The 57,671-nt window shown below is 26.9% G+C and carries 60 protein-coding genes, 6 tRNA genes, 2 rRNA genes and 1 pseudogene (1 of these 69 running past the window's edge); 62 read left to right on the forward strand and 7 right to left on the reverse strand.

Going from position 1 to position 57,671, the window contains the following annotated elements; genetic code table 11:
- The 22 genes from T364_RS0105580 to T364_RS0105690 all read left to right on the forward strand — a co-directional run.
- Positions 1 to 133 (forward strand): 23S ribosomal RNA (locus T364_RS0105580); the annotation flags it as partial.
- 46 nt (positions 134 to 179) lie between these two features.
- Positions 180 to 295 (forward strand): 5S ribosomal RNA (rrf, locus tag T364_RS0105585).
- A 377-nt stretch (positions 296 to 672) separates the two neighbouring features.
- Complete coding sequence (locus T364_RS0105590) at positions 673 to 1,260, forward strand: hypothetical protein (protein WP_027128703.1); 588 nt, start codon at positions 673 to 675, stop codon at positions 1,258 to 1,260.
- On the forward strand, positions 1,241 to 2,464 hold the full coding sequence (locus T364_RS0105595) for a GspE/PulE family protein (RefSeq protein WP_035945433.1): 1,224 nt from the start codon (positions 1,241 to 1,243) through the stop codon (positions 2,462 to 2,464). Before T364_RS0105590 ends, T364_RS0105595 begins: the two co-directional genes overlap by 20 nt.
- A 2-nt stretch (positions 2,465 to 2,466) precedes the next feature.
- Positions 2,467 to 3,615 (forward strand): type II secretion system F family protein, encoded by a 1,149-nt coding sequence (locus tag T364_RS0105600; RefSeq protein ID WP_027128705.1) that lies wholly within the window; start codon positions 2,467 to 2,469, stop codon positions 3,613 to 3,615.
- A 24-nt stretch (positions 3,616 to 3,639) separates the two neighbouring features.
- Entirely contained in the window at positions 3,640 to 4,152 is a 513-nt protein-coding gene (locus T364_RS0105605) for a type II secretion system protein (protein ID WP_027128706.1), read from the forward strand.
- On the forward strand, positions 4,137 to 4,577 hold the full coding sequence (locus T364_RS0105610; protein ID WP_027128707.1) for a prepilin peptidase: 441 nt from the start codon (positions 4,137 to 4,139) through the stop codon (positions 4,575 to 4,577). The genes T364_RS0105605 and T364_RS0105610 overlap by 16 nt, the downstream gene beginning before the upstream one ends.
- A gap of 11 nt (positions 4,578 to 4,588) precedes the next feature.
- The gene (locus tag T364_RS0105615) at positions 4,589 to 5,023 is read left to right on the forward strand and encodes a hypothetical protein (RefSeq protein WP_027128708.1); all 435 of its coding nucleotides are present in this window, start codon (positions 4,589 to 4,591) and stop codon (positions 5,021 to 5,023) included.
- On the forward strand, positions 5,013 to 5,450 hold the full coding sequence (locus T364_RS0105620) for a hypothetical protein (protein WP_027128709.1): 438 nt from the start codon (positions 5,013 to 5,015) through the stop codon (positions 5,448 to 5,450). Before T364_RS0105615 ends, T364_RS0105620 begins: the two co-directional genes overlap by 11 nt.
- A gap of 16 nt (positions 5,451 to 5,466) precedes the next feature.
- Positions 5,467 to 6,069, forward strand: a complete 603-nt coding sequence (locus T364_RS0105625; RefSeq protein WP_147386029.1) for a hypothetical protein — start codon at positions 5,467 to 5,469, stop codon at positions 6,067 to 6,069.
- Positions 6,047 to 6,985 (forward strand): PilN family protein, encoded by a 939-nt coding sequence (locus T364_RS0105630; RefSeq protein ID WP_027128711.1) that lies wholly within the window; start codon positions 6,047 to 6,049, stop codon positions 6,983 to 6,985. The genes T364_RS0105625 and T364_RS0105630 overlap by 23 nt, the downstream gene beginning before the upstream one ends.
- Positions 6,978 to 7,706 carry a hypothetical protein gene (locus T364_RS0105635; protein WP_027128712.1) on the forward strand — a complete coding sequence of 243 codons (729 nt, stop codon included), beginning with the start codon at positions 6,978 to 6,980 and terminating at the stop codon, positions 7,704 to 7,706. Before T364_RS0105630 ends, T364_RS0105635 begins: the two co-directional genes overlap by 8 nt.
- Complete coding sequence (locus T364_RS0105640; RefSeq protein WP_027128713.1) at positions 7,703 to 9,307, forward strand: secretin GspD/PilQ domain-containing protein; 1,605 nt, start codon at positions 7,703 to 7,705, stop codon at positions 9,305 to 9,307. The genes T364_RS0105635 and T364_RS0105640 overlap by 4 nt, the downstream gene beginning before the upstream one ends.
- Positions 9,308 to 9,385: 78 nt before the next feature.
- Positions 9,386 to 10,372: a D-glycero-beta-D-manno-heptose-7-phosphate kinase gene (rfaE1, locus tag T364_RS0105645; RefSeq protein ID WP_027128714.1), complete on the forward strand. Its 987-nt coding sequence runs from the start codon at positions 9,386 to 9,388 to the stop codon at positions 10,370 to 10,372.
- A 2-nt stretch (positions 10,373 to 10,374) separates the two neighbouring features.
- Complete coding sequence (gene ispF, locus T364_RS0105650) at positions 10,375 to 10,851, forward strand: 2-C-methyl-D-erythritol 2,4-cyclodiphosphate synthase (protein ID WP_027128715.1); 477 nt, start codon at positions 10,375 to 10,377, stop codon at positions 10,849 to 10,851.
- A gap of 13 nt (positions 10,852 to 10,864) precedes the next feature.
- Positions 10,865 to 11,182: a DUF1904 family protein gene (locus T364_RS0105655; RefSeq protein ID WP_027128716.1), complete on the forward strand. Its 318-nt coding sequence runs from the start codon at positions 10,865 to 10,867 to the stop codon at positions 11,180 to 11,182.
- Between the two features lie 331 nt (positions 11,183 to 11,513).
- On the forward strand, positions 11,514 to 12,290 hold the full coding sequence (locus tag T364_RS0105665; protein WP_027128717.1) for an enoyl-CoA hydratase-related protein: 777 nt from the start codon (positions 11,514 to 11,516) through the stop codon (positions 12,288 to 12,290).
- Positions 12,291 to 12,338: 48 nt separating this feature from the next.
- The gene (locus T364_RS0105670) at positions 12,339 to 13,178 is read left to right on the forward strand and encodes a 3-hydroxybutyryl-CoA dehydrogenase (protein WP_027128718.1); all 840 of its coding nucleotides are present in this window, start codon (positions 12,339 to 12,341) and stop codon (positions 13,176 to 13,178) included.
- 270 nt (positions 13,179 to 13,448) lie between these two features.
- The gene (locus tag T364_RS0105675) at positions 13,449 to 14,657 is read left to right on the forward strand and encodes an acetyl-CoA C-acetyltransferase (RefSeq protein WP_027128719.1); all 1,209 of its coding nucleotides are present in this window, start codon (positions 13,449 to 13,451) and stop codon (positions 14,655 to 14,657) included.
- Between the two features lie 200 nt (positions 14,658 to 14,857).
- The gene (locus tag T364_RS0105680) at positions 14,858 to 16,003 is read left to right on the forward strand and encodes an acyl-CoA dehydrogenase (protein ID WP_027128720.1); all 1,146 of its coding nucleotides are present in this window, start codon (positions 14,858 to 14,860) and stop codon (positions 16,001 to 16,003) included.
- Positions 16,004 to 16,049: 46 nt separating this feature from the next.
- The gene (locus tag T364_RS0105685) at positions 16,050 to 16,838 is read left to right on the forward strand and encodes an electron transfer flavoprotein subunit beta/FixA family protein (RefSeq protein ID WP_027128721.1); all 789 of its coding nucleotides are present in this window, start codon (positions 16,050 to 16,052) and stop codon (positions 16,836 to 16,838) included.
- A gap of 41 nt (positions 16,839 to 16,879) precedes the next feature.
- Positions 16,880 to 17,896 carry an electron transfer flavoprotein subunit alpha/FixB family protein gene (locus tag T364_RS0105690; RefSeq protein WP_027128722.1) on the forward strand — a complete coding sequence of 339 codons (1,017 nt, stop codon included), beginning with the start codon at positions 16,880 to 16,882 and terminating at the stop codon, positions 17,894 to 17,896.
- Positions 17,897 to 18,083: 187 nt separating this feature from the next.
- Here the strand turns inward: T364_RS0105690 and T364_RS0105695 are convergent, their stop codons facing one another.
- The gene (locus tag T364_RS0105695) at positions 18,084 to 18,728 is read right to left on the reverse strand and encodes a YiaD family glycine zipper/OmpA-like lipoprotein (RefSeq protein WP_027128723.1); all 645 of its coding nucleotides are present in this window, start codon (positions 18,726 to 18,728) and stop codon (positions 18,084 to 18,086) included.
- A gap of 218 nt (positions 18,729 to 18,946) precedes the next feature.
- On the opposite strand from T364_RS0105695, the gene T364_RS0105700 reads away from it, so the two are divergent.
- From T364_RS0105700 to rbr, 23 genes and pseudogenes are all read left to right on the forward strand, one after another.
- A tRNA-Pro gene (locus T364_RS0105700) sits at positions 18,947 to 19,023 on the forward strand.
- A 4-nt stretch (positions 19,024 to 19,027) separates the two neighbouring features.
- Positions 19,028 to 19,103, forward strand: a tRNA-Gly gene (locus T364_RS0105705).
- 13 nt (positions 19,104 to 19,116) lie between these two features.
- A tRNA-Arg gene (locus T364_RS0105710) sits at positions 19,117 to 19,193 on the forward strand.
- Between the two features lie 6 nt (positions 19,194 to 19,199).
- A tRNA-His gene (locus T364_RS0105715) sits at positions 19,200 to 19,275 on the forward strand.
- 6 nt (positions 19,276 to 19,281) lie between these two features.
- A tRNA-Lys gene (locus tag T364_RS0105720) sits at positions 19,282 to 19,357 on the forward strand.
- Positions 19,358 to 19,368: 11 nt separating this feature from the next.
- Positions 19,369 to 19,452: transfer RNA gene (locus T364_RS0105725), tRNA-Leu, on the forward strand.
- A gap of 139 nt (positions 19,453 to 19,591) precedes the next feature.
- Positions 19,592 to 20,149, forward strand: a complete 558-nt coding sequence (locus tag T364_RS0105730) for a DUF1694 domain-containing protein (protein ID WP_035945436.1) — start codon at positions 19,592 to 19,594, stop codon at positions 20,147 to 20,149.
- Complete coding sequence (gene murA / locus T364_RS0105735) at positions 20,149 to 21,426, forward strand: UDP-N-acetylglucosamine 1-carboxyvinyltransferase (protein WP_027128725.1); 1,278 nt, start codon at positions 20,149 to 20,151, stop codon at positions 21,424 to 21,426. Before T364_RS0105730 ends, murA begins: the two co-directional genes overlap by 1 nt.
- A gap of 8 nt (positions 21,427 to 21,434) precedes the next feature.
- Positions 21,435 to 22,145 (forward strand): 23S rRNA (guanosine(2251)-2'-O)-methyltransferase RlmB, encoded by a 711-nt coding sequence (gene rlmB, locus T364_RS0105740; protein WP_027128726.1) that lies wholly within the window; start codon positions 21,435 to 21,437, stop codon positions 22,143 to 22,145.
- Between the two features lie 18 nt (positions 22,146 to 22,163).
- On the forward strand, positions 22,164 to 22,748 hold the full coding sequence (locus T364_RS0105745) for a sigma-70 family RNA polymerase sigma factor (protein WP_027128727.1): 585 nt from the start codon (positions 22,164 to 22,166) through the stop codon (positions 22,746 to 22,748).
- Positions 22,749 to 22,776: 28 nt separating this feature from the next.
- Positions 22,777 to 25,374 carry a leucine--tRNA ligase gene (gene leuS, locus T364_RS0105750; protein ID WP_027128728.1) on the forward strand — a complete coding sequence of 866 codons (2,598 nt, stop codon included), beginning with the start codon at positions 22,777 to 22,779 and terminating at the stop codon, positions 25,372 to 25,374.
- Positions 25,375 to 25,540: 166 nt separating this feature from the next.
- Complete coding sequence (locus tag T364_RS0105755; RefSeq protein ID WP_027128729.1) at positions 25,541 to 26,182, forward strand: adenylate kinase; 642 nt, start codon at positions 25,541 to 25,543, stop codon at positions 26,180 to 26,182.
- 24 nt (positions 26,183 to 26,206) lie between these two features.
- A complete protein-coding gene (gene map, locus T364_RS0105760; RefSeq protein ID WP_027128730.1) occupies positions 26,207 to 26,977 on the forward strand; it encodes a type I methionyl aminopeptidase in 771 nt (256 codons plus the stop codon).
- An 88-nt stretch (positions 26,978 to 27,065) separates the two neighbouring features.
- A complete protein-coding gene (gene infA / locus T364_RS0105765) occupies positions 27,066 to 27,284 on the forward strand; it encodes a translation initiation factor IF-1 (RefSeq protein ID WP_027128731.1) in 219 nt (72 codons plus the stop codon).
- 30 nt (positions 27,285 to 27,314) lie between these two features.
- A complete protein-coding gene (gene rpmJ / locus T364_RS0105770) occupies positions 27,315 to 27,428 on the forward strand; it encodes a 50S ribosomal protein L36 (RefSeq protein WP_027128732.1) in 114 nt (37 codons plus the stop codon).
- Positions 27,429 to 27,622: 194 nt separating this feature from the next.
- Positions 27,623 to 27,979: a 30S ribosomal protein S13 gene (gene rpsM / locus T364_RS0105775; RefSeq protein ID WP_027128733.1), complete on the forward strand. Its 357-nt coding sequence runs from the start codon at positions 27,623 to 27,625 to the stop codon at positions 27,977 to 27,979.
- Positions 27,980 to 28,048: 69 nt separating this feature from the next.
- A complete protein-coding gene (gene rpsK, locus T364_RS0105780) occupies positions 28,049 to 28,435 on the forward strand; it encodes a 30S ribosomal protein S11 (RefSeq protein ID WP_027128734.1) in 387 nt (128 codons plus the stop codon).
- A 53-nt stretch (positions 28,436 to 28,488) separates the two neighbouring features.
- Complete coding sequence (gene rpsD, locus T364_RS0105785) at positions 28,489 to 29,076, forward strand: 30S ribosomal protein S4 (protein ID WP_027128735.1); 588 nt, start codon at positions 28,489 to 28,491, stop codon at positions 29,074 to 29,076.
- Between the two features lie 26 nt (positions 29,077 to 29,102).
- Positions 29,103 to 30,080 (forward strand): DNA-directed RNA polymerase subunit alpha, encoded by a 978-nt coding sequence (locus T364_RS0105790; protein WP_027128736.1) that lies wholly within the window; start codon positions 29,103 to 29,105, stop codon positions 30,078 to 30,080.
- Between the two features lie 24 nt (positions 30,081 to 30,104).
- A complete protein-coding gene (rplQ, locus tag T364_RS0105795; protein ID WP_027128737.1) occupies positions 30,105 to 30,455 on the forward strand; it encodes a 50S ribosomal protein L17 in 351 nt (116 codons plus the stop codon).
- 91 nt (positions 30,456 to 30,546) lie between these two features.
- Positions 30,547 to 31,119 carry a hypothetical protein gene (locus T364_RS10565; protein ID WP_051532665.1) on the forward strand — a complete coding sequence of 191 codons (573 nt, stop codon included), beginning with the start codon at positions 30,547 to 30,549 and terminating at the stop codon, positions 31,117 to 31,119.
- Positions 31,120 to 31,368: 249 nt separating this feature from the next.
- A pseudogene (locus tag T364_RS11280) lies at positions 31,369 to 32,772 on the forward strand ([FeFe] hydrogenase, group A); the annotation flags it as partial.
- Positions 32,773 to 32,787: 15 nt separating this feature from the next.
- Complete coding sequence (rbr, locus tag T364_RS11285) at positions 32,788 to 33,348, forward strand: rubrerythrin (protein ID WP_276846593.1); 561 nt, start codon at positions 32,788 to 32,790, stop codon at positions 33,346 to 33,348.
- Positions 33,349 to 33,399: 51 nt separating this feature from the next.
- Here rbr and T364_RS0105810 read toward each other — a convergent pair whose 3' ends face one another.
- On the reverse strand, positions 33,400 to 34,734 hold the full coding sequence (locus T364_RS0105810) for an MATE family efflux transporter (RefSeq protein ID WP_035945438.1): 1,335 nt from the start codon (positions 34,732 to 34,734) through the stop codon (positions 33,400 to 33,402).
- Positions 34,735 to 34,884: 150 nt separating this feature from the next.
- Between T364_RS0105810 and T364_RS0105815 the strand changes: the two genes are divergently transcribed.
- From T364_RS0105815 to T364_RS0105840, 6 genes are all read left to right on the forward strand, one after another.
- Positions 34,885 to 36,072 (forward strand): M24 family metallopeptidase, encoded by a 1,188-nt coding sequence (locus T364_RS0105815; protein ID WP_027128740.1) that lies wholly within the window; start codon positions 34,885 to 34,887, stop codon positions 36,070 to 36,072.
- 2 nt (positions 36,073 to 36,074) lie between these two features.
- On the forward strand, positions 36,075 to 37,031 hold the full coding sequence (locus T364_RS0105820; RefSeq protein WP_027128741.1) for a LysR substrate-binding domain-containing protein: 957 nt from the start codon (positions 36,075 to 36,077) through the stop codon (positions 37,029 to 37,031).
- 226 nt (positions 37,032 to 37,257) lie between these two features.
- The gene (locus tag T364_RS0105825) at positions 37,258 to 38,256 is read left to right on the forward strand and encodes a uroporphyrinogen decarboxylase family protein (protein WP_027128742.1); all 999 of its coding nucleotides are present in this window, start codon (positions 37,258 to 37,260) and stop codon (positions 38,254 to 38,256) included.
- Positions 38,257 to 38,293: 37 nt separating this feature from the next.
- Positions 38,294 to 39,271 (forward strand): tripartite tricarboxylate transporter substrate binding protein, encoded by a 978-nt coding sequence (locus T364_RS0105830; protein ID WP_027128743.1) that lies wholly within the window; start codon positions 38,294 to 38,296, stop codon positions 39,269 to 39,271.
- Between the two features lie 40 nt (positions 39,272 to 39,311).
- Positions 39,312 to 39,749 (forward strand): tripartite tricarboxylate transporter TctB family protein, encoded by a 438-nt coding sequence (locus tag T364_RS0105835; protein ID WP_027128744.1) that lies wholly within the window; start codon positions 39,312 to 39,314, stop codon positions 39,747 to 39,749.
- Between the two features lie 16 nt (positions 39,750 to 39,765).
- Positions 39,766 to 41,250, forward strand: coding sequence for a tripartite tricarboxylate transporter permease (locus tag T364_RS0105840; RefSeq protein WP_027128745.1), 1,485 nt, complete (start codon positions 39,766 to 39,768; stop codon positions 41,248 to 41,250).
- Positions 41,251 to 41,314: 64 nt separating this feature from the next.
- Here T364_RS0105840 and asnA read toward each other — a convergent pair whose 3' ends face one another.
- The 3 genes from asnA to T364_RS0105855 all read right to left on the reverse strand — a co-directional run bounded on the left by asnA (position 41,315) and on the right by T364_RS0105855 (position 44,758).
- Positions 41,315 to 42,310, reverse strand: a complete 996-nt coding sequence (gene asnA, locus T364_RS0105845) for an aspartate--ammonia ligase (protein ID WP_027128746.1) — start codon at positions 42,308 to 42,310, stop codon at positions 41,315 to 41,317.
- A gap of 619 nt (positions 42,311 to 42,929) precedes the next feature.
- Positions 42,930 to 43,823, reverse strand: a complete 894-nt coding sequence (locus T364_RS0105850) for a pyridoxamine kinase (RefSeq protein ID WP_027128747.1) — start codon at positions 43,821 to 43,823, stop codon at positions 42,930 to 42,932.
- An 8-nt stretch (positions 43,824 to 43,831) separates the two neighbouring features.
- Positions 43,832 to 44,758: a radical SAM protein gene (locus T364_RS0105855; protein WP_027128748.1), complete on the reverse strand. Its 927-nt coding sequence runs from the start codon at positions 44,756 to 44,758 to the stop codon at positions 43,832 to 43,834.
- 274 nt (positions 44,759 to 45,032) lie between these two features.
- Between T364_RS0105855 and T364_RS0105860 the strand changes: the two genes are divergently transcribed.
- The 6 genes from T364_RS0105860 to T364_RS0105885 all read left to right on the forward strand — a co-directional run bounded on the left by T364_RS0105860 (position 45,033) and on the right by T364_RS0105885 (position 51,114).
- Positions 45,033 to 46,187 carry an ABC transporter substrate-binding protein gene (locus tag T364_RS0105860; protein ID WP_027128749.1) on the forward strand — a complete coding sequence of 385 codons (1,155 nt, stop codon included), beginning with the start codon at positions 45,033 to 45,035 and terminating at the stop codon, positions 46,185 to 46,187.
- Positions 46,188 to 46,243: 56 nt separating this feature from the next.
- Complete coding sequence (locus tag T364_RS0105865; protein ID WP_027128750.1) at positions 46,244 to 47,137, forward strand: branched-chain amino acid ABC transporter permease; 894 nt, start codon at positions 46,244 to 46,246, stop codon at positions 47,135 to 47,137.
- 4 nt (positions 47,138 to 47,141) lie between these two features.
- Entirely contained in the window at positions 47,142 to 48,275 is a 1,134-nt protein-coding gene (locus T364_RS10570) for a branched-chain amino acid ABC transporter permease (protein WP_051532666.1), read from the forward strand.
- A complete protein-coding gene (locus tag T364_RS0105875; RefSeq protein ID WP_027128751.1) occupies positions 48,275 to 49,108 on the forward strand; it encodes an ABC transporter ATP-binding protein in 834 nt (277 codons plus the stop codon). The genes T364_RS10570 and T364_RS0105875 overlap by 1 nt, the downstream gene beginning before the upstream one ends.
- A complete protein-coding gene (locus tag T364_RS0105880) occupies positions 49,101 to 49,817 on the forward strand; it encodes an ABC transporter ATP-binding protein (protein WP_027128752.1) in 717 nt (238 codons plus the stop codon). Before T364_RS0105875 ends, T364_RS0105880 begins: the two co-directional genes overlap by 8 nt.
- A 448-nt stretch (positions 49,818 to 50,265) precedes the next feature.
- The gene (locus tag T364_RS0105885; protein WP_027128753.1) at positions 50,266 to 51,114 is read left to right on the forward strand and encodes a TonB-dependent receptor; all 849 of its coding nucleotides are present in this window, start codon (positions 50,266 to 50,268) and stop codon (positions 51,112 to 51,114) included.
- Positions 51,115 to 51,230: 116 nt separating this feature from the next.
- Here the strand turns inward: T364_RS0105885 and T364_RS0105890 are convergent, their stop codons facing one another.
- Together T364_RS0105890 and T364_RS0105895 are read right to left on the reverse strand one after the other, a co-directional pair.
- On the reverse strand, positions 51,231 to 51,827 hold the full coding sequence (locus T364_RS0105890) for a master DNA invertase Mpi family serine-type recombinase (RefSeq protein WP_027128754.1): 597 nt from the start codon (positions 51,825 to 51,827) through the stop codon (positions 51,231 to 51,233).
- 254 nt (positions 51,828 to 52,081) lie between these two features.
- Complete coding sequence (locus T364_RS0105895) at positions 52,082 to 52,936, reverse strand: porin family protein (RefSeq protein WP_027128755.1); 855 nt, start codon at positions 52,934 to 52,936, stop codon at positions 52,082 to 52,084.
- A 109-nt stretch (positions 52,937 to 53,045) separates the two neighbouring features.
- On the opposite strand from T364_RS0105895, the gene coaE reads away from it, so the two are divergent.
- The 5 genes in view from coaE to T364_RS0105920 are tightly spaced (at most 20 nt apart) and all read left to right on the forward strand, a layout consistent with a single transcriptional unit that may run on beyond the window.
- Positions 53,046 to 53,639: a dephospho-CoA kinase gene (coaE, locus tag T364_RS0105900; RefSeq protein WP_027128756.1), complete on the forward strand. Its 594-nt coding sequence runs from the start codon at positions 53,046 to 53,048 to the stop codon at positions 53,637 to 53,639.
- A gap of 11 nt (positions 53,640 to 53,650) precedes the next feature.
- On the forward strand, positions 53,651 to 55,819 hold the full coding sequence (locus T364_RS0105905) for a peptidase U32 family protein (RefSeq protein WP_027128757.1): 2,169 nt from the start codon (positions 53,651 to 53,653) through the stop codon (positions 55,817 to 55,819).
- A gap of 1 nt (position 55,820) precedes the next feature.
- On the forward strand, positions 55,821 to 56,318 hold the full coding sequence (locus T364_RS0105910; RefSeq protein ID WP_147386030.1) for a phosphatidylglycerophosphatase A family protein: 498 nt from the start codon (positions 55,821 to 55,823) through the stop codon (positions 56,316 to 56,318).
- A gap of 20 nt (positions 56,319 to 56,338) precedes the next feature.
- Positions 56,339 to 57,544, forward strand: a complete 1,206-nt coding sequence (locus T364_RS0105915; protein WP_027128759.1) for a competence/damage-inducible protein A — start codon at positions 56,339 to 56,341, stop codon at positions 57,542 to 57,544.
- Between the two features lie 2 nt (positions 57,545 to 57,546).
- On the forward strand, positions 57,547 to 57,671 hold the 5' end (the start) of the coding sequence (locus tag T364_RS0105920) for a helix-turn-helix domain-containing protein (RefSeq protein ID WP_027128760.1). The gene runs 421 nt beyond the window's last position; 125 of the gene's 546 nt are visible here — the first part of the coding sequence; the start codon lies at positions 57,547 to 57,549; the stop codon falls past the right edge of the window.

The following is a 57,671-nucleotide window of genomic DNA, read 5'->3' on the forward strand; positions in this document are numbered from 1 at the left end:
CATCTAAGCGGGAAACTGACTTTAAGATAAGTACTCTATAGACAACTTCGAGACTAGGAGTTAGATAGGTTGGGAGTGTAAGTGAAGTAATTCATTAAGCGGACCAATACTAATAAGTCGGAATCTTAATCAAGAGAAATTACTATGTAGTATTGAGTGTTTAAAAACTCAAAATATAAGTTGGCAAGAAAAGCTACGAGGGTACACCTAGTAACATACCGAACCTAGCAGTTAAGCTCGTAAACGCTGAAAGTACTTGGGGGCAGCCCTCTGGGAGGATAGGAACTTGCCAACTTTTTTTATTTTTTGAAAAAATATATAAAAATATATATTTGAAATGAGATATTAAATTAAAAGATATTATATGCAATTATAATCATAAAAAGTTTAAAAAATTTAGATAAAATTACAGAAAAAAGAATAGATTACAATATTTTTTTTTAAAATATTAAGAAATATAGAAAAAATATATGAATTAAAGATAAAAAAATATTTTTATGACTGATATAATTCTTTATAAAATAAAGGAGTAAAAAATTAAAATAAATATTTTATATATCATTTTTATAAAATGAACTAGATAAATAAAAAAGATAAAAAAACACTTGAAAAAACTATATAAAGGTAGTAAAATAAATAAAATATTTTAATAGATGATGGAAATATTTGAAAATGGATAAAGTTAATAAAAAAAGAGGATTTTTCTTATTTGAATTTTTAATTATTTTAAGTATAATATTATTAATATTTTCTTTTGGATATATAAGAATTTTGAAAGTTAAAGAGGAAAAAGATTTAGAAAAAGCTGTATTAGTTATTTCAAAAACTTTAGAAGAATATTCTACTAATAGTTTATTAACAACTATAAAATACAAAATAAGACTAGAATATAATAATAATAAAATAGAAATACAAAAAAAATCTGAAAATAAAATGTTAGAAGAAATTATCCAATTACCAAATAAATTAAAATATAGAATTCCCTATACAATAAATAGTAATTTAAAACTATTGGATAGTATGGAAGTAGAAACCACAATAAATGGAAATCTTTCTGATTCCTTTACAACTTATATTTTAGATTATAGTGGAAATATAAAATACAGAGTCGCTGTTTATAGTTTTCAAGAAAATAAATTAGTAAAAATAAATATTTATAAAAAAATATCTGGGAAAAAAATTTCGGAAGATAAATTATTGGATTATCATCAAAGGCTATTTGAAGAAGAGGAGCTAGGAAATGATTGGAGAAAGTGGTAATAAAAAAGAAAAAATTAAATTTGTGAATGCTGCTTTTTCTTCTAATGAAAATTCTAGAATAGAAATTTTTATGAATAATATTTTTATTGATGGAATAAATTTAAATGCTAGTGATATTCATATAGAAACTTATAAGGATTATTTCAGAATAAGATATAGGATAGATGGAATATTGATTGAAAAAGGGCGATATAAAATTCAAGATGTTGCTCCTTTGATTTCAAGAATAAAAATTTTATGTAATTTAGATATTACAGAAAAAAGAATACCACAAGATGGGAGAGTAGATGGTCTATATAAAGGGAGAGAATTAGATTTTAGAGTATCTATTGTCCCAACTTATTTTGGTGAAAAAGTAGTTATAAGAATTTTGTATAAAGAAACTGCCAAAAAAACTTTGGAAGAATTGGGATTTAAAAAAGAATATTATTCAAAATTGTTTGAGATAATAAAAAGAAAATCAGGAATGTTAATTATTTCAGGACCTATGGGAAGCGGAAAAACTACTTCAATGTATGCAATATTAAATGAAATAAATGAAGTAGAGAAAAATATAACAACTATTGAAGATCCTATTGAATATACTTTAGAGGGAATAAATCAAATTCAGTGTAAAAATGATATTGGATTAGATTTTTCAACTGTTTTAAAATCAATATTAAGACAAGATTCTGACGTAATTATGATAGGTGAAATAAGAGATAGGGAAACAGCAGAAATTGCCATAAAAGCTTCTTTAACAGGACATTTGATTATTTCAACTTTACATACAAAAAATTCTGTAAGTGCAATAAAAAGATTGATGAGTTTGGGAATAGATTCATATATGATATCAGCTGGTCTTAAAGGAATACAAAATCAAAGACTTGTTAGAAAATTATGTCCTTATTGTAAAACAGAAGATAATAATTTAGAAGAAAAATTAAAAATTTTAGGTATAGAAAATAATAAAATTTTTAATAATAAGATTTATACTGCAAAAGGTTGTGAACATTGTAATTATACTGGGTATAAAGGAAGAATTTTAGTTGGAGAATTTTTATACATAAATGATGAGATAGAAAATCTAATCACATCTGATTTTAGTACTTTAGAATTAGAGAATAGATTGAAAGAATTAGGGATAAAAACTATAGTAGAAAATGGTTTAGAATTTGTTAAACAAGGTTTAACTTCATTAGATGAGTTAATAAGAGAGTGTTAATTATGAAAATATTTTTTTATTTAGTATGTGATAAGATAGGAAATAAAAAAATAGGTTTTTTAAAGGGGCAATCTAAAAATGAAGTTGAAAATTTTTTGAGAAAAAAAGGTTATTTAATTATAAAAATAAAAAAGATAATTTTTATTCAAAGTGAAATCTCAAAAGTAGAATTAAAAGATTTTTTTATGAAATTAAAATTGTTTGTAAAAAATGGATATCAATTTTATAAAATTATTGAGATTTTTCAGGGGAATGAAAAATTAGATTTTTATATAGAAAGAATGAAAAAATCTATTAATGAAGGAAGAGATTTACATAGCATTTTTGAAGAAAGTGGTTTGCCTTTAAAAGAAGTTGATATATTTATACTAAGAGCAGGAGAAGAAACAGGAAAATTATATAATTCTTTTGAAGGAATAGAGGAAAGAATTTCTCAAGAGATTGAAAAACAAAAGAGGATAAAAAAGATTTTGTTTTATCCAATTTTAGTGTTATCAATAGTTATAGTATTATTAATATTTTTAGGAAAATTTATATTACCTGATTTTGTAAATATTATAGGAAAAGATAGAATTCCAATTTTTACAAGGGTAATAATTTTTTTAGCAAATAATATTATATATGTTTTTTTATTTTTGATTATCTTTTTTATAGGGATAAAAAAATTATATAAGAATAAAAAAGAGAGAATAATAAAATTTTTCTTGAAAAATAAAATATTATCAAAAATAATTGTAGGAAATTTTATATTATATTTTTCAAAAATTTTAGTTATACTTTTGGAATCTGGAATAAGTTTAAGTGATGCTATATCTATAATAATAGATTCTATAAGTAATGATTTTTTTAGAAAAAAATTATTAATAGCTAAAAATCATCTTATAAAAGGAAAAGATATATTTTATTCTTTGAAGTCTATGGATATATTTGATAAGGTAGAATTAGAATTTATAAAAACAGGAGAACAAAGTGGAGAATTGTCCTCTATGTTTCAACTGATATACGAAAGAAAAAAAGAAGTTTTAGATGAAAAAATAGATAGATTTATAAAATTATTGGAACCAACCTTGATTTTAGTTATTGGGATTATTGTAGGAGGAATATTTTTAGGAATATATGGTCCTATATTAGAAATGATGAACAATATATAACAATATAATAAAGGGGGAAGTGTTATGAGCAATAAAGAAAAAGGTTTTTCTTTAATTGAAGTTTTAGTAGTGTTGGGGATAATAGGATTATTTGCTAGTTTTTTAACACCGAAAGTATCAAATTATTTGGCTCTAGGAAAAGATACAAAGGCTATTACTACTTTACAAAATTTAAGAACTGCTTCTGAAATGTATTATTTTACAACTGGAGAAACTTTAGGAAAGGATAAATTAGATGGTAATTTATCAAGTACAGAATTAGAAAAATTAAAAGATTATATTTCAGGTGGATATAAGGAACTTTTAAATAGTAGTGAGGGAGAGGGAAAAGAGATAGTTTGTGAAATAGGTGGAAGTAGAAATGAAAAAATAGATGCTCCAGGAGAAGTAGACTCTGTTATAACTTATGGAGGTAAGGTCAAATTTACTTTTAAAGCTCCTGAAGGAGAAAAATCTGATGGAATAAAATTATGGATATTACCAGAAAATGGGGTAGGAGCTTACACAATAAAAGGAGAAAAATGGACAGAGTTATAATAGAAATATTATTTTTTATAGTATTATTTCTAATAGCTTTTATAGATTTAAAGAAAAAAATAATTCCAGATTCTTTGACAGGATTATTATTCTTATTCGGAGTTTTTAGAATTTTTTTATTTAAGGAAAGTTTTGAAAATAAAATAATAGGAATGAGTCTATTTCCTATATTCTTTTTAATTTTATATGGATATGGAGAAAGTCTATTCAAAAAAGAGGTAGTAGGTTTTGGGGATATAAAATTATTGTGGACAATAGGATTTTTTATAGGTTATAGAGGAATATATGAATTATTGATATTTTATAATATAATTTTTTTAATAGCACCATTATATGGATTTTTATATTATAAGTTTAAAAAGAAAAAAGAAGTTCCATTTGCTCCAATATTGGCAATAGGAACTTTTATTTTTTATATTTTTTAAAGGAATTTTTTATGAAAAGAAAAGGTTTTTTATTGATAGATTTGATTGTATCTATTTTTTTATTTGTTAATGTAATTTTGGGATTACTTTTATTGTTGAATAAAAATAATGATAAAACAAGAAGATTATTGGTAGAAACTGATGAAAAAAGATTGATTTTTAATATAGAAAATATTATTGAAAGAGATTTAAAAAAAGATTTTTCAATAACTAAATATCAATTAATTCAAAAAGATGAAATATTTTATTTAGAAAATCTATCAAAAAATAATGTTACAAAAATTGGAAGATATAAATATTTAAAGTTAGAGGATATAAAAAATATAAAAACTTTAAAAAAAGAAGTTTTATTAGAAAACCAAGTTATAGGAGAAGTATATATTGCTTATTTGGAATTAGAAAATAAAAAAATCGAAAAAATAATAGAGGGAGTTTATGAAAAATAAAGGTTACTTTATTTTAGAAGGGATTGTTGTATTAGGAATTTTTACAACAATACTTACAGTTAGTTTTTCTATTTTTTCAAACTCAATGAAGATAAAAAATAATCTTTTAAATATATCAAATATAGAGATAAATTATAGAAGAAATATTGATTATATGTTAAAAGAGATAAAAAATGGAAAAGAATTAAATTTGGATATGGATAGATTGAAATTTAGAAAAAATATTATTGAAAATAATATTTCTAAAGAGATAGAAATAACTTATTATTTTTCGGGAACTTCTCTATTAAGAAAAGCAAGTAATTCTGAAAAGTATGAAAGTTTTTTAGAAAATATAAAGGGGGAATTTTCTTTTAAAGAAAATCTTTTGAATCTACTATTAAAATTTAAAGATAGAGAGGAAGAATATGTGGTGTATATCCAATAAAAAAAGAGGAAGCCTTTTGATTTTAGTTATATCTCTTTTATCTGTTATTAGTTGGAGTATATTTACAGTTAGTTTTATAATTCAAAAAGAATTTAAAAAGAAAAGTTTAGAAAAACAATTTGAAAAAAGAGTGGAAAAAGAAAAGATTTCTAAAATTTTTATTAAACTTTATACAAATTATATAGGAGAGGAGATAGGTAAAAATTCTGATTTAGAAGATAGGATAGACTATCTCTTATTTTTTAATGGAAAAAATATTGTAGAAAATAATTTTGGAGATAAGGAAGTAATATCAGATAGTGGATACTATATAGAGAAAATTTATTTAAAGAAATCTTATGAAGATGATAATTTATACAAAGAGATTTATTCTAAAGATAGAGGGCAAAAAAATAATTATAGAGGAATAATAAATAATTTTTCTTATATAAATAACTATAATCAAATTAAAGTAAATTTAAAAAAAATAGAAAGTATAGTGGAAATTAATAATAAAATTTATAAAACCGATATTTTGGGAATAGTAGAAATAAAATATTTTTTTAAAGGAAGCAATTATCCTTGGGAAAAGTTTGAGAAAATTAGAGGAGATATAGATGTATACTTTTATGAAAAGTAAAAGATTAATAGTAGAAATAGGAGAAAATCAAATAAAAATCTTATTAAATGATGAAGAAGTTGAAAAAATTAATAGAACTTTTAGTTATTTGGATGAAGATTTAAAAAAAATAAAGAAAATATTCCTTAGGAAAAAAGTAAATTTTATTTTTAAAGATGATTTCTTTATAAAAAAAGAATTATTGGATAAAGAAAAATTAGAATATATTGATGTAAAAAGATATATAAAAAATGAACTTTTAGAGAATTTGGAAAAGGAAAAAGATTTTTATTCTGTGAATTATTTTTACAATGAAAATGAAGAGTGTGAAATTTTTATATATGAAGAGGGAATTATATCAAATTTCATAGAATTTTTGTTGAAAGAAAATATAAATGTTGAGGAGATATATTTTTCTGAAAAGTATATTTTAACTGATTATAAAGAAGTTCTAAAAAATAATAAAAAAGATAATATATTTTGGATAATTTTAATAATAGGGCTTGTATTAGGGATTAGTTATGGGGGAAATCTTTATTGTAAAAAAGTTTTGGAGACACAATTAGAAGAAATAAAAAATAATTTTTATAGTAAAGAAAAAATTTTGAATGATAAAAAAACAGAGTTAGAAAGTATAAAAACTGAAATAGAATTTTTAAAAAAAGAAATCAGTAAAAATAATATAAAAAATAAAAAATTTTTAAATGAAATTATGTGGATAATAAATATTGCTCCAAATTCCTTAGGATTTAATAAGGTTTATTGGGAAAAAGGAAATATAATAATAAATGGGGCTGGAGATAGATTAGAAGATATATTGTATTTTATTAAGTTGTTAGAAAATGATGAGCGAATAGAAAAATTGAATTATGATTATATAATTAAAAAGGAAAATATTTATGATTTTATATTGGAGTTGAAAGTTTTTTATGAATGATTTAGATTTAAAAAATAAAATAATTTTATTAATTGTTATTTTAGGAGGGGTAATTTCTTTTTTTATAACTCCATTAGAGAAAAATCTATCTTTGAAAAAGGAGATTAAAAATTACTCATACAAATTGAAGAATAGCGATAAAAAAATATCCATAGTTAAAAATAAACTTTTGGAAGTAGAAAAAGAACTTGGAAATCTTCAAATTGAAGAAAAGAGTATGGAAGAAAAAGTTTATAAATTTAATAGTACCTCTCAAGGAAATCTCTATATAAATAATTTAATTGAAAAAAATAATTTGGAAGTTTTAGAAATCGGAAGAATAGAAAGAATGGAAAAAAGTATTTTTATACCATATAAAATTATTGGTAGAGAGGAAAATATAATAAAGTTTATAGAGAAAGTAGAAAATGAAAATAAAATTTTTCTTTTAAATAGTAGTTTTGAACTTTTAAAAGAGAATGAATTATTAAAAATTAGTTTTAGAGGGAATTATTTTGTAGAGAAAAATGAAAAAATAATCAATGAGGGGGAGAGAAAAAATTTAAGTGGTAAAAAATTTTGGGTAGAAAAAGTAGAATTTATAAATGATAATGTGGGGATAATAGAATTGTTAGATAAAAAAATTTATATAAATAGAGAGAAAATAATAGAAATTTATGGGAATAACTATATATTTAGAATAGAAAATAAAAAATTAACTATTGGGGAGAAAATATTATGAAAAAAATAATTATTGGGATTGTATTCCTAGTCTTTTCTGTATTTTTATTTGGAAAAGATGAAAATATAAAAAAATTGGGAACTGTTTATTATTCTAATGAGATAAATGTTAAAGATATAAGTTTAGAAAACTTTTTGTTATTTTTATCTGAAGAAAGTGGAGTAACTGTTATATCATCTCAAAAAATAAAAAATGATAAAATATCTTTATATATTAATGAGAATAAAAATTTTTTTGAGATTTTAGATATTTTATGCAATTCACAAGAATATATGATAAAGGATAGAGGAAATTATATTTATATATGTTCTAGGTTTGAGAATAAAGAAAATAAAGGAATTTTAGTAGGGAGAGTTTTATCTGATGATTTTGGCGAAAATTTAGAAAAGGTAAAAATTACTCTTTTAGATGGATATTCAAAACCAAATTATACTTCTAGTGATGGAGTATATAAAATAGATGATATCTCTTATGGAGTCTATTTTTTGAGGGTGGAAAAAGAGGGGTATGATACAGTTGGAGAAATAATCACTATAGATAAATCTTATAATATTTTAAATATTAATTTAAAAAAGAAATATCAAGTGATAAACAAACAAGAAATTTCTAAAAAACAATTTGTGGTTAAAAAAGTTAAAATTGGGGATTTAGAAAATTTAAAAGTAGAAGAATTTATTTCAGATGAATTAAGAAATAGTGTGAAATTTACAAGAGATAATAAGAAAAATATTTTATATATAAGTGGAAGTGAAGAAAAGGTTGATATAGTAAAAGAAAATATAGAAAAAATTTGTCATTCAAATAAAGGGATAAGAATATCAGCTCAAATTTTAGATATAACAGATAATTTATTTGAAGAACTTGGTTTTTCTTGGATATATGGAAATAATGAAGAGGGATATAAAGATAATCAACTTGTAGGAAGTTCTTTAAATAATAGTTATATAGGTGGAATTGGTAGTATTTTTACTACCACTTTCAATTATATAAAAACTTTTAAAAATAACGAAGATTATTTAAATTTTGGAATAAATTTATTAAAATCAACACAAGATTTAAAGATAAGTTCTACTCCTGTAATAGTTACAAGTAATGGGGAAGAAGCTAGTTTAAAGGTAATATTAGAACAAATTGTTGGTCAAGAAAGAGTTGAAAATACAGATAATAATCAAAATACATATATTCCTATTTTTAGGGAAGCTGGAGTAATTCTTAAAGTTTTACCAGAAATTTTAGATGATGAATATATCTCTTTAAAAGTTAGTATAGAAAGTAGTGATTTTAAAATTTTAAATGAAAATACTTCTTCTGAAACTGATGGAGAAAATAATTATGGAGGAAAAGTTTCGAGAAATATTGAATCAACTTTGAGAATAAAAAATGGAGAGACAGTATTTTTAAGCGGTTTAAAGAAAGGGATTGTTCAAAAAAATCAGAGTAAAGTACCTTTTATTGGAGATATTCCTGTGATTGGTTTCTTTTTTAGCAATAATAAAGATATAAAACAAGTGACAGATTTATATATAAGGCTTAGAGTAGATGTAATAGAAAATAAAGGATTTCAAGGAATTGATATGAAAAATTTTGAAAAAATTAACTAAAAAGATTGATATTATTCAAGTTTGTTAGTAAAATATTAGTATGTGATACAGATTATCAGGTATATCCATGGAGGAAAAATGAAAAAAGAAAGATTAATAGAGATAATTTCAAATTTTAGAAAAGTAAAATTAGCTGTTATAGGAGATATAATGTTAGATGATTATCTAATAGGGAGTGTAGATAGAATTTCTCCTGAAGCTCCAGTACCAGTAGTTTTAATAAAAAAAGAAAAATTTGTTTTAGGAGGAGCTGGAAATGTTATAAATAATCTAGCTACTTTAGGAGCAAAAAGTTACTGTTATGGAGTAGTTGGTGATGATATAGATGGAGATCGTTTAATGAAATCTATGAAAAATTTAGGTGTAGATGTAAGTGGAATAATAAGAAGTGAAGAAAGACCAACTATTGTAAAAAGGAGAGTTTTAGGTGGTAGTCAACAACTATTAAGACTTGATTGGGAAGACCCAACAGACATAAATGTTATATTAGAGGAGGCTATATTAGAGAGATTTTCTCAAGCTCTTGACAATATAGATGGAATAATATTATCTGACTATGATAAAGGTGTTTTAACTCCAAAAGTGTCTAAAGAAATAATAAAAATGGCTAGAAAAAACGGAAAAATAGTAGTAGTAGATCCAAAACCATCTAATGTAGAAAATTATATAGGAGCTTCTTCAATGACACCAAATAGAAAAGAAGCTGAACTTTGCTTAGGAAAACCTAAAAAGAAAACAATAGATGAAATAGGAACAGAGATAAGAGAAAAAATAAAATTAGAAAATCTACTTATGACTAGAAGTGAAGAAGGAGTAAGCCTTTATGAAGAGAATAAAATAACAAATATTCCTACATTTGCTAAAGAAGTTTATGATGTAACAGGAGCTGGGGATACAGTTATATCAGTATATACATTAGCTAAGGTAGCTGGAGCTACTTGGGAAGAAGCTGCTAAGATAGCTAATACAGCAGCTGGAGTTGTTGTTGGAAAGATAGGAACTTCTACAGTAACTGTTGAAGAAATTATAAATTTTTATGATGAAATTTATAAGGAGTGGAATTAAAATTGTATAGAATAGGAAATGGTTATGATGTTCATAAATTAGTAGAGGGAAGAAAATTAATTTTAGGTGGAGTAGAAATCCCTTATGAAAAGGGGTTATTGGGACATTCAGATGCTGATGTTTTAGTTCATAGTATAATGGATGGAATATTAGGAGCTTTAGCTTTAGGAGATATTGGACAACATTTTCCAGATAATGATAATAAATATTATAATATTGATAGCATGATTTTGTTAAAAAAAGTTAAAGAGTTAATGAATGAAAAAGGATATCAGATAGAAAATTTAGATTCAATTATTGTTGCTCAAAAACCAAAATTAAAAGATTATATTTTAGAAATGAGAAAAAAGGTATCAGAAGTTTTAGAAACTGATATAGAAAATATTAGTATAAAGGCAACAACAGAAGAAAAACTTGGATTTACAGGAAATGGAGATGGAATGAAATCATATTCTGTTGTGTTATTAAAAAAATATTAAGGAGGAAATTATTGTGCCATTTGTAAAAATTAGTGGAATTTCAAAAGAAAAAGTAATTGAAATAAGTGAAGATTTAAAGAATATAATTGTAAAAGAAACTGAAACTCCAAAAGAAAGAATAAGAATATTTTATGATAATGTTGTTGAAATTTTTAACCAAAAAGAAATAAATAATAGGATAATAATAGATATTCAATGGTTACCACGTCCAAAAGAGATGAGAGAAAAAGTATCACAAGCTTATTTTTCTTATTTTGAGAATCTTGGGTATAAGAATATTAAAATTTATTTTGAAGATATAAATAGAGAATATTATTTTGTAAAAAATTAACCTTAAAATAAAATAAATAACTTTTCTTTAAAAAATACCGTCTTTATTAACAAATAAATGAAGATGGTATTTTTTATTGTTAAGTGATGAAAAAAATGATAAAAAAAAGAGCTAAAAAAATATTAAAATGTTATTTTAATATTATTGATATAAAAAATGTATTAAAAAAATATAAAAAATATATTTTTAAAGTTGATAAAATTGGTCTATAATACTAAATATCAAATAAAAAGATGTCCCAATAAATACAAAATAATAAAGTAAAAAAGCAATTTTAAAACAAAGTATCAAAAATTAACCGAAAATAATTTAAATTAAAGGGGGATATATAATGGAATTTGTAACATATGAACAAGAAGGATTTGTTGGAATAGTAACTATTAATCGTCCAAAGGCTTTAAATGCTTTAAACAGTAAAGTGTTAGAAGAAATTGATGAAGTTTTTTCTAATGTAAATTTAGAAGAAACAAGAGCCTTAATACTTACAGGAGCAGGAGAAAAATCTTTTGTTGCTGGAGCTGATATAGGAGAAATGAGTACTCTTACAAAAGAACAAGGTGAGGCTTTTGGTAAAAAAGGGAACGATGTATTTAGAAAAATAGAGACATTCCCAATTCCTGTAATTGCAGCAGTTAATGGATTTGCTCTTGGTGGAGGATGCGAAATTTCAATGAGCTGTGATATAAGAATTTGTTCAGAAAATGCTGTATTTGGACAACCAGAGGTTGGATTAGGAATCACTCCAGGATTTGGAGGAACTCAAAGACTTGCTCGTATAGTTGGAGTTGGAAAAGCAAAAGAAATGATATATGCAGCTACAAATATAAAAGCTGATGAAGCTTATAGAATAGGACTTGTAAATGCAGTATATCCTCAAACAGAATTGATGGAGATGGCTAAAAAATTAGCAAATAAAATATCAAAAAATGCTCCTATTGCTGTTAGAGCTTGTAAAAAAGCGATAAATGAAGGTTTAGATGTTGATATGGATAAAGCTATTGTAATAGAGGAAAAAGCTTTTGGAAGTTGTTTTGAAAGTGAAGATCAAAGAGAAGGAATGAATGCTTTCTTGGAAAAAAGAAAAGTAGAAGGATTTAAAAATAGATAAATTATATTTAGGACTTAATTAAATTAAGATAGATGAGGAGGATTTAAAATGAAAATAGGAGTTATTGGAGCAGGAACAATGGGGTCTGGAATTGCTCAAACATTTGCACAAACAGAAGGATTTGAAGTAATGTTATGTGATATAAATCAAGAATTTGCAGCAAATGGTAAAAAGAAAATAGCTAAAGGATTTGAAAAAAGAATTGCTAAAGGAAAAATGGAACAATCAGTAGCTGATTCAATATTAGCTAAAATAACAACAGGAACAAAAGAGATTTGTGCTGATTGTGATTTAGTAATAGAAGCTGCTATAGAAAATATGGAAATCAAAAAACAAACTTTTAAAGAATTAGATGAGATTTGCAAACCAGAAACAATTTTCGCTACAAATACATCTTCTTTATCAATAACTGAAATAGGAGCTGGACTTTCAAGAGCAGTAATAGGAATGCACTTTTTTAATCCAGTACCAGTAATGAAATTAGTAGAAGTAATAGCTGGGCTTAATACACCAGTAGAAATTGTAGAAAAAATAAAAGAAATTTCTGAAACAATAGGAAAAGTTCCAGTACAAGTAGAGGAAGCTCCAGGATTTGTTGTTAATAGAATATTAATACCAATGATAAATGAAGCAATAGGAATTTATGCTGATGGAGTAGCTTCAGTAGAGGGAATAGATGCTGCAATGAAATTAGGAGCAAATCATCCAATGGGACCATTAGCTTTAGGAGATTTAATAGGTCTAGATGTATGTTTAGCAATAATGGAAGTTTTATATAATGAAATGGGAGATACAAAATATAGACCTCATCCATTATTAAGAAAAATGGTTCGTGGAAAACAATTAGGAATGAAAACAGGAAAAGGATTCTACGACTATACTAAATAATAGTTGCTACAGAGATTAACTTTCTTTAAGCTCGAAAATTTTTCGAGCTTATTTTATAAAAAATATTAAATATTAAATATTAAATATTAAATATTAAATATAAAAAAATGAAAAAATAATATATAAAATATATTTTAAAAAAAATAAAATATGAATTATAATAAAATATATAAAAAATGATGGTTTTTATATCAAAAGGTTTAAAATAAAACATAAATTATAAAAAGAAATTTGATAAAAAACCTAAATAATAAAAATCAGGAGGAAAACATGTCAAAAGTATATTTAGTAAAAGCAAAAAGAACTCCAATAGGAAGTTTTCTAGGAAGTTTAAAAGATGTTAAACCTGGAGATTTAGGAGCATTAGTTGTAAAAAATATAATTGAAGAAACAGGAATTAACCCAGCAGACTTAGATGAAGTTGTAATGGGAAATGTACTTCATGCAGGACATAAACAAGGAATAGGAAGACAAGTAGCTATAAAAGCTGGAATTCCACAAGAAGTACCAGGATACTCAGTAAATATGATTTGTGGTTCTGGATTAAAATCAGTTTATTTAGCTTATTGTGGAATAAAATCTGGACAAGCTAATATGATAATAGCTGGAGGAGTAGAATCTATGTCTCAAGCAGGATTTGTTTTACCAGCTTCTGTTAGATCTGGAGTAAAAATGGGAGACCTTAAATTAGTAGACCACATGATATCTGATGGATTAACAGATGCTTTCCATGAATATCATATGGGAATTACAGCTGAAAATATTGCTGAAAAATATGGAATCACAAGAGAAGAACAAGATGAATTTGCAATAAATTCTCAAAGAAAAGCAATAGCAGCTGTTGATTCTGGAAGATTTGCTGATGAAATAGTTCCAGTACCAGTAAAAATCAAAAAACAAGAAGTTTTATTTGATAAGGATGAGCATCCAAATAGAAAATCAACACCAGAAGTTTTAGCAAAATTAAAAACAGCTTTCAAAAAAGATGGAACAGTAACAGCAGGAAACGCTTCTGGATTAAACGATGGAGCTTCAGCAGTTTTATTAGCATCAGAAGAAGCTGTAGCAAAATATAATTTAAAACCAATGGCAGAAGTTTATGCTGTAGGACAAGGTGGAGTAGACCCAGCATATATGGGATTAGGACCAGTTCCAGGAATTAGAGATGTGTTGAAAAAAGCAGGATTAAAAATAACAGATATAGATTTGTTTGAGTTAAATGAAGCTTTTGCAGCTCAATCTTTAGGAGTTTTAAGAGAAGTATGTGAAGAACATGGAGTAACAAAAGAATGGATGTTAGAAAGAACAAATGTAAACGGAGGAGCAATAGCATTAGGACATCCAATCGGAGCTTCTGGAAACAGAATTCTTACAACATTAGTTTATGAAATGGAAAAAAGAGATTTAACTTATGGACTAGCAACACTATGTATTGGTGGAGGAATGTCTGTAGCTGTAATATTAAAAAGAAATAAATAGTAAATTTAAATAGCTTATTAGTGTTATGGCACTAATAAGCTATTATATAGAACAAAAACTTATCATTTTATGATAAAAATAGATTCATTATTTAAAAAAACGTAAAAAAAGTGGAAAAATGGTTGATTTTACATACAATTTTATTATAAAATGATAAGTGACAAAGTTTAGCTAAAAAATCAGTAGGAGGATTAGATAGAATGGAATTCAATATACCTAAAACACATGAACTTTTCAGACAAATGATAAGAGAATTTGCTGAAAAAGAAGTAAAACCTTTAGCTGCAGAGGTTGATGAAGAAGAAAGATTCCCAATGGAAACTGTTAAGAAAATGGCAGAAATAGGAATAATGGGAATACCAATTCCAAAAGAATATGGAGGAGCTGGAGGAGATAACTTAATGTATGCTATGGCTGTTGAAGAGTTATCAAGAGTTTGCGCAACTACAGGAGTTATAGTATCAGCACATACATCTTTAGGAACTTGGCCAATTCTAGCTTTTGGAACTGAAGCTCAAAAGCAAAAATATTTACCAGGTCTAGCAAAAGGTGAATTAATAGGTGCATTTGGATTAACAGAACCTAATGCTGGAACAGATGCTGCAGGGCAACAAACAACAGCAGTGTTAGATCCAGAAACAAATGAATGGATTATTAATGGTTCAAAAATATTTATAACTAATGCTGGATATGCAGATGTTTATGTAATATTTGCTATGACAGATAAAAGTTTAGGACTAAAAGGAATTTCTGCTTTCATAATTGAAAAAGGAACACCAGGATTTACTATTGGTAAAAAAGAGAAAAAACTTGGAATTAAAGGATCTGCAACTTGTGAATTAATATTTGAAAATGCAAGAATACCAAAAGATAACCTATTAGGACAAGAAGGAAAAGGATTTAAAATTGCTATGATGACTCTTGACGGAGGAAGAATAGGAATTGCATCTCAAGCTTTAGGAATAGCTCAAGGAGCTTTAGATGAAACAGTAGCATATACAAAAGAAAGAAAACAATTTGGAAAAGCTATTGCTAAATTCCAAAATACTCAATTCCAATTAGCTGATCTAGATGTAAAAGTAGAAGCATCAAGATTATTAGTTTATAAAGCAGCTTGGAAGAAAAGTGCAGGATTACCATATTCAGTAGATGCAGCAAGAGCAAAATTATTCGCTGCTGAAACAGCTATGGAAGTAACAACAAAAGCAGTTCAATATCATGGAGGATATGGATACACTAGAGAATATCCAGTAGAAAGAATGATGAGAGATGCTAAGATAACTGAAATTTATGAAGGAACTTCAGAAGTTCAAAGAATGGTAATAGCAGGACACTTATTCAAATAGGAAACTTTAGGTAAAAAACATATTGAAAAATATTGGAGGACAAAAAATGAAAATAGTAGTTTGTATAAAACAAGTTCCAGATACAACAGAGATAAAATTAGATCCTGTAAAAGGAACACTTATAAGAGATGGAGTTCCTAGTATCATGAACCCTGATGATAAAGGTGGATTAGAAGAAGCTTTAAAATTAAAAGACATGTACGGAGCACATGTAACAGTTATAACAATGGGACCTCCTCAAGCTGATGCTATATTAAGAGAAGCATATGCTATGGGAGTTGACAGAGCTATACTATTAACAGATAGAAGATTTGCTGGAGCAGATACATTAGCTACATCAAATGCTTTAGCAGCAGCTTTAAGAGAATTAGATTATGATTTAATAATCGCAGGAAGACAAGCAATTGACGGAGATACAGCACAAGTAGGACCACAAATTGCTGAACATTTAGGAATACCTCAAATATCTTATTTAAAAGAAATGAAATACAATGAAGAAGCTAATACAATAACAGTAAAAAGAGTTATAGAAGATGGATACTATCTATTAGAAACTCAATTACCAGCACTAGTAACAGTTTTATCTGAAGCTAATACTCCAAGATATATGAGAGTTGGAAATATTGTTGATGCATTCGATAAAGAAGTTGAAGTTTGGACAGTAGACAACGTAAAAATAGAAGTTGAGAAACTTGGATTAAAAGGATCTCCAACACAAGTTAAAAAATCATTTACTAAAGGAGCTAAACAAGCTGGAAAAGTATTTGATGACTTAGATACTAAACAAGCAGTAGACTTAATTGTAGAAAAATTAAAAGAAAAATTCGTTATATAATTAATACGAATATAAAACCTTAAGATAAAGGAGATAGAATAATGAATTTAAGCGATTATAAAGGAATAGCTGTATTTGCTGAACAAAGAGATGGGCAATTACAAAATGTAGGATTAGAATTATTAGGAAAAGCAAGAGAATTAGCAGAAAGCTTAGATAATAAAGAAGTAACTGCTATATTAATAGGAAGCGAAATCGAAGGATTAGCAAAAGAATTAATAGCTTATGGAGCAGATAAAGTTTTAGTAGTAGATAAACCAGAATTAAAATACTACGATACAGAAGCTTATACACAAACTTTTAAAGCTATAATAGATACTAAAAAACCAGAAATAGTATTATTTGGAGCAACAACTTTAGGAAGAGACTTAGCTCCAAGAGTATCTTCAAGAATGACAACAGGACTTACTGCTGACTGTACAAAACTTGAAATTTCTGCAGATGAAAATAAAAGATTAGAAATGACAAGACCTGCATTTGGTGGAAACTTAATGGCAACAATCATTTGTCCTAACCATAGACCACAAATGTCAACTGTAAGACCAGGAGTTATGCAAAAAATAGCTAAAGATGAAACTAGAGAAGGAATAGTAGAAAAATTCGACTTTGCTTTAGATTCATCTAAATTAAAAGTAAAAGTATTAGAAGTAGTAAAAGAAGAGAAAAATAAAATAGATATTACAGAAGCTAAAATATTAGTTTCTGGAGGAAGAGGAATTGGTTCAGCTGAAAACTTCAAAAATCTAGAAGCTGTTGCAAAAGAAATTGGAGCAGAAGTATCTGCATCAAGAGCAGCTGTAGATGCTGGATATATGGACCATGATAGACAAGTAGGACAAACTGGTAAAACAGTTAGACCAGATATTTACTTTGCATGTGGAATTTCAGGAGCTATCCAACACGTTGCTGGTATGGAAGAATCTGAATACATAATTGCTATCAACAAAGATAAATATGCACCAATATTTGGAATAGCAGATTTAGGAATAGTTGGAGATGCAAATAAAATAGCTGTATTATTAGCTGAAGAATTAAAGAAAGCAAAAGCAGCAAAATAATAAACTTTGTCAAATTAAAAGCTAGGAGTTAATCCTAGCTTTTTTTAATTATTAGTATTTAATATAACGTAAGTATTATAAAATATAGAGAGTATATTTTTAGTATATTCCCTATATTTTATATTAAAATTATGGTTATTATGAAAATTATAATTTAAAATAACTTAATGGAAAATTATTATAATTATTATGGTAAAACTTCTATAGTAACTCTTCTATTTGCTTTTCTTCCTTCCAAAGTACTATTAGAGGCTATTGGCATATCAGGTCCTTTTCCTACTATTGAGAATCTATTAGGAGCAACTCCTCTAGAAACTAAATAATTTCCAACTGTAAGAGCTCTTTTTTGAGAAAGAGTCATATTATATTCACGAGAACCTGTAGAATCTGTATGTCCAGTAACAATAACATTTGATTTAGGATAGTTATTTAAAACAGTGGCAATACCATCTAGATGTTTAATGAATTGAGGTTTTAAAGATGAACTATTTAGATTAAATGTTAATCCCTCAGGAATATTTAACAAAATAGAAGAACCTGTATTAATAATTTCTACACCAGAATTATATAAAATATTTCTAAACTCATTTTCTTGTTGTTGTAAATGAGCTCCTATTGCAGTACCAATAAGTGCACCAGCAGCAGTACCAATAAGTGTTCCTTTAGTATTACCTCCAATTAGTTGACCAGCTAAAGCTCCAGCAGCAGCTCCACTTAAAGCACCACCAGAAGTATATGACATAGAACCTTCTGGTCTTACAAAATTAGAAGTACATCCAGATATTAAAATCGCTGAAATAAAAAGTCCGACTACAATTTTTTTTGTTTTCATAATGAAACCTCCTTAAAAATTTTAGTAAAATAAAAAAAGTAAACAAAGCTTCTATTTAAATTATAACTTATATATAAAAACTAAGCAAATTTTTTAAAAAAATAAAAAATAAAAATCATTGAAAATAAAAGAAAAAATAAAAAAATAAAAAATATTTTAAAAAAAGTGTTGACAGAAATTGGATATTATGATATTATTATTCTTGTCTTAAGGGACGTCGGAATATAGCGCAGTCCGGTAGCGCACTTGCCTTGGGAGCAAGGGGCCGCAAGTTCGAATCTTGCTATTCCGACCATTAAGCGGGAATAGCTCAGTTGGTAGAGCGTCAGCCTTCCAAGCTGAATGTCGCGAGTTCGAACCTCGTTTCCCGCTCCATTTTTATGTTAATGTGTCTGTAGCTCAGCTGGATAGAGCAACGCCCTTCTAAGGCGTGGGTCAGGGGTTCGAATCCCTTCAGACACGCCATATATGGTGACTGTAGTTCAGTTGGTAGAGCGCCAGTTTGTGGCACTGGTTGTCGCGAGTTCGAGCCTCGTCAGTCACCCCAACAAATGCGTCATTAGCTCAGTAGGTAGAGCACACGACTTTTAATCGTGTTGTCACTGGTTCAAATCCAGTATGACGCACCATATTTATTAGTGCGAGGATGGCGGAATTGGCAGACGCGCTAGACTTAGGATCTAGTGTCTCCGACGTGAGGGTTCAAGTCCCTCTCTTCGCACCATTTTTTTATATAAAAATAAATAATTCAAATAATAAAAGGGCTACTACGGTAGTCCTTTATTTATATAAAAAATATTTTAAAGTTTTTTGATTTATGTTATAATGACTTTGAATAAATTTTTATAATTAGGAAATCAAAAATGGATATATTTGATATAAAAGAAAAAACTAAAATAAATTTTCAAAAAACCCAAAGTGAAAAAAATCTTTATCTAGGAGAATTTAAAGAAAATGTAATTTCAGCTTTGAGAAAACAAGATATAGATGAAAATATTCAATATAGATTTTTAGAATTAATGAAAGAAAAGAATGCTAAATTATTAAAAATTAGTAGAGAATTAGAAATGAAAAAAATAAAAAAATATATTGAGTATGCTGAAAAAATCAATTTAAATTATAGATTGGTTGATGGAATTTTTTATACAGGAGATATAGGAATGGTAATTGTATCTCAAACTCCTATTGAGGAAGAGAGAGATGTAATTTTTAAAAATGAAAATGAGATATATAAAGAAAAAAAATTATCTCCTTTTTATTGGGAAGCTGAGGGTAAAAAAATTTGTAATTTTCATTATAAGCAATTAGAAAAAAAATTTAAAGAAAAAGAAAATAAATTTAAAAAGATGGGAATATTAGATAAAATTTTAGGATATAAATGTCCTATATGTGAGAAAGAAAAAAGAAAAGGAGATATGTGATGGGAGTAGGAGCTTTTAAAATAATTGGAAATAAAAAATTAGAAGGGATATTAGAAGTAGAAGGTTCAAAAAATGCTTCATTACCAATTTTCATAGCAACTCTTATAGAAAAAGGAACATATATATTAAAAAATATTCCTGATCTTATGGATATAAGAACTTTAATCAAATTATTAGAAAGTTTAGGGCTTGAAATAGAAAAATTAGATAAAAATTCTTATAAAATTATAAATAATGGAATTACTAATATAGAAGCTTCTTATGAGTTAGTAAAAAAAATGAGAGCTTCATTTTTAGTAATGGGACCAATGTTAGCTCATTGTGGAGAGGCTAAAGTTTCATTACCTGGAGGATGTGCTATAGGAGCTAGACCTGTTGATTTACATTTAAAAGGCTTTGAGAATTTAGGTGTTGAAATAAAAATAGAGCATGGATATGTTTATGGTAAAGTAAAAGATAATGAGTTGAAAGGAAATAAAATAGTTTTAGACTTTCCAAGTGTTGGAGCTACAGAAAATATAATAATGGCTGCTGTAAAGTCTAAAGGGACAACTATAATTGAAAATGTAGCTAGAGAACCAGAAATAGATGATTTATGTAATTTTTTAAATAAAATGGGAGCTAAAATAGAAGGAATAGGAGAGGGAAGATTAATTATAGAAGGAGTGGAGAAACTATATCCTTGTGAATATGAAATAATTCCAGATAGAATAGTGGCAGGGACTTTTATAATAGCAGCTATTATGTTTGAAGGAATAAAAGTAAAGGGAGTTTGTGTAGAACATTTAGAAAGTTTCTTAATGAAATTAAAAGAAATGGGAGTTACATATGAAATAGATAAAGATGGATTATTTGTAGTAACTTCTAAGTTAGAAGATTTAAAAGGTGTAAAAGTAAAAACTATGCCTTATCCTGGATTCCCTACAGATTTACAATCTCCAATTATGACATTAATGTGTTTAGCTAAAGGAAGTAGTGAAATAAAAGAAACAATATTTGAAAATAGGTTTATGCATGTTCCAGAATTAAATAGAATGGGTGCAGAAATAACAACAGAAAAGAATATAGCAGTAATAAAAGGAATAAAGAATTTTTCTTCAGCTCAAGTAATGTCTAGTGATTTAAGAGCAGGAGCAGCTCTTGTTTTAGCAGCTTTAAAATGTGAGGGTGAAAGTATTGTAAATAGAATTTATCATATAGACCGTGGTTATGAGGATTTAGATAAGAAATTAAGAAACATTGGAGCAGATATAGAAAGAGTTAAAGAAGAGATATAGGGAGAATTATGGAGAAAATAATAGGAATAAATCCAGTAATGGAAATATTAGAAAATAAAGAGAAAAATATTGAAAAAATAGAAATATTTCAAGGGATAAAAGAAGAAAAGGCAAATATTATTAGAAAAAAAGCTTCTGAAAGAAATATAAAAGTTCAATATATAAAAAAGAAATTAGAAAATTCTCAAGGAGTAATAGCTTATATTAGTTCTTATGATTATTATAGAGAATTTGGTGAATTTTTAGAAAAAATTGCTCCTAAAGAAAAAGATATTATATTAGTACTTGATGGAGTTCAAGACCCTAGAAATTTTGGGGCTATAATAAGAAGTGCTGAAATTTTTGGAGTTTCAGGGATAATTATTCCAGAAAGAAATTCTGTAAGCATAAATGAAACTGTAATAAAAACTTCAACAGGAGCTATAGAATATGTTGATATAGTTAAAGTTACTAATATAACAGAAGCTTTAAAAGGATTAAAAAAATTAGGATATTGGGTTTATGGAGCTGAAGGTGATGGAGAAAAAAAATATTTTGAAGAAAGATATCCTAATAAAACTGTTGTAGTATTAGGTAGTGAAGGCTTTGGAATTAGAAAAAAAGTTAAAGAAAATTGCGATATTTTGGTAAAAATTCCAATGTATGGAAAAATAAATTCTCTAAATGTTTCTGTTGCAGGAGGAATACTTTTGGCAGAAGTAGCAAAGGATATATACTAAAAATAATGAGGTGTGGGGATGGATGCATCAGAATTAAATATTTTGATGAAGGCAAAAGCTGGTGATAACGAAAGTTTTGAGATTCTTTTAAAAAAATATGAAAAATATATTTATATGAATACTAAGGGATATTATCTTGCTGATGGAGAAAGAGAGGATTTAATACAAGAAGGGATAATAGGACTTTTAAAAGGAATAAAAAGTTATGATAGTGAAAGAGAAGCTTCTTTTAAAACTTTTGTTATAATGTGTATGAGAAGACAAATTATATCAGCTATAAAATCTTCAAATAGTAAAAAGAATAAGTTTATTAATAATTTAAATAATGATTTAGAAGCAGGATATATAGATAATAATTATGTGGAGAGATCTCCTAATGCAGAAGAAATATATATATATAAAGAGTTAATGGAAGAATTTAGAGAATATACTAAAGAACATTTTAGTGATTTAGAAAAAAAAGTATTAGAAAAGTTAATACAGGGTTATAATTATGGTGAAATAGCTAAGATTTTAAATAAATCTCCAAAAGTAATAGATAATACATATCAAAGAATAAAAAATAAAGTAAAAAAATGGTTAAATGAATTTAGAAATATCTAAAAATAAAAATAGAGAGAAAGGGGAAAAGATGAAAGAGTATAATTTCAAAGAAATTGAAAAAAAATGGCAAGTAAAGTGGGAAAATAATGTACTCTTTAAAACAGAAGATAAAGTAGAAGGAAAAGAGAATTATTATGTACTTGTAATGTTGCCTTATCCATCTGGAAAATTACATGTAGGACATGCTAGAAACTATACAATAGGAGATGTAATAGCTAGATATAAAAGAATGAAAGGGTATAATGTTCTTCATCCAATGGGATGGGATTCATTTGGATTACCAGCTGAAAACGCAGCTATACAACATGGAGCACATCCAGCTATATGGACAAAATCAAATATTGAAAATATGAAAAGACAATTAAAATTAATGGGACTTTCATATGATTGGGATAGAGAAGTAGCAACATATACTAAAGAATATTATAGATGGAATCAATGGATATTCAAAAAACTTTATGAAAAAGGATTAGTATATAAAAAAGTATCTACAGTAAACTGGTGTCCAGAATGTCAAACTGTATTAGCTAATGAACAAGTTGAAGATGGAAAATGTTGGAGACATTCAAATACTCAAGTAATTCAAAAAGATTTAGAGCAATGGTTCTTTAAAATAACAGATTATGCAGAAGAATTATTAACAGGTCATGAGGAATTAAGAGAAGGATGGCCTGAAAAAGTATTAACAATGCAAAAGAACTGGATAGGAAAATCTTTTGGTACTGAAATAGTATTTACAGTTGCTGAAACTGGTGAAAAATTACCTATGTTTACAACAAGAATAGATACTATTCATGGAGTAACATATTGTGTTGTAGCTCCTGAACATCCAATAGTTTCTAAAGTAATAGAAGTAAATCCTTCTATAAAAGAAGCAGTTAATAATATGAGAAATATGGATATAATTGAAAGAACTGCTGAAGGTAAAGAGAAAAATGGAATAGCTACTGGTTGGCATGTAATAAATCCAGTTACAGGAGATAAAGTTCCTTTATGGATAGCTGATTATGTATTAATGAATTATGGTACAGGAGCAGTAATGGCAGTACCTACTCATGACGAAAGAGACTTTGCTTTTGCTAAAAAATATAATCTTCCAATGAAGGTTGTAATAAACCCAATAGGACAAGAAGAAATATTAAATCCTGAAAATATGACAGAAGCCTTTACAGAAGTAGGAGTAATGGTAAATTCAGGAGAATTTAATGGTCTAAATTCAAAAGAAGCTTTAGAAAAAATAGCAGACTATGTTCAAGAAAAAGGATATGGAGAAAAAACTGTAAAATATAGATTAAAAGATTGGGGAATCTCAAGACAAAGATATTGGGGAACACCTATTCCTGTATTATATTGTGATAAATGTGGAATGGTTATGGAAAAAGATGAAAATCTTCCAGTAGAATTACCTACAGATGTTAAATTTACAGGAAATGGAAATCCAATAGAAACATCAGAAGAATATAAACATGCTGTTTGTCCAGTTTGTGGAGGACCAGCAAGAAGAGAAACTGATACAATGGATACTTTCGTAGATTCTTCTTGGTACTATTTAAGATATTGTGACCCTAAAAATACAAATTTACCATTTGATAAAGAAAAAGCAGATGCTTGGACTTCTGTTGACCAATATATTGGTGGAGTAGAACATGCTGTAATGCACTTATTATATGCAAGATTCTTCTATAAAGCATTAAGAGATTTAGGATTAGTAACAGCTAATGAACCATTCAAGAGATTATTAACTCAAGGTATGGTACTTTCTGATTCTTATTATTCACCAACTGAAAATAGATTTGTTTTTGCTGAAGAAGTTGAAGTAAAAGGAGAAAAAGCATTCTTAAAAACTACTGGAGAAGAGCTAGTTGTTAAGATGGAAAAAATGTCTAAATCTAAAAATAATGGTGTAGACCCTGAAGAAATTATGGATAAATATGGAGCTGATGCTACAAGATTATTTATAATGTTTACAGCTCCACCTGAAAAAGAATTAGAATGGAATGAAAATGGATTAGCAGGAGCAGTAAGATTTTTAAATAGAGTTTGGAGAATTGTTATAGAAAATAAAGAGTTTATTAGTGATGAAAAAATAGATTATTCTAAAATTTCTAAAGAAGATAAAGGATTAATAAGAAAATTACATCAAACTATCAAGAAAATAACAGACTCAATAGAAGACAATTATCACTTTAATACTGCTATTGCAGGAACAATGGAATTAATAAATGATGTTTATGAATATAGAGCTAATATATTAGGAACAGAAAAAGAAACTACAGAATCTAAAAAAATATTTGGACAAGTAATAGAAAATATTATAATAATGCTTTCTCCATTTACTCCACATTTCTGTGATGAGTTATGGAAAGAAATAGGAGAAAAAGGATTCTTATTTAATTCTGAATGGCCTCAATATGATGAAAAATTAATTGTAGCTGATGAAGTAACAATAGCTGTTCAAGTAAATGGAAAAGTTAGAGGTTCTTTAGTAATAGATGTAAATGCAACTAAAGAAGAAGTAGAAAAAGCTGCTTTTGAAATTGAAAATGTTCAAAAACATGTTGAAGGAAAAACAATAGTAAAAGTAATAGTTATTCCTAAAAAAATAGTAAATATTGTTGTAAAATAATCTAATTTATAATGCACTACCCAAAATAAGAAATTGTGTAGTGCATTTTTATTTTTGATAAAATAAATTGCTTTAAAAAATATTGAAAAATATATATTTTTTTTAAAAACTGTAGTATAATAAGAGAGTTAATAGAAAAATAATAAAAATAGAAGGAGATGATAGTATGAATATCATGTTATTTGGAGCACCAGGAGCTGGAAAAGGAACTCAAGCAAAATATATTATAGAAAAGTATGGAATTCCTCAAATTTCTACAGGGGATATATTAAGAGCAGCAGTAAAAGAGGGAACTCCTATGGGATTAGAAGCTAAAGCTTGTATGGAGGCTGGAAAATTAGTTTCTGATGAAATAATTATAGGAATAATAAAAGACAGATTAGCAAAAGATGATTGTAAAAAAGGATTTATCTTAGATGGATTCCCAAGAACTATAGCTCAAGCTGAAGCTTTAGAAGCTTTAATGAAAGAAATGAATATAAAATTAGACAAAGTAATTTCTTTAAATGTACCAGATGAATTAATCGTAGGAAGAGTAGTAGGAAGAAGAGTATGTAAAGATTGTGGAGCTTCTTTCCATGTTGAGTTTAATCCACCAAAAGTAGAAGGAGTTTGTGATTTCTGTGGTGGAGAGTTAGTTCAAAGAAAAGATGACTCAGCTGAAACAGTAGGAAAAAGATTAAATGAATATCATGCACAAACAGCACCATTATTTGATTTCTATATGGAAAGAGGAATTTTAGCTGATATTGATGGAACAAAAGAAATAGATGAAATAACAAAAGAAATATTTAATATTTTAGGATAAATTTTATAGAAGAAAGGATGGAATATGGCAGTTATAATAAAAACTCCTGAAGAAATAGAAGGAATAAAAAAAGCCAATCAAATAATAGCTAGATTATACAAAGAAATATTACCTCCTCATATTAAACCAGGAATTTCTACCAAAGAAATAGATAAAATAGTAGATGATTATATTAGGTCACAAGGAGCTATTCCAGGTTGTATTGGAGTTCCGGGACCTTATGGACCATTTCCTGCAGCAACTTGTATATCTGTAAATGAAGTAGTAGTCCATGGAATTCCTAGTGAAAAAATAATATTAAAAGAGGGAGATATAGTTAGTATAGATACTGTAACTATATTAGATGGATTTTATGGAGATGCCGCTATAACTTATCCTGTTGGAGAAATTGATTCAGAAACTAAAAAATTATTAGAAGTAACTGAAAAAGCAAGAGAAATAGGGATAGAAATGGCAGTGGTAGGAAATAGATTAGGAGATATAGGACATGCTATCCAATCTTTTGTAGAGAAGAATGGTTTTTCTGTAGTGAGAGATTATGCAGGACATGGGGTAGGAAAAGAAATGCATGAAGACCCTTGTGTAGCAAACTATGGAAGAAAAGGAAGAGGAATAAAAATAGAAGAAGGAATGGTTTTAGCTATAGAGCCTATGGTTAATATGGGAAGTTATAAAATTGGAATGTTAAATGATGGTTGGACAGTAGTAACAAGAGATGGAAAAAAATCAGCTCATTTTGAACATTCTATAGCTATAGTAAATGGAAAACCATTGGTACTTAGTAAATTAGATTAAAAAATTTTTTAAAAAATATAAAAAAAGTGTAGACTTTTAGTGTAAAATATGGTATCATATTATGAATTTCTGTTCGATAGGAGGAGATATGTCAAAAAAGGATGTTATCGAATTAGAAGGAACTATTTTAGAAGCCCTTCCAAATGCGATGTTTCAAATTAAATTAGAGAATGGGCATACTATTCTAGGTCATATTTCAGGAAAAATGAGAATGAACTATATAAAAATATTACCTGGAGACAAGGTAACAGTTCAAATTTCTCCATATGATTTATCTAGAGGAAGAATAGTTTATAGAAAAAAATAGTTTTTTTACATCACGAAAAAGGAGGTAGAGATGAAAGTAAGAACATCAATTAAACCTATTTGTGACAAATGTAAAGTAATCAGAAGACATGGTAAAATAAGAGTTATTTGTGAAAATCCAAAACATAAACAAGTTCAAGGATAATTAATAAACTTATTTGGAAACTAGATTATTTTACTAACAGGAACAAATTTAGTACTGACATTGGAAGTACTGTAAAGATATGTGTGGCTGTAGGGCCTTTTCTTAGGTTATTCTAAGGCATATCGAGGAAAGTGTTGGCTAACCACAGATGTTAGCGAATATATAAAAATTTTTGTGAATAGGAGGAATCAGATTTGGCTAGAATCGCTGGAGTAGACATTCCTAGAAATAAGAGAGTAGAAATATCTTTAACTTATATCTATGGAATTGGAAGAAAAACTTCTCAAGACATTTTAACTCAAGCAGGAGTTAATTTTGACACAAGAGTAAAGGACTTAACTGAAGAAGAATTAAACAAAATTAGAGGTATCATTGATGGATTAAAAGTAGAAGGAGACTTAAGAAAAGAAGTTAGACTTTCTATAAAAAGACTTTTAGACATTAGATGCTACAGAGGATTAAGACACAAAATGAACTTACCAGTAAGAGGACAAAGATCTAAGACTAATGCTAGAACTAGAAAAGGTCCTAAAAAAATGGTAAAAAAATAAGATTAACTTAAAAGTTAATTATGTCATATTTTAGATGAAGAGAGAATTAGGAGTAAGGAGGGAGCTCAATTGGCTAAAAAAGTAGCTAAAGTTAAAAAGAAATTAAAAAATATTCCTAGCGGAGTAGCTCATATACATTCAACATTCAATAACACAATTATTGCTATTACTGACCCAGAAGGAAGAGTAGTAAGTTGGAAATCAGGTGGAACTTCAGGTTTCAAAGGAACTAAAAAAGGAACTCCATTTGCAGCTCAAATTGCAGCAGAACAAGCAGCTGGAATAGCTATGGAAAATGGAATGAAAAAAGTTGAAGTTAAAGTAAAAGGACCTGGTTCAGGAAGAGAAGCTTGTGTAAGATCATTACAAGCAGCTGGATTAGAAGTTACAAAAATAACTGATGTAACACCAGTTCCACACAATGGATGTAGACCACCAAAAAGAAGAAGAGTGTAGTCACTTAATATTTATTTAAGTATGAGAAAAAAGTAAGGAGGAATATTCGAGAAATGGCAAGAAATAGACAGCCTATATTAAAAAAATGTAGAGCACTTGGAATTGAGCCTATGATTTTAGGAGTAAACAAAACTTCAAAAAGAGGGTTCAGACCAAATGCAAATAAAAAACCTACAGAATATGCAGTACAATTAAGAGAAAAACAAAAAGCTAGATTTATATATAATGTAATGGAAAATCAATTCAGAAAACTTTATGAAGAAGCAACTAGAAAAGATGGAGTAACAGGTTTAGTTTTAGTTGAATTCTTAGAAAGAAGATTAGAAAACGTTGTTTACAGATTAGGATTTGCAAAAACTAGAAGACAAGCTAGACAAATCGTTTCTCACGGACATATCGCTGTAAATAGAAGAAGAGTAAACATTGCTTCTTACAGAGTAAAAGTAGGAGATGTTATATCTGTAATCGAAAATTCTAAAAATATAGAAATAATAAAAGAAGCTATCGAAGGAGCTACAGTACCAGCTTGGTTAGAATTAGATAGAGCAGCATTTGCTGGTAAAGTTCTTCAAAATCCAACAAAAGAAGATTTAGACTTTGATTTAGATGAAGCCTTAATAGTTGAGTTCTATTCTAGATAATAAGCCTTTTAATAGGAGTTGATCAAATGTTAAAAATTGAAAAACATGCTAGAGGTATAAACATAACAGAAGTAAAAGAGAGTGAATTTAAAGGACAATATATAATTGAACCTTTATATAGAGGGTATGGAAATACAATTGGAAATGCTCTAAGAAGAGTTTTACTTTCTTCTATACCTGGTGCAGCAATAAAAGGTGTCAAAATTGAGGGTGTTTCTAGCGAATTTTCAGTTATGGAAGGGGTAAAAGAACCTGTTACAGATATTATCCTTAACATAAAAGAAATAGTAGTTAAAACAGAATCTGTTGGAGAGAGAAAAATGACTCTTTCTGTTAAAGGGCCAAAAATAGTTACAGCAGCTGATATTATTCCTGATATTGGACTAGAAATAGTTAATCCTGATCAAGTTATCTGTACAATAACTACAGATAGAGAAGTTGAAATGGAATTTTTAGTAGATGTTGGAGAAGGATTTATAGTATCAGAAGATATAGATAAAAAAGATTGGCCAATTGGATATATAGCAGTAGATGCTATATATACACCAATTAGAAAAGTATCTTACTCTGTTGAAGCAACTATGGTTGGAAGAATGACAGACTTTGACAAATTAATAATTAATATAGAAACAGATGGAAGTGTTGCTATAAGAGATACTGTTTCTTATGCAGTTGAACTTCTAAAACTATATTTAAATCCTTTCTTAGATTTAGGAAATAGAATGGAATATTTAAGAGATGAATCTGAAGAAGAGGAAGAAGAAGTAGAAAAACAAGAAAAAGATGGAAATATTTTAGAAACTAAGATAGAAGAGTTAGACTTAACAGTTAGATCATTTAACTGTTTAAAGAAAGCTGGAATAGAAGAAGTTGGACAACTTGCTAGATTAAGTATGAATGACCTTCTAAAAATAAAAAATCTTGGAAGAAAATCTCTTGACGAAATCCTTGAAAAAATGAAAGAATTAGGATTTGACCTTAATCAGAATGAATATTCTGAATAATATCGATGAGGAGGAAGCTAACTAATGAATCACAATAAATCATATAGAAAGTTAGGAAGAAGAGCTGACCACAGAATGGCTATGCTTAAAAACTTAACAATCTCATTAGTAAAAGAAGAAAAATTAGAAACTACAGTTACTAGAGCTAAAGAACTTAGAAAATTTGCTGAAAGAATGATAACTTTAGGTAAAAAAGGAACTTTAGCTGACAGAAGAAGAGCTTTTGCTTTCTTAAGAGATGAAGAAGCAGTAGCAAAATTATTCAATGATTTAGCACCAAAATATGCTGAGAGAAATGGTGGATATACTAGAATAATTAAAACTTCTGTAAGAAAAGGTGACTCTGCTGAACTAGCTATAATAGCTTTAGTATAATTAAAATAAAATTAAGAGACTTTTAGGAGTCTCTTTTTTTTTATTTGAAAATATAGTATAATGTAATATAACTTATAAGGAGGTATATTATATGAATACAAAATTATTTTTAGCAGGATTGACTTTAGCCTCTTCAATAGCTTTTGGGGCTGGACCTCAATTTTCTATAGCTCCAGGAATACAATTTGGAGCAACAAAATATGATACAATAACAAATTTTAGTTTTAACTTATTAGGAGCAGAAAACCAAAATATGTCAGGATTAGATATATCATTAGTTGGATATAGAAAAATTAATGGAAATTTTAGTGGTGTACATTTTCCTATATTTGGATTAGAAGCTTTTAGAGTTGGTGGAAATATGGAAGGGGTTTCTATATCTTTATGGAATGATATACAAGGAAATTTAAATGGAGGAACTTTAGGAATAGTTAATACTGTTGGAGGAGACTCTACATTTAACTTTGGTGGAGTAAACTATGTTGAAGGAAGAGCTATGGTACAATTAGGACTTGTAAACTATTCACAATCAGTAGGAGGAATTCAATTAGGTTTTGTAAATGCTACACAAAATTTAGATGGAATTCAAGTTGGATTTATAAATTATGCTGCTAATGGAATTTTACCAGTTTTACCAATCATAAACTTTAAAAAATCTTTTTAAAATTATAGAATGAAAATAGAAAAGACTGTTATAAATTATTGATTTACTAAAAAAATAATGAAAACAGTCTTTTTGTAAAAATAAAATAAAATAACATTTTAATAAAAAAAACTTGCATTTTTTTATAAAAAATGTTATCATATATTTACAAATATGAAATGATTACAATTTTGAAGTTTAGGAGGAATCATGGGAAAACACTTATCTACGGACATAAGAGTAGCTATAGAAAAAAATAATTTTTCTATAATGAGAGATGAAGAGAAATGTGTAAAATGTGGTTTGTGTAAGGAAATTTGTAATAATTATATAGGAGTAAATAATAGATATTCTCTAAAAAATACAAATGATGAAGCTATTTGTATAGATTGTGGGCAATGTTCAAATGTATGTCCAACTTCTAGTATAACAGAAAAATATGATTATAAAAAATTAAAAGAGATTATAAAAGATAAAGATAATATTGTAATCTTTTCTACATCACCAGCTGTAAGAGTTTCTTTAGGAGAGGAATTCAATTTAGAAGAAGGAAGTTTTATTGAAGGAAAGATGGTTTCCTTATTAAGAAAATTAGGAGGAAGTTATGTCTTAGATACTAACTTTTCTGCTGACTTAACTATAATAGAGGAAGCTAGTGAATTGATTGATAGAATAACAAAGAAAAAAGTATTACCTCAGTTTACAAGTTGTTGTCCAGCTTGGATAAAATATGCTGAAATTTTTTATCCTGAAATATTACCTAATATATCTACAGCTAAAAGTCCAATAGGAATGCAAGGACCGACTATAAAAACATATTTTGCTAGTAAAATGGGATTAGATCCTAAAAAAATAGTAAATGTGGCAGTAACACCTTGTACTGCTAAGAAATCAGAGATAAAAAGAGATGAAATGAATGCTTCAGCAAGATATCATAAAATTGATGATATGAGAGATATGGACTTTGTTATTACAACTAGAGAACTAGCTTTGTGGGCTAAAGAGGAAAATATTGATTTCAATGTTTTAGAGGAAAGTTCATATGATAATTTAATGGGTAAAGCTTCCGGAGCTGGAGTAATATTTGCCAATACAGGTGGAGTTATGGAAGCAGCCTTAAGAACAGCTTATTATTATATAACTAAAACAAATCCTCCTCAAGAACTTTATAATTTAACAGAAATAAGAGGAATGAAAGGAGTAAAAGAAGCTTCTTTAAAAATAGGAGATTTAGAATTAAATATAGCTGTTATTTATGGAACTGATAATGCTGGAAAATTTATTGAAAGTTTAGATAAATTAGATAAGAAATATCATTTTATAGAGGTTATGACTTGTCCAGGTGGATGTATTGGTGGAGGAGGACAACCAAAACCAAAAGATGGAGACATGGATAAAGCTAGATTAAAGAGAATAGAAAGCATTTATAATAGAGATTCTCAGTTAAAAATTAGAACAAGTCATGAAAATGAGGAAATAATAACTTTATATAAAGAATTTTATAAGGAACCGTTAAGTGATATAGCAAAAGAAATGCTACACACTATTTATTTTAATAAAAGTAATCAATTAGGAGGGAAAAAAATGAAAAAATATCGTTGTACAATATGTAATTATATTCATGAAGGAGAGTTAACAGAAGACTTTGTATGTCCAATCTGTAAACAACCAGCTTCTGTATTTGAAGAAATAGTAGAGAAAAAAGAAGAAGGAAAAAATAAATATTCAGGAACTAAAACAGAAAAAAATCTTTTAGAAGCTTTAGCAGGAGAATCAATGGCTAGAAATAAATATACTTTCTTTGCTAGTGTTGCAAAAGCTGAAGGATATGAGCAAATTCATAATTTATTTATAAAAACTGCTGACAATGAAAGAGAACATTCAAAATTATGGTTTAAAGAATTAGGAATGTTAGGAGATACTAGTGAGAACTTATTACATGCAGCTGAAGGAGAAAACTACGAATGGACAGATATGTATGATAAATTTGCTAGAGAAGCTGATGAAGAAGGATTCCATGATTTAGCATTAAAATTCAGAGCTGTAGCAAAAATAGAAAAAGCTCATGAAGAAAGATATAGAAAATTATTAAGTAATGTTGAAATGAAAAAAGTATTTGAGAAATCAGAAGAAACTATGTGGGAATGTATAAACTGTGGTCATTTAGTAATGGGTAAAAAAGCTCCTGAAAGTTGTGAAGTTTGTGGATATGCGCAAGGATTCTTTGAAGTAAGAAGCGAAAACTATTAAAAATAAATTAGAGGGTATTGAAATTTTTCAATACCCTCTATTAATTTTATATTAAAAAACTTTATCTTTAGTTTTAAAGAAATTATAAATATGAAAACTTGAAATAGCTATCCAACCAATACCTGTAGCCCAAGCAACTCCACCAAGTTTTAAAGAATCTATAAAGAAATATGAAAGAACAACTCTTATTATAATTTGTAATGTAGTTCCTATAAATGGAATATTTAAAATACTAGTTCCTCTAAAATATCCAACAAAAGCACTTCCATTAAAACATAGAATATAGAAATAAGAAATTATTTTTAAATATTCAACTCCATTATTAACAGTTTCTTCATTTGCATTTTCAAGTAACATTTTTATAAAAGGGTTAGCTCCTATATACATAAATAAAGCCATTATAATTCCTAAAGAATACATTAAAATAAGACTAATTTTAAATCCATCATAAGCTCTTTTTTTATTTCCAGCTCCTATATTTTGAGCAATAAAAACAGAAATAGCTTCAGTACCACTTATAGCAAAGGTATTAGCTATTCCTTCTATTCTACTAGTAGCTGTATAAGCAGCTATACCAAAAGTTCCTAGAGTATTTACAGCTCCTTGAACTAATATTTTACCTATATAAAGACTAGATTGATGTAAGGCCGAAATTGAAGAAAAATAAATAGTTTTTTTAAGAAGTTCACTATCATATTTCATATCATTTTTAGAAATAATACATTCAGAGAAATTTTTTCTTAGATAAATAAAACATAGAAAAGCAGATATTCCTTGAGAAATTACAGTTGCCCAACCAGCTCCAGCTATTCCTAAATTTAAAAATTTTATAAAAATAATATCTAAAAAAATATTACAAATCATAGAAATAATTAAGAAAATAAGAGCATATTTTGTATTTCCCATTGACCTTAATTGTGAAGCAAATAAATTATATAAAAAAGTAACAAATAAGCCTATAAATATTACAACTAAATATTGAGTAACATACATAGTTAATTCTTCTGGAGTATTAATGATGTTTAAAATACTAGATAACAATATAATAGAAATTATACTTAAACTTATTGTAAATATTAAACCAAATGTTAAAGCCAAAAAAGATTCTTTTCTATAGGAGGCTAAATCTTGTTTTCCATAAAAAGTAGAAAGTATAATGGATACTCCTGTACAACATCCACCTATTAAGAAAATAAAAAGATTCATAACACTTCCAGCTATTCCTAAGGCAGCAAAGGCATTTTCACCAATATATTTTCCTACAATAATTGTATCAACTAGATTATAGAATTGTTGGAAAATATTTCCTATCAAAAGAGGAAGAGCTAAATATATAAGTTGAGATTTTATATTTCCTTCTGTTAGTATATAAGTATTTTTTTTCATTATAATCTCCTAATAAATAAAATATAATTAAATTATAACATATAAAAAAATAAAAGTTAATATAAATAAAAGATAAAGATGAAATAATTGACATCTTTTTAACATATGATATAATTTATCTATAATAAATTAATAAAGAAAGGGATTGTTATGAGTATATTAATAGAGTGTATAAAGAAAAGAATAGAAAACTTAACAAAATTTATGAAAGATAAAAATATAAATTTTATTATAATAAATAATCCTGAAAACATATTCTATTATACTAATTTTAATCCTATTTTATACAGTAATCCTCCTTTTGTAATAATAAAAGATAACGGAGAATGTATAATACTATTACATTCTATAAGAGAATTTCATGCTAAAGGAACAAAAGATTTATATGGTAAAATGTTATTTTATGGATTTTGGGGAGAAACAGAAGTTATTGGAAGAACTTTTCAAGAAGCAATACTAAAAATTTTAGGAATGAAAAAAATAAAACTTGGTATAGAAATGGAAAGCTTTAATTTAAAGACATTCTTTGAATTAAAAGAAAAATTAAATATTGAAAATATTTTTGATATTACAGAATTTATAAAATATCAAAGAATGATAAAAGATATTTATGAGATTGCTTGTATAAAAAAAGCTGCTGAATTAAGTGATTTAGGGGTTCAAACAGTAATAAACTTTCTTGAAAAAGGATATTCAGAAATGGAAGCTTGTACAGAAGCACATTATAAAATGAGAAAAAAATGGCAAGAAAAATATTTTGATTATGAAATAAGTGGTTTTGGAAGTAAAGAAAATGGACAAATTGATTCTTTAAATGTATGGTGTATGTCAAATGAAAGGATAATATATGGATGTGATTGTCCTATAAATTATAAAGTGAAGAGTGGAGATTTGGTTTTGCCTATGGCATGGGCAAGAATAGGTGGATATGCAGCAGAAACAGAAAGAACAATTTTTATTGAAGAATTAACAGAAGAAAAAAATAAACTTTATGAAACAGTTTTGGAAGTAAGAGAAAAAGTATTTTCCATGATAAAACCAAATATTATAATTGAAAATTTATATATAGAAGCAATAAAAATTTTTAGAGAAAAAGGATTTAATAAATTTTTACCTGGAAGAATAGGACATGGAATTGGTTTATCAACTCATGGATTTCCATCTATTACTTTAGGAAATAAGGAAGTATTGAAAGAAAATATGATATTAACTATAGAACCAGGGATAATGATGAAAGAATATGGAATTAGACATTCTGATACAATCTTAATAACAAAAGAAGGATTTGAGTTTTTAACTAAATTAGAGAGAGGAAAAATAAAAATAAATAAGGAGTAAATATGAATTTTACAAATTTAGAATACTTTCTTTTATTAGCAGAAGAATTAAATTTTACTAAAGCAGCGAATAAATTATATATTTCACAACAATCTTTGAGTGTTCATATAGCAAAATTGGAAAAATATTTTAATATAAGGTTATTTGATAGAAATAATCCAATAACTTTAACTCCAGCTGGAAAATGTTTGTATATTAGGGCAAAAGAGATATTCGAAACAAAAAGCATTTTAGAAACAGAAATGAATAATATAAAAAATAATATAATAGATGAAATAACAATAGGAGCGACAATTTCAAGAGGATCTTTAATATTGCCATTTATAATAAAAAAATTTCAAGAAGAGTATCCTTTTACTAAAATAAATATTTTTCAAGAGAGTTCTTCAAAAAAGTTAGAAGAAGCTTTATATAAAGGAAAAGTTGATATTATAATTGGATTTACTCCAAGTGATATAACAGCAATAACTAGTGTATTTTTTTGTAAAGAAGAATTTCTTATAGTAATTCCTAAAAAAATACTTGAAAAATATTTTCCTAATAAAGAAGGAAAGATTATGAAAGAATTTCAAAAAAATTTAGATTTTAATTTATTAAAACAATGTCCTTTTATAAAAATGGATTCAAAAACTTATGCTGGAAAAGTTTTTGATGATATTTTTAAAGAAAGAAAAATAAAGCCAAATGTTCACATAAATATTTCAAATATAGAAACAATGTTATCTTTATGTGAAGAAGGATTAGGAATAATTATTATTCCTAAAATATTTATTACTACACCATTAAGAGAAAAAAATAGAGGAAATTTTGAAGAAAAAAATTATTATTTTTCAATCCAAATCCCAGAAAATAATTTTACAATTTCATTAAGTTATTTAAAAAAGAAAAAATTATCATTTAATGGTAAAGAATTTATTAGAATAGCAAAAGAACTAGCAAAAGAATATAATTTAGAATAATATATATGTTTTTAATATTTAATAAGCTATTAGTATTAAACAAAGACTAATAGCTTTTTTTATTAACAACTAAAAGGTTGTAGTTTGATTAAAGATAAAAATGTTGGATTTATTTATTTTTTTGTCATAAAATAGATTATAAAGTTTATTAAAATTATATAATATTAATATTTCTGCAGAAACTTTATTATTATAGTTATTATTAATCTATAATATGGAGGAAAAAATGAATAAAATAGAAAGAATAAAAGCAGCTATTTCAGGAGAAAAAGTAGATAAACTTCCATATGCTTTTTGGAGTCATTTACCAGGAATAGATTTAGACCCAGAAAGATTGGCAAAAGAAACATATGATTTTTATAAAAAATATGATATAGATTTTGTAAAAACCATGAATAATGGAATGTATTCTATTGAAGATTTTGGATGTAAAGTAGATTATTCACAAGTTCCATTAGGCGGAGTAGCAAAGATTGTAGAAACACCAATTTCTTGTGGAGATGATTGGAAAAAAATAAAAGCTGTTAATATAACAGAAGGATCTTTAGCAAGAGAACTTTATTCTTTAGAAATACTTCTTGATATGCTAAAAAATGAAGAGGTTCCTGTTGTATTTACTGCTTTCAGTCCATTGACTACTGCAGAAAAGTTATCTTCTAAAATGATAAGAAAACATATACAAGAAGGAAAAGGAGAACTTATTCATAAAGCTTTAGAAGAAATAACAAAAACAACTTGTGAATTAGTGAAAAAAGCTATTGAAATGGGAGCTTCTGGAATCTTTTTGGCTTCTCAATTAACTACATTTGACGAAATGACGGAAGAAGAATATCTTGAATATGGAAAACCATATGATTTAAAAGTATTAGAAGCTGCATCAGAAGGGTGGTTTAATGTTATTCATGCTCATGGGAATAATATTATGTTCGATATATTAAAAGATTATCCAGTACAAGTTTTTAACTGGCATGCTTGGGAAACTTTACCAGAAGTAGAAGAAGCTAAAGATTTAACTCATAAGTGTTTAATGGGTGGAATAAAAAGAATGGATATTACAAATTGTAATAAAAATGAAGTTCGGAATCAAATTTATAAATCTATAAAAATATTAAATAGAAAAAGTCATATTTTAACACCTGGTTGTGTTATTAGATACCCATTAAATGAAGAAATGTTAAAATTTGTAAAAATAATTAAAGATGAAATAGAAAATAATCTTAGTTAGATAATAAATATAATTGAATATATATAGGGAGGTTTTTATGAAAATTAAAAAAAGAATTTTGGCATTACTTTTATCTATTTTTACAATATTTGGATTAATTGGTTGTTCTCAAGGAAAGGAAGTAAAAGTTGATCCTAAATATCCTAAGAAACCAGTAGAGGTTATAGTTGGATTTTCTGCTGGTGGAGGAACAGATGCTTGTGCAAGACTTGTATTTCAATATGCTGGAAAATATTTTGGACAAAAATTTGCTATTGTTAATAGACCAGGAGCTTCTGGAGAAATTGCTTGGACTGAATTATCAAAAGCACCTACTGATGGTTATACAATAGGGTTTATTAATCCTCCAACTTTTAATTCTCATCCAGTACAAAGACCAGGATGTAAATATTCTATGGATAGCTTTAAAATAATTGCAAATATGGTTACAGATCCTGCTTGTTTTGTTGTTAGAGCTAATAGTCCAATTAATTCTGTAAATGATTTGTATGATATGGCAAAAAATAAAAATATTTCTATTGGATATTCAGGACCAGGAACATCTGAATCATTAATGTTAAGACAAATAGAAGAAATAAAAAAAATAAATCTTGATAAAATACCTTATGACGGATCAGCACCTTCAGTAGTAGCTTTATTAGGTGGACATGTGGATTCAGTTGTAATGAATGTATCTGAAGCTATTACTTATACAGTAGATGGTTCTTTAAAACTTATTGCTGTTTCTTCAAGAGATAGAGTAGAAGCATTTCCAGAAGTTTCAACATTAGCTGAGCAAGGATTAGAAGTTTATAATGAAGCTTATAGAGGAGTAGCTGCTCCTGCTGGGATACCAGATGAATATATAGCTAAAATAGAAGACTCAATAAAAAAGGCATTACAAGATCCAGAATTTATATCTAAAGCAAAAACTCAAAACTTACCACTAGATTATATGGGATCTGAAGAGTTTACAAATATTATTTTAGGAATAGATTCGACTTTAAGAGAAGAATTTAAAAAAGGAGAATGGTAAAATTTACCATTCTTCATAAATAAAAAATAAGGAGATATCAATGGAAAAATTTCAAAAAAAATATATAGCAGTAATTATAATATATATTGTTACTTTTTCTTTTTTCATTCAATCTTTTTCATTAATAAAAGATGCAGGATTATTTCCAAGATTAATATCAGGAGTATTAATTTTTCTTAATACTCTTTATGCTTTGGAGATATATAGAGGAAAAGATAATAAAAAGAAGAAAAAAGATGATATGTTACCTAATAAATTAGTTGGAATTATAGTTCTTTCTACATTATATGTTATACTTGTTAATTTTTTAGGATATGTTATTACAACATTAATTTATTTACCAGTAACTATGAAATATTTAGGAATAAAAAATAATAAGATTATATTCTTATCCTCTATAATAAGTGTTGTTGTTATTTATTTGTGTTTTGTTACATTGCTTGATGTTCCTATTCCTACAGGAATATTAGGTATATAAGGAGGTATTACGATAAATGGAACATTTTTTTAATGCAATACCTTTGGTATTCAATTTTTCAGCTATTCTTATTTCTCTTTTAGGAGTTGTTTTAGGAATTATTATAGGAGCTTTACCAGGATTATCTTCTACAATGGGAGTAGCTCTTTTTATACCTGTAACATATATGATGAAACCTTCTACAGGATTAGTATTTTTAGGAGCTATATACATGGCTTCAACTTATGGAGGGTCAATATCAGCTATTTTAATTAATACACCAGGAACACCTTCAGCTGTAATAACAGCTCTTGATGGATTTGAATTAACTAAACAAGGAAAAGGAGGAGAAGCTTTATCAATGGCGACAATAGCTTCTGGAATTGGTGGAATTATATCTGTTTTTGCTTTAATGTTTATATCCCCACCACTATCAAAACTTGTTATAAAATTTGGAGCTGCAGAAATGTTTTTATTGTCTATTTTAGGATTGACAATAATTGTAAGTTTATCTAAAGATTCTTTAGTAAAAGGATTAATGGTTGGATTATTTGGAATGTTAATATCTGTTGTAGGAATAGATGGAATAACAGGTGAATACAGATATACTTATGATATTCTTTCTCTTTTTGGTGGGGTAAATACAGTAGCTACAGTTATTGGAGTTTATTCAACATCACAGGTTTTTAAGCTTGCTGCTCAAAAGAGAAGTACTATTCAATATGACTATGATGGGTCAGCAAAACTTAATTTAGTAGGAATAAAAGATATAATAAGAAATTCTTTTAATTTTATTAGATCAGGAATAATAGGAACAATAGTAGGAATTTTACCAGGAGCTGGAGTAAGTATAGCCTCTGCTTTAGCTTATAATGCTTCAAAATCTACTTCAAAAACTCCAGAGCTTTATGGAGAGGGAAGTATAGATGGATTAGCAGCTTCTGAATGCGCTAATAATGGGGTTGTTGGAGGATCACTAGTACCATTATTAACTTTAGGAATACCAGGAAATACAGTATCAGCTGTATTTTTAGGAGGATTAATAATACATGGACTACAACCAGGTCCACAGTTATTTACAAAACATGGAGATATAGCATATGCTTTATTTATAGGATTATTTTTCGCAACAATTTTAATGACAATAGTGGGACTATCAGGAGCAAAAATATTTGCTAAGATATCAGTTATGCCAACTAATGTTATAGCACCTATTATAATGGCTCTTTGTGTAATTGGAGCATTTTCAATTAGTAATAATAGTTTTAATATTTATGTTATGTTCTTCTTTGGACTTTTAGGTTTAGCAATGTCCGAACTAAATTTTTTCCAAGCACCATTTGTTTTAGGATTAGTTTTAGGACCTATAACAGAGCAAGAATTTAGAAGAGCTCTTTTAATTAGTAAAGGAGATTATGGAGTATTTGTAGGAAGTCCTATTTCAATACTATTAGTAATTTCTATTATTGGATTTCTTGTATATCCATATATAAGAGAAGCTAAATTAAAAAAACAAAAGTAATATCTTAAATATTATAGAGAAAAAGGCTTTATAAATCATATGATTTATAAAACCTTTTTTATTTTTATAAGAAATGAGCCCCTAATTTTGCAAAGTCTTCTATCATCTCATCAGGCCAAACAGAAGCTTGAACCTCACCAATATGTAATTTTTCTAAAAAGAACATACATATTCTTGATTGTCCAATTCCTCCACCAATTGTATAAGGAAGTTCTTTATTAAGAAGAGCTTTATGGAAAGGTAATTCTTTTCTTTCTTCATGTCCAGATAATTTTAATTGAGATTCTAAACTTTCTTCACTTACTCTAATTCCCATAGAAGAAATTTCAAGAGCACGCTCAAGAACAGGATTCCAAACAAGAATATCTCCGTTTAAATCCCAATCGTCATAGTCTGGAGCTCTACCATCATGTTTTTCTCCTGATTTTAAAATTTTTCCAATTTGAGAAATAAATACAGCTTTATGTTCTCTAGTAATAGCATCTTCTCTTTCTTTTGGAGTAAGAGTTGGATACATATCTTCTAATTCTTGAGAAGTTACAAAGAAAATATCATAAGGAAGTTTTTTAGAAAAAATAGGGTATTCTCTTATTAAATATTCTTCAGTTTTTCTTAATGCTTTATAAATATCTTTAACTATAGTTTTTAAAGTTTCCATAGTTCTTTCTTCTTTTTTTATAATTAATTCCCAATCCCATTGATCAACATACATAGAATGAATATAATCTAAATCCTCATCCCTTCTTATAGCATTCATATCTGTATAAAGTCCTGTATGAATAGGAAAGTTATATCTTTTTAAAGCCATTCTTTTCCATTTAGCAAGAGAGTGAATAACTTGGAATTCTTCACTTTTATCCCATTTAGTATCAAAAATAACAGGTCTTTCCACACCATTTAAGTCATCATTCATTCCAGAAGATCTTCTAACATAAAGTGGTGCTGAAACCCTTGTTAAATTTAATTCATATGCTAGAGTTCTTTCAAAGTAATCTTTTACTTTTTTTATAGCTACTTCTGTTTCATATAAATCTAGTTTGCAATCATAGTTTTGTATCATATATATCACTCCTTTAAAATTTATTTTTTAATCATTAAAAAAAGCCATTCGTTTATACCCGAATGGCTTGTATCTTAAGAAGGTCGGGTACAAATCATTTTAAATGGAAAATGGATTTGTACCTGAAGTAAATATTACTTAAGTCCAAATCCCGACATATTATTATTGCTATTATTTATTTTATCATTTAAAACAATAACATGTACCTTCATAAACTCTCCTCTAAATCAATTTTGTATGTGATTAGAATACACCTTTTTTTCATAAAAGTCAATATTTTTTTTATTTTTTTAAATATTGGAAGTAAAAATCATTGATATTAAAATATATTTTTAAAAAAAATATAATTTTTTAAAAAAATAGTTTGACAAACTAAGTTTTTTATGATACTATAATATCAAGAAAGAAATATTTCTTCTTTGAAATGATGGTGATAAATTTCAAAGTTATCCGATTTATCTCTCCTAAAATAAATCGGTTCCTACCCTAAACTTTTAAAAAATTGTAGAAAAAGCTGGCTAGTGACGGAGTACAGCTTTTTCTATTTTTTGGAAAAATTAATTTATAACTTATAAAAAAGAAGATATTAGTATGTTATACTTAATATCTTCTTTAATTTTTATTTTTTTCTATTTAAGATTTCATATCCATTTGAAATTACAGGCATATTTAAAATACCCAACATTCTTTCTAATAATATACCTTCTCTAGGTTGATATTTAAATCCATAACTAGCTCTTATACATTGAGTTATAAATTGTGTTCCTCTATCAATAGCTATTGGTAAACTATCTCCTTGTAAAAGGCTACCAATAACAACACTAGTATAACAATCTCCTGTTCCAGGATAAGAAGCAGGAATGTATTTACATCTTATTTTCCAGAAAACATCATTTTCTCTATCATATGCAATAACATTAGAATATTTTTCATTAGCTATAGTTTCACTTTCAGGTACACTAGTAGCAATAACTATCTTAGGACCTACCTTTGATAATTGGATTAAATAATCTTTTACTGTTTCTTCATCAATATTTTCTACATACTCTTTATTAAGTAATAAACAAACTTCAGTAAAGTTAGGAGTAATTATATCAGCTTTAGTAATTAATTTTTTCATTTCTTCAACCATTTCATTACCCATTGTACTATATAATTTTCCACTATCACCAAGAACAGGGTCAATAACAGTAAGATTATTTTTATGTCCAAAACGGTCTATAAACTTAGAAACTATATCTATTTGTTTATGAGAACCTAGGAACCCAGAATAGATACAATCAAATTCTAGATCTAATTTAGACCAATGTTCCATCATCTTTTCCATATTATCAGTTAAATCAATGAAACTAAAATCAGTAAATCCTCCTGTATGAGTAGATAAAATTGCAGTAGGAAGAGGGCAAACTTGAATTCCCATAGTTGATAAAATAGGTATAATATTTGTAAGGGAAGCTCTTCCAAAACCAGATAAATCGTGAATAGCAGCAACTTTTTTTACTATTTTTTCCATAATATCTCCTATTTAACTCTATAAGTTTTTATTCCTTTATAATTGATTATATTAAATTTAGAATCCTTTTCAATTTTATTTATCATTTTATCAATTTCAGTAACTTTTCTGCTTTCTAAAAAACTTCTTAATTCAAATTGATTCATAGGATGTCTTTTACAAAGACTTAATACAGCCTCATAATCATCTAGTATTTCACTAAAGAAAGAGCCAGAACTTAACATATCAATAGATATTCCACCTAATTCTTCAACAGCATATTGCATTTTTTCTTTACTAATCATATTAACATCTGGTTCAGCAGGTGGTCTAACACAAGTATTAAGATAAACTCTTGTATATTTTATTTTTTCTAATAATTTTTTATATTCAGCAATAGATTCTTTACTATCATTAATACCATCAAGTAACATAATTTCTAACCAAAGTTCACCTTCATATAGATGAGAAAATTCGATAATTCCTTTAAGAGTTTCATCAAATTTTATTTTTCCATAAGGTCTATCTATTTTTTTAGAAATTTCTTCATTGTATCCATTGATAGATGGTAAAACTATATCAGCTTCCATTAAATCTTCTTGAACTTTTTTATCGTTTAATAAAGCGCCATTAGTAATAACAGCTACAGGTTTATCAGTTAATTTTTTTAATTCTCTGACAAGTTCTCCTAATCTAGAATAAAGAGTTGGTTCTCCCTCTCCTACTACAGTTACTACATCAAAAACATCTGAATTTTTAAGATAAACCTTAAATTCATTAATAATATCTTCTAATTTAAAAAACTCTTGTCTTTCATTAGTCATTTTGTTAGTTCTTCCTAATTGACAATAAATACAAGAATAATTACAAGTTTTCTGAGGTATAGGACTAACTCCTAGAGATTTTCCTAGTCTTCTAGAAGGAATAGGACCATATACAAATTTTAAAGTTTCCATATTTTCCTCCTTTAAATAAATATCATTTCGCTCAATTATATCACAGAGTTACTAAAAAATCTATAATATAAATTTTAGGAAAAAATATTTTTTATCAAGAATTTAATTTTAGTACAAAAGTACTAAAAAAATGTGCCATATTTATTCAATAGAAAAGAAATAAAAAAAAAGCTTGAAATTCCTATAAAAAAGTGATAAAGTATCATCAATCTTTAATTTAAAGACAAATGTTCTTAAAATAGAAACATAAATTTTAAAAGGGGAAGTGATTTTTATGAAAAAGAAATTTTTAGCATTAATTTTAGCTTTAGGAGTCATATCAGGAATTTTGACAGGTTGTGGTGGAAAAGAAGAAGTTAAAGAAGATGTTATTAAAATAGGAGTTTTTGAACCTCTTACAGGAGAAAATGGTGGAGGAGGTTCTCAAGAAGTTGATGGAATAAAATATGCAAATAAAGTTTATCCAGAAGTTTTAGGAAAAAAAGTAGAATTAGTTATAGTTGATAATAAATCTGATAAGGCTGAGGCTTCAGTAGCAGCTACTCGTTTGGTAGAAAAAGAAAAAGTTGCTGCTGTAATAGGTTCTTATGGATCTGGAGTTTCAATAGCAGCTGGAGATATATTTAAAAATGCCAAAGTTCCAGCTATGGGAGCTTCTTGTACAAATCCAATGGTAACAGAAGGAAACGAATTTTATTTCCGTACTTGTTTCTTAGACCCATTCCAAGGTAAAGTTATGGCACAATATGCTATTGAAAAAGGAAATAAAAAAGCAGCTATAATAACTCAAATAGGAGATGATTATTCAACAGGATTAGGAAATTTCTTTAAAGAAGCCTTTACAAAATTAGGAGGAGAAATAGTTTATCATGGAGAATTCCAAACAAATGAACAAGATTTTAACTCAATATTAACAAATGTAAAAGCTTCAGGAGCTGAAGTAATATTTGCTCCTTCATCAATAGCTTCAGCTGGATTAATTATAAAACAAACAAGAGCTTTGGGTATTGAGGCTCAAATAATGGCTGGGGATACTTGGGAAAATATAGCAATAATAGATGTAGCTGGAGAATCAGCTGAGGGAGTTGTAATTTCTACATTCTTTGATGAACATAATACATTAGCTACAGAAGAAGCTAAAAAATTTGTCAAAGGATTTAAAGAATATTTAGGTGGACCAGATGAAATAATTCCAGCTGTAGCTTCTTTAGGATATGATGCTTATGTAGTAATATTGAATGCTATAAAACAGGCTGGAAGTACTGATGGAGAGGCTATAAGAAAGGCTTTAGTAGATATGAAAGGTGTAGAAGGAGTAACAGGAGTTTATTCATTTGATGAAAATGGAGATGCTAAAAAAGATATGGCAGTAATAAAAATAGTAAAAGATGGAAAATTCCAATATATAGATACAGTAGTAGTCAAATAAATTAAAACCCCCTCTTTTAAGAGAGGGGGTTCTTAAATATATTAGGGAGGGAAAATATGGACCTATCAACACTTGTACAACATATTATAAATGGTATTTCATTGGGAAGTCTTTATGCTCTTATAGCAATAGGATATACAATGGTATACGGAATTTTATTACTTATAAATTTTGCTCATGGAGATATTTTTATGATGGCAGGTTATTTTATGATATTTTCAGTAATAAATTTTGGTTTACCATTTTTTATAGCTATTCCTTTAGTATTAATATTAACAGTATTATTAGGGATAATATTGGAAAGAACAGCTTATAGACCTCTTAGAAATGCTCCAAGAATGTCGATAATGATATCAGCTATAGGAGCTTCTTATTTTTTAGAGAATTTAGCTACATATTTATTTACAGGAGTACCAAAAAGATATCCAGAAATTACTTGGTTAACAAAAATAGTTACTTTTGGTGATGTTTCTTTTCAAGTAGTTACAATAATAACTCCTATAGTAACAATGATTTTGTTATTTGGATTGATGACATTAGTTAATAAAACAAAGGTTGGTATGGCCATGAGAGCAGCCTCTAAAGATTATGAGGCAGCTAGATTAATGGGAATAAAAATAAATTGGATAATAGGAATAACTTTTGTAATAGGGTCATTTTTAGCAGCAATTGGTTCTATATTATGGGGAAGCAAATATCCAAGTGTTTATCCTTTAGTAGGAATGATGCCAGGATTAAAATGTTTTATAGCAGCTGTTTTTGGAGGAATAGGAAATATTCCAGGAGCTGTATTAGGAGGATTAACTTTAGGATTAGGTGAGGCTTTATTAGTGGCTTTTATACCTAGTATGACAGGATATCGTGATGCATTTGCTTTCATATTATTAATTATAATATTAATAGTTAAACCTAATGGATTATTAGGTGAAAAAGTAACTGATAAGGTGTGATATTATGGAAAAAAAATTATCAAATAAGATAAAAAATATATGTACAATAATTTTAGTTATTTTAAGTATTTTTATATTATTTCTTTTTGATAGAGAAATAATAGGAGATGCTTATTTAAGAAGAATATTAAATTTATCAGCTATCTATGCAATAATAAGTGTATCTATGAATTTAGTTAATGGATTTACAGGATTATTTTCATTGGGACAAGCTGGATTTGTGGCTATTGGGGCTTTTAGTGTGGCTGTATTTACAGTTCCAGAAAAATATATACAATCTATATTTTATATAAAACCTATGGCGCCATGGTTAGTAGAAATGAGATTACCTTTTGTAGTAGCTTTACTTATTGGAGGCTTAATAGCTGGAATTTTGGCCTTTTTAATAGGATATCCTATTCTTAGATTAAAAAGTGATTATTTAGCTATAGCTACTTTAGGATTTTCAGAAATTATAAGAATAGTACTAACAAATATGCAAACTATAACAAATGGAGCTTTGGGAATAAATAGAATACCTCCTATGAGATCTATGTTCATACCTTTTGGAATAGCTGTAATTTGTATAGGAATGATGGTTTTATTAATAAATTCAAGTTATGGAAGAGCTTTTAAGGCTATAAGAGAGGATAATATAGCAGCAGAATCTATGGGAATAAATTTAGCTTTACATAAAAATTTATCTTTTGCCATAAGTGCCTTTTTTAGTGCCATAGCTGGGGGACTTTATGCTGCTTTACTTACTACAGTAGACCCAAAACAATTTTATTTCACTTTTACATATAATTTCTTATTAATAATTGTTTTTGGTGGAATAGGAAGTGTAACAGGTTCAGTAATAGCTTCATTTGTAGTAACTTATGGTTTAGAGTGGTTACGTATATTTGATGAACCGTTGATAATCGGTGGAGTCACAATACCGTTTTTTAGAGCTGGACTTAGAATGGTAATATTTTCATTATTATTAATGATAATAGTTTTATTTTTTAGAAAAGGACTTATGGGAAATAAAGAATTTTCATGGGATGGAATATATAATTTCTTGTTAAGAATAAAAATATCTATAAAACAAAAAAGATATGATAAGATGAGAGTTTATGTAAGAAAACCCTTAAAAAATAAGGGAGGGGATAAGTAATGAGTGTACTAAGATTAAATGATATAACAATGCAATTTGGAGGAGTAGTAGCAGTAAATAACTTATCCTTAAATGTAGAAAAAGGTGAAATAGTAGCTTTAATAGGTCCAAATGGAGCTGGAAAAACAACAGCTTTTAATGTAATTACAGGAGTTTATTCTCCTACAAATGGAGAAATTTCATTTAATGATAATTGTATAATAAGTAATTTTCCTAAAGGAAATATGAAAAAAAATTATAGAGGTGAAAATTTAGGAAAATATACAAAAACTATAGAATATACTCCAGATAAAATAACAAAACTAGGAATAGCTAGAACATTTCAAAATATTAGACTTTTTAAAAATTTAACAGTATTTGAAAATGTATTAATAGCTACTCATATGAGGTCAAAAGCTAATTTAGTTTCAGCCATTTTTAGATTAAATTATAAAGAAGAAAAGAAAAATAGAGAAGAAACTTTGAAACTTTTAGAAATAGTAGGATTATTAAGTGTAAAAGATGAAATAGCCAGTTCCTTACCTTATGGAAAACAAAGAAGATTAGAAATAGCTAGAGCTCTAGCTACAAAACCAGAACTTTTATTACTTGATGAACCAGCAGCTGGAATGAATCCACAAGAAACAAATGAATTGACCAAATTTATAAAAGATATAAAAGAAAAATTTGATTTAACAGTCTTTATGATAGAACACCATATGGATTTAGTAATGGAAATATCTGATAGAATATATGTTTTAGATTTTGGAAAATTAATAGCTTCAGGAACTCCTAAAGAAATTCAAAATAATAAAAGAGTAATAGAGGCATATTTGGGGGTAGAAAATGAATAATGAATTATTAAAAATAACAAATTTAAGTGTAACTTATGGTGGGATTGAAGCTGTTAAGGATATAAGTTTTTCTGTACCAGAGGGAAAAATTGTGACTTTAATAGGAAGTAATGGAGCTGGAAAAAGTTCTACTCTTAGGTCAATTGTAGGACTGGAAAAACCCAAAACAGGAAAAATAGTTTTTGATGGATTAATATTAAATAATTTTACAACTGATGAGATAGTTGGCGAAGGTATAACATTAGTTCCAGAGGGAAGAAGAGTTTTTGATAATTTAACTGTAGAAGAAAATTTAAAAATAGGAGCTTATTTAAGAAAAGATTCTATAAAAGAGGATTTAGAATGGGTATATGGAATATTTCCTAGATTAAAAGAACGTTTATGGCAAAAAGCTGGAACTTTATCAGGTGGAGAACAACAAATGTTGGCTATAGGTAGAGCCTTAATGCTTAGACCTAAACTAATAATGATGGATGAGCCGTCTCTTGGATTAGCTCCCATTGTTGTTCAAGAAGTTTTTAAAATAATAAAAGATATAAGTAAACAAGGTGTAACTATTTTGTTGGTAGAACAAAATGCTAATCAAGCCTTAAAAGTAGCTGATATAGGTTATGTTATGGCTACAGGAAAAATAGTTATGAAAGGAAGTGGAAAAGAATTATTAGATAATGAAGAAATTAAAGAAGCTTATTTAGGAAAGAAAAAATAAAAAGATATGTATAATAGTAATAATTAAAAAGATTTAAGTTAAAAAAAGAAATAAAATGGTATAAATTAAAATATTGTATTAAAAAAAAACGATTAATACTTTAAATAAAAAAAGTGTGGAAAAATCTAAAAAAATACTAAAAATATTAGATATAAAAAATAAATAAGTTATCTTTGGTTAAATATAAAAAATATATATTGAAATAAAATTCAAAAAATAAATAAAAATCATTATAAAAATTTATGTATATATAAAACATTTAATTATAATACTTTATATATAAAAAAGAAATAAAACTAAGAGGTTGTCTTAAAAAAAACAAAAAAAGTTTAAAAAAAAACAAAAAAAAGGTTTACAAAATATAAAAAATAATGTATCATTAAGTTAAAGATGGAAAAAATAACACATCTTAAAATAAATTATGATAATTTAAGGAGGAAATTTAATTATGAAAAAATTAGCACTTTTATTAGCAGCAGTTGGAATGGTATCAGCAGTAGCTTACGCAGCACCTGAATTAAAAGTTACATCAGTAGGACAAGAAATTGAAATAGAAAACTGGTCAAATGGTCCAGATTTAGATGAAGTTAACTTATTTAATAATGTTGGATTAGCTTATGGAGATTGGACATTTGGTTTACAAGCTGGTAAACAATGGGCTATAAACTTTGATGATACTAAAGATGTAACTAGTAAAAATCATAGATTACAAATAGATGTTTGGAAAAAAGTAACTGATGATTTAAAATTAGGATTTAGATATAGAGGAACTTCTTCTTATGATAGATACTATGCTAGATGGGACTGGTCAAATGGAATGTTATGGTCAGCTGGAGATGTTTGGTATGAATCATATAACGGAAATAAAACTGACTGGTTAAAAACAGAAATATTCCCAATTGGATTAAAATATGGAGTATTTAAAGTAGGATATTTCTTAAATTATAATACTTTAATGGGTGGAGCAGATGTTAATGATAATGATGAATATATTGAACATCAAATAAGAGCATATGCTACTCTTTATAAAACAGATAGATTAACTTTAACAGCTGAAGGTAGATTTACTATTTCTGCTGATGAAAAATATAATGGAGTAAAACCTCATAGAGAATATGATGATTTTGGAAGAAATAGATTATATTTAGGTGCTGATTATAAAGTTACTGAAAATTTAAATGTTTATGGAAAATTTGGATATGAATATAGAGAATGGAGATTAGAAGATAACGCAATAGACGACCATACTCAAAAAATATATCAAGATATCATAGTTGGATGGTCTTATAAATTCTAATAAAAAATAAAAGGAGAGGAAATTTATTTTCCTCTCTTTTTCCTAATATACTATGTGAAAGTAATTAAAATAATTTTGGTAACATCTCTTTTGTTACCTTTTTTATTTTAACTATGTTATTTTTCAATATAATTTTTTATAAATTTTGATAATGTTCCTCTGTCTACTTTTAATTTTCGAGCTATTTCACTTTTAGAAACTTTTTCTTTTAAAAGTTTTTTTATAGTTTCTTCTTTTCCTGTTAATTTAACTTTTTTAGCCTTTCCTAAAGGACGCCCCAATCTAATTCCTTCAGCTTTTTTCCTAGCTAAAGCTTCTTTTGTTCTTTGACTTATAAGATTTCTTTCTATTTCAGCTGATAATCCAAAGGCAAAAGCTAAAACTTTGCTTTGAATATCATCCCCTAAGCGATAATTATCTTTTATAGTCCATACTCTGCACTCTTTAGTCATACAAATATTTAAAATTTCCATTATCATAAAAAGATTTCTTCCAAGTCTAGAAAGTTCAGAATAAATTATTAAATCTCCTTTTGTTACTTTTTTCAAAAGTCTTCCTAATTTTCTTTTGTCATAATTTTTTGTTCCACTAATAGTTTCTTCAATCCATCCATTAATAGTTAGTTTTTCTTTTTGACAAAACTTAATTATTTCAAATCTTTGATTTTCAACAGTTTGTTTATCACTACTAACTCTTATATATCCATATACCATTTCCCCACCTTTCACATAGTTATTATATATTTTAATATTTTTTTGATAAAAATAAAATATATAAATTTATGTAAATATAAGTTATTGCCTATTATTAGCATTAATTTGGAAATGGCTAATTGTTATTTTGTAACTTTGAATTTTTACTGAATATGGATATCTAGAATTTTAGTTATAAGTTTAAATGAATAACAAGAGAAAAAGAGAGACCGAAGTCTCTCTAATATTTTCCCTTATATTAAATTTTAATTAAATTAGAATTTATATGTCCATCCAAATCCTAATTCTCCATAATAGTCATCAGCTTTAGGAGCTACTTCATGTTCGTCATATTTATTGAACTCATATTGATAGTATCCAGAAAGAGTTAAATTTTCTGTTAAAGTATAAGCTGCATTTGCTATAACGATATGTCTATTATTTTCAACTCCATCTTTTCCTTCTGGTGTTTTTACATCTTGTAAAAATTGATATCTATATTCAGCACCAACTTTTAAATTTTCTGTAGTATAAATAGTTCCTCTTACTCTAATTTGATTTCTATAATCATGAGCAGAAGCATCTCCAGTATATTTTGTATATTCTAACCAATAAGCTAATTGAACAGGACCATATGTTATTTGTAATGGTTCTCCATCCATAAAGAATGCATCTTGCCCTCCAGTAGTATTATTAAATTGATATCCTGGAGCTATATTTCCAGTAAACATTCCAAATTTATAAGAAACTGGTATTTGGAATCTATCATAATCTTTTTGAGCTCTCCATTTTAATCCTGCTGAATAATCTCCTATTTTTTTAGAAGCAACTATTTCTAATCTATGATTTGAAGAATTAAATCCATCAGAAACAGTTTCCCCTTTAGAATTTTTCCAATCTTCTGTAGAAACAGACCATCCTTTTCTAGCTAATAAATTAAAAGACCAATCATCATATGCTAAATTTACTTTATTAGCAATATAAACATTTTCTCCTATATTTTCATTTCCAGAAGTATTTTCTACTACGAAATCTTGTCCTACTGATGTTACTGTTAACTCAGGTGCTGCGTAAGCTACTGCTGATACCATTCCAACTGCTGCTAATAAAAGTGGGTTTATTTTTATCAATTTTTATAATAATTTTTCAAAAAATAAAATAACACTTTTTGATATTTTTTTATTGAAAAATTATAAAAAAACAATTAAAATATACTGATAAATATTATAGGAGGAAAAAATGATAATAGGTCTTACAGGTGGGATAGCTAGTGGAAAATCAACAGTAAGTAATATTTTAAATAAAATTGGAATAAAAATAGTAGATGCTGATAAAATTTCAAAAGAATTATCCAATAGAGAAGATGTAATAAAAGAAATTCAAGAAAAAATTTCCATGGATGTATTAAATGATGAAAATAAATTAGATAGAATAAAATTAAAAAATATAGTTTTTAATAATAAAGAAAAATTAAATATTCTTAATGAAATTTTTCATCCTAAAATAAGAGAAGAATTTAAAAAAATCAAGTTAAATTCTCATAAACGTGATATAATAATATTTGATGTACCTTTACTATTTGAAACTGGAATGTATAAATTATGTGATAAAAATATATTAGTTTATGTAGATAAAGATATTCAAATTAATAGATTGATGTTAAGAGATAACATTACAAAAGAACTTGCTGAAAAAATAATAAATTCACAAATGAGTTTAGAAGAAAAAAAAGAAAAATCAGATATTCTTATAAATAACAATAAAACTATTGAAGAATTGGAAATAAAAGTTATGAAAATTTATAATATTTTATTAAAAGAGATAGAGGAATAATTGGAGGAAAAATGAAAATAGTAGCCCCAGCAGGTAATTTAGAAAGATTTTATTCAGCAGTTAATGCTGGAGCAGATGAAATCTATATGGGAATAAAAGGATTTGGAGCTAGAAGAAATGCTCAAAATTTTACTTTAGAAGAATATAAAGAGGCTATAGACTATGCCCATAAAAGAGGGAGTAGAATATTTCTTACTCTTAATACATTGATGAAAAATGTAGAGATAGATTTTTTATATACAAATTTAAAAGCTTTATATGAATATGGATTAGATGCTATTATTGTTCAAGATTTAGGATATTTTAGATTTATAAAAGAAAATTTTCCAGATATAGATATTCATGGAAGTACTCAGATGACAGTGGCCAATCATGTAGAAGCAGAATATTTAAAAAGTTTAGGATTTAAAAGGGTTGTATTACCAAGAGAGATGACTTTTGAAGAGATAAAAAGTATAAGAGAAAAAACAGATATAGAACTAGAAGTCTTTGTTTCAGGAGCTCTTTGTATATCTTATTCTGGAAATTGTTATATGAGTAGTTTTATAGGTGGAAGAAGTGGAAACAGGGGAATGTGTGCCCAACCTTGTAGAAAACTATATACAAAAGATAGTAAATGTAACTTTTTATTAAGCCCTAAAGACCAACTTATGGGATTAGAAGAGATACAAAAATTAAAAGAGATAGGTATAAATAGTATAAAAATTGAAGGAAGAATGAAAGAAAAAACATATGTTAATGAAGCAGTAACATATTTTAGAGATATGATAGATAATATAAATAGAGAAGAAAAGCTTTCTAAGATTTTTAATAGAGGATATTCAAAAGGATATTTTTATAAAGAGACTGTTTCAGAAGATATTATGAATAAAAATTATTCTGCTACAATAGGAAATCCTATTGGAATAATTAGTGGTAAAGAATTATTATTAGAAGATAGAATAATGTTAGGTGACGGAATAACATATCTTTCAAAAGATTATGAAATTTTAGGTGGAGAATACATCAATAGAATAGAAAAGAAAAATCAAAAAGAGAAATATAAAGAGGCAGTAGAGGGAGAAAAAATAATTTTGAAAAATGCTCCTAAAGGGTCTAAGTTTATATTTAAGAATTTTGATAAAAAAGTAATAGATGAAGTTACTGCTAGATTAAAAGAGGAAAATAAAAAAGAAAATGTTGAGTTAACTTTTGAAGGAAGATTAGGAGAAAAACCTCTTTTAAAAGGAAAAGTAATAAATAGTAGAGGGCAAGAAATTTATAGTGAAATTATAGGAGAGAGTTTAATAGAAGTAGCAAGTAAAAAAAGTGCTGATTCTAAAAATATTGAAGAAAAACTTTGTGAAACTGGAGAAACAGTATTTAAAGTTTCTAAATGTAATGTGTATATAGATAATAATATTTTCTTGCCTATATCAATTTTAAAAGAACTTAGAAGAAATTTATTAAAAGAATTAGAAGAAAAATTAGTATTAAGTTATAGAAGAAATTTAGGAGAAAGAGAAATATTTAAGATTCAAGTTGAAAAAGATGAAATAAAAACTCCTGAAATTTCAGTTATGGTAACAACAAAAGAACAAGAAGAAATTGTAAAAGAATTAGGAATAGAAAAAATTTATCATAGAGGATATGATGTAGCAAAAGAGGGAAATTTAAAATATATTAATATAAATGAAAAACTTGCTACAAACCTTTATCAAATATTAAAAAATACAAATAAAGATGTAACAGTAGGTTGGAATTTAAATGTTGGAAATATTTATTCTCTAAATGAGTTTGCTAAGATTCCTAATGTAAAAACTATTATAATTTCTCCAGAGTTAAAATATGAAGAAATAGAAAATATTGGAAAAGTTCCTGTAAGAAAAGCAATGTTAGGATATTCTAAATTAAAGGGAATGTATATTGAATTAGATATATTAAAAGATAAAGAAACATTTAAAAATGAACAGGAAGATTTATTTATTTCAAGAATAAATCCTTTAGGAAATAATGAGATTTATTTCAATAAACCTTTAAATGTTTTGAGTCAAGTAAAAAGGTTAGGAAAACTTGGTATAGATGAAGTTGTTATAGAACTTTTAGATGAAATTAAAGAGGAAATAGAGGAAATAATCAGAAATATAGATAAAAAAGAAAATATATATAGTCCATATAATTATGAGAGAGGAGTATATTAAAATGAAAACAATGACAATTAGAAATTTAGCTACTTGGTTTGGGCTAGGAGATATGCCTAAGGCACCAGGAACTTTTGGGACTTTAGGAGCAATTCCTTTATATATAGGAATAAATTTTTTAAGAAATATTTTTCCAAATATAACTTTGTATAATTCATTTTATTTTATGTTTTTAATGACTTTTTTTGCATTATCAGTTTATGTGTCAGATATTAGTGAAAGAGTTATATTTCAAAAAGAAGATCCACAACAAGTTGTAATAGATGAAGTTTTAGGGTATATGACTACTTTATTCTTAGTTAATCCTGTAGGAGTGAAAGAATTTTTAGTAGCTATTGGTTTGGCCTTTGTTATTTTTAGATTTTTAGATATAACAAAAATAGGACCAATAGATAAAGTACAAGACTTAAAAGATGGAATAGGTGTCACAATGGACGACTTCTTAGCTGGAGTTATAGGAAACTTTATATTACTTTGTATATGGACATTTATATTTTAAGATAAAAGGGAGATAGTGATATGAAGGCTAGTATAATTCTTGTAGGAACAGAACTATTAAGTGGTGGAACTGTAGATACAAATAGTATATTTATGGCAGAAGAACTTAATAAATATGGGATAGAAATAAAATATAAACTGACAGTAAAAGATACAATAGAAGATATTATGATAGCTTTAGAATTTGCTAGAAAAAATAGTGATTTAATAATAACTTCTGGGGGGGTAGGACCAACTATTGATGATATAACAAAAGATGCTGTAGCAAAATTTTTAGGAAAAAGAATTATTGTTGATGAAGAAGATTTCAAAGTAATGAAACAAAAATTTGATGAAAGAAAATTAAAATATACTCCAAATAATATAAAACAAGTGGAAAAACCAGAAGGAGCAGTATCAATAGAAAATCAAGTTGGAATGTGTCCAGCTGTTTATGTAGATGATATAGTATCTTTTCCAGGAGTTCCATCAGAAGTATATGATATGTTTCCTAGATTTTTAAAATGGTATGCAGAGGAAAAGAAACTTCTTATAGATGAAATATATATAAAAGATTTATTGGTATATGGTTTAGGAGAATCTTATCTTGACCAACAAATAAGTGAACTTTTTACAGAAGAAGGAATTGATTATGAATTCTTAGTGAAAGATTTTGGTATAATTATCAGATTACAAGGAAAAAATAGTAATAAAAACATAGTAGAAAAAATTTCTGAAAAGATATATAATATAATAGGCGACAATATTTTTGGAGAAGGAAATGATAGATTAGAAAACTTAGTTATCACCAAACTAAAAGAGAAAAAACTATCACTTTCAGTTGCTGAATCTTGTACAGGAGGATTACTTGCAGGAAAAATTGTCAGTGTTTCTGGAGCTTCAGAAGTATTTAAAGAGGGGTTAGTAACTTATAGTAATGAAGCTAAAATGGAAAAATTAGGAGTTAAAGAGGAAACATTAAAAAAATATGGAGCTGTAAGTGAAGAAACAGCTTTAGAAATGGTTAAAGGACTAAAAACTGATGTAGGAGTTTCTGTGACAGGAATAGCAGGGCCTTTAGGGGGAACAAAAGAAAAACCAGTAGGTTTAGTTTATTTTGGACTAAAAGTAAAAGATAATTTTAAGGTTGAAAAAAGAATATTGGTAGGGCCAAGAAATAAGATTAGGGAAAGAGCAACATTACAAGGTTTATTTTATTTAAATAAAATGTTGAAAGGAAATGCTTAATTATGACTATAGGAGAAAAAATAAAAAAACATAGAACAGAAAAAGGTTTTTCACTAAGAGAATTGGCAAAAAAAGTCGATTTGTCAGCTAGTTTTTTATCACAAATAGAGCAAGGAAAAGCTTCACC

The organism is Fusobacterium perfoetens ATCC 29250 (assembly GCF_000622245.1).
In the GTDB taxonomy this organism is placed as follows: domain Bacteria; phylum Fusobacteriota; class Fusobacteriia; order Fusobacteriales; family Fusobacteriaceae; genus Fusobacterium_B; species Fusobacterium_B perfoetens.

Bases quoted from the DNA above. Each gene is read 5' to 3' on its own strand.
- T364_RS0105590 (WP_027128703.1), top strand. From the start codon at position 673: ATGGATAAAGTTAATAAAAAAAGAGGATTTTTCTTATTTGAATTTTTA.
- T364_RS0105595 (WP_035945433.1), top strand. From the start codon at position 1,241: ATGATTGGAGAAAGTGGTAATAAAAAAGAAAAAATTAAATTTGTGAAT.
- T364_RS0105600 (WP_027128705.1), top strand. From the start codon at position 2,467: ATGAAAATATTTTTTTATTTAGTATGTGATAAGATAGGAAATAAAAAA.
- T364_RS0105605 (WP_027128706.1), top strand. From the start codon at position 3,640: ATGAGCAATAAAGAAAAAGGTTTTTCTTTAATTGAAGTTTTAGTAGTG.
- T364_RS0105610 (WP_027128707.1), top strand. From the start codon at position 4,137: ATGGACAGAGTTATAATAGAAATATTATTTTTTATAGTATTATTTCTA.
- T364_RS0105615 (WP_027128708.1), top strand. From the start codon at position 4,589: ATGAAAAGAAAAGGTTTTTTATTGATAGATTTGATTGTATCTATTTTT.
- T364_RS0105620 (WP_027128709.1), top strand. From the start codon at position 5,013: ATGAAAAATAAAGGTTACTTTATTTTAGAAGGGATTGTTGTATTAGGA.
- T364_RS0105630 (WP_027128711.1), top strand. From the start codon at position 6,047: ATGTATACTTTTATGAAAAGTAAAAGATTAATAGTAGAAATAGGAGAA.
- T364_RS0105635 (WP_027128712.1), top strand. From the start codon at position 6,978: ATGAATGATTTAGATTTAAAAAATAAAATAATTTTATTAATTGTTATT.
- T364_RS0105640 (WP_027128713.1), top strand. From the start codon at position 7,703: ATGAAAAAAATAATTATTGGGATTGTATTCCTAGTCTTTTCTGTATTT.
- rfaE1 (WP_027128714.1), top strand. From the start codon at position 9,386: ATGAAAAAAGAAAGATTAATAGAGATAATTTCAAATTTTAGAAAAGTA.
- T364_RS0105665 (WP_027128717.1), top strand. From the start codon at position 11,514: ATGGAATTTGTAACATATGAACAAGAAGGATTTGTTGGAATAGTAACT.
- T364_RS0105670 (WP_027128718.1), top strand. From the start codon at position 12,339: ATGAAAATAGGAGTTATTGGAGCAGGAACAATGGGGTCTGGAATTGCT.
- T364_RS0105675 (WP_027128719.1), top strand. From the start codon at position 13,449: ATGTCAAAAGTATATTTAGTAAAAGCAAAAAGAACTCCAATAGGAAGT.
- T364_RS0105680 (WP_027128720.1), top strand. From the start codon at position 14,858: ATGGAATTCAATATACCTAAAACACATGAACTTTTCAGACAAATGATA.
- T364_RS0105685 (WP_027128721.1), top strand. From the start codon at position 16,050: ATGAAAATAGTAGTTTGTATAAAACAAGTTCCAGATACAACAGAGATA.
- T364_RS0105690 (WP_027128722.1), top strand. From the start codon at position 16,880: ATGAATTTAAGCGATTATAAAGGAATAGCTGTATTTGCTGAACAAAGA.
- T364_RS0105695 (WP_027128723.1), bottom strand. From the start codon at position 18,728: ATGAAAACAAAAAAAATTGTAGTCGGACTTTTTATTTCAGCGATTTTA.
- T364_RS0105730 (WP_035945436.1), top strand. From the start codon at position 19,592: ATGGATATATTTGATATAAAAGAAAAAACTAAAATAAATTTTCAAAAA.
- murA (WP_027128725.1), top strand. From the start codon at position 20,149: ATGGGAGTAGGAGCTTTTAAAATAATTGGAAATAAAAAATTAGAAGGG.
- rlmB (WP_027128726.1), top strand. From the start codon at position 21,435: ATGGAGAAAATAATAGGAATAAATCCAGTAATGGAAATATTAGAAAAT.
- T364_RS0105745 (WP_027128727.1), top strand. From the start codon at position 22,164: ATGGATGCATCAGAATTAAATATTTTGATGAAGGCAAAAGCTGGTGAT.
- leuS (WP_027128728.1), top strand. From the start codon at position 22,777: ATGAAAGAGTATAATTTCAAAGAAATTGAAAAAAAATGGCAAGTAAAG.
- T364_RS0105755 (WP_027128729.1), top strand. From the start codon at position 25,541: ATGAATATCATGTTATTTGGAGCACCAGGAGCTGGAAAAGGAACTCAA.
- map (WP_027128730.1), top strand. From the start codon at position 26,207: ATGGCAGTTATAATAAAAACTCCTGAAGAAATAGAAGGAATAAAAAAA.
- infA (WP_027128731.1), top strand. From the start codon at position 27,066: ATGTCAAAAAAGGATGTTATCGAATTAGAAGGAACTATTTTAGAAGCC.
- rpmJ (WP_027128732.1), top strand. From the start codon at position 27,315: ATGAAAGTAAGAACATCAATTAAACCTATTTGTGACAAATGTAAAGTA.
- rpsD (WP_027128735.1), top strand. From the start codon at position 28,489: ATGGCAAGAAATAGACAGCCTATATTAAAAAAATGTAGAGCACTTGGA.
- T364_RS0105790 (WP_027128736.1), top strand. From the start codon at position 29,103: ATGTTAAAAATTGAAAAACATGCTAGAGGTATAAACATAACAGAAGTA.
- rplQ (WP_027128737.1), top strand. From the start codon at position 30,105: ATGAATCACAATAAATCATATAGAAAGTTAGGAAGAAGAGCTGACCAC.
- T364_RS10565 (WP_051532665.1), top strand. From the start codon at position 30,547: ATGAATACAAAATTATTTTTAGCAGGATTGACTTTAGCCTCTTCAATA.
- T364_RS0105810 (WP_035945438.1), bottom strand. From the start codon at position 34,734: ATGAAAAAAAATACTTATATACTAACAGAAGGAAATATAAAATCTCAA.
- T364_RS0105815 (WP_027128740.1), top strand. From the start codon at position 34,885: ATGAGTATATTAATAGAGTGTATAAAGAAAAGAATAGAAAACTTAACA.
- T364_RS0105820 (WP_027128741.1), top strand. From the start codon at position 36,075: ATGAATTTTACAAATTTAGAATACTTTCTTTTATTAGCAGAAGAATTA.
- T364_RS0105825 (WP_027128742.1), top strand. From the start codon at position 37,258: ATGAATAAAATAGAAAGAATAAAAGCAGCTATTTCAGGAGAAAAAGTA.
- T364_RS0105830 (WP_027128743.1), top strand. From the start codon at position 38,294: ATGAAAATTAAAAAAAGAATTTTGGCATTACTTTTATCTATTTTTACA.
- T364_RS0105835 (WP_027128744.1), top strand. From the start codon at position 39,312: ATGGAAAAATTTCAAAAAAAATATATAGCAGTAATTATAATATATATT.
- T364_RS0105840 (WP_027128745.1), top strand. From the start codon at position 39,766: ATGGAACATTTTTTTAATGCAATACCTTTGGTATTCAATTTTTCAGCT.
- asnA (WP_027128746.1), bottom strand. From the start codon at position 42,310: ATGATACAAAACTATGATTGCAAACTAGATTTATATGAAACAGAAGTA.
- T364_RS0105850 (WP_027128747.1), bottom strand. From the start codon at position 43,823: ATGGAAAAAATAGTAAAAAAAGTTGCTGCTATTCACGATTTATCTGGT.
- T364_RS0105855 (WP_027128748.1), bottom strand. From the start codon at position 44,758: ATGGAAACTTTAAAATTTGTATATGGTCCTATTCCTTCTAGAAGACTA.
- T364_RS0105860 (WP_027128749.1), top strand. From the start codon at position 45,033: ATGAAAAAGAAATTTTTAGCATTAATTTTAGCTTTAGGAGTCATATCA.
- T364_RS0105865 (WP_027128750.1), top strand. From the start codon at position 46,244: ATGGACCTATCAACACTTGTACAACATATTATAAATGGTATTTCATTG.
- T364_RS10570 (WP_051532666.1), top strand. From the start codon at position 47,142: ATGGAAAAAAAATTATCAAATAAGATAAAAAATATATGTACAATAATT.
- T364_RS0105875 (WP_027128751.1), top strand. From the start codon at position 48,275: ATGAGTGTACTAAGATTAAATGATATAACAATGCAATTTGGAGGAGTA.
- T364_RS0105880 (WP_027128752.1), top strand. From the start codon at position 49,101: ATGAATAATGAATTATTAAAAATAACAAATTTAAGTGTAACTTATGGT.
- T364_RS0105885 (WP_027128753.1), top strand. From the start codon at position 50,266: ATGAAAAAATTAGCACTTTTATTAGCAGCAGTTGGAATGGTATCAGCA.
- T364_RS0105890 (WP_027128754.1), bottom strand. From the start codon at position 51,827: ATGGTATATGGATATATAAGAGTTAGTAGTGATAAACAAACTGTTGAA.
- coaE (WP_027128756.1), top strand. From the start codon at position 53,046: ATGATAATAGGTCTTACAGGTGGGATAGCTAGTGGAAAATCAACAGTA.
- T364_RS0105905 (WP_027128757.1), top strand. From the start codon at position 53,651: ATGAAAATAGTAGCCCCAGCAGGTAATTTAGAAAGATTTTATTCAGCA.
- T364_RS0105910 (WP_147386030.1), top strand. From the start codon at position 55,821: ATGAAAACAATGACAATTAGAAATTTAGCTACTTGGTTTGGGCTAGGA.
- T364_RS0105915 (WP_027128759.1), top strand. From the start codon at position 56,339: ATGAAGGCTAGTATAATTCTTGTAGGAACAGAACTATTAAGTGGTGGA.